General features: G+C 28.5%; 47 protein-coding genes, 1 tRNA gene, 1 other RNA gene and 2 pseudogenes (1 of these 51 running past the window's edge). 36 read left to right on the top strand and 15 right to left on the bottom strand.

What is annotated here, in order from left to right:
- The 9 genes from ACWXVP_RS00780 to ACWXVP_RS00740 all read right to left on the bottom strand — a co-directional run.
- Window positions 1–1,008, bottom strand: partial view of an amidase family protein gene (locus ACWXVP_RS00780; RefSeq protein WP_456012631.1) — the 5' portion only. The gene continues 321 nt to the left of window position 1, outside the view; only the first 1,008 of its 1,329 coding nucleotides appear in the window; its start codon is at window positions 1,006–1,008; the stop codon falls past the left edge of the window.
- Window positions 998–1,300 (bottom strand): Asp-tRNA(Asn)/Glu-tRNA(Gln) amidotransferase subunit GatC, encoded by a 303-nt coding sequence (locus ACWXVP_RS00775; protein WP_444704842.1) that lies wholly within the window; start codon window positions 1,298–1,300, stop codon window positions 998–1,000. The genes ACWXVP_RS00780 and ACWXVP_RS00775 overlap by 11 nt, the downstream gene beginning before the upstream one ends.
- Window positions 1,301–1,312: 12 nt before the next feature.
- On the bottom strand, window positions 1,313–2,146 hold the full coding sequence (locus ACWXVP_RS00770) for a pseudouridine synthase family protein (protein ID WP_455993846.1): 834 nt from the start codon (window positions 2,144–2,146) through the stop codon (window positions 1,313–1,315).
- Entirely contained in the window at window positions 2,139–2,759 is a 621-nt protein-coding gene (gene scpB / locus ACWXVP_RS00765; RefSeq protein ID WP_438340411.1) for an SMC-Scp complex subunit ScpB, read from the bottom strand. Before scpB ends, ACWXVP_RS00770 begins: the two co-directional genes overlap by 8 nt.
- Window positions 2,749–3,555: a segregation/condensation protein A gene (locus ACWXVP_RS00760; RefSeq protein WP_456012630.1), complete on the bottom strand. Its 807-nt coding sequence runs from the start codon at window positions 3,553–3,555 to the stop codon at window positions 2,749–2,751. Before ACWXVP_RS00760 ends, scpB begins: the two co-directional genes overlap by 11 nt.
- A 15-nt stretch (window positions 3,556–3,570) precedes the next feature.
- Window positions 3,571–4,359 carry a 1-acyl-sn-glycerol-3-phosphate acyltransferase gene (locus ACWXVP_RS00755; protein ID WP_438340409.1) on the bottom strand — a complete coding sequence of 263 codons (789 nt, stop codon included), beginning with the start codon at window positions 4,357–4,359 and terminating at the stop codon, window positions 3,571–3,573.
- 24 nt (window positions 4,360–4,383) lie between these two features.
- Window positions 4,384–4,686, bottom strand: coding sequence for a 4'-phosphopantetheinyl transferase superfamily protein (locus tag ACWXVP_RS00750; protein WP_438340408.1), 303 nt, complete (start codon window positions 4,684–4,686; stop codon window positions 4,384–4,386).
- Between the two features lie 103 nt (window positions 4,687–4,789).
- The gene (locus tag ACWXVP_RS00745) at window positions 4,790–6,118 is read right to left on the bottom strand and encodes a C1 family peptidase (protein WP_456012629.1); all 1,329 of its coding nucleotides are present in this window, start codon (window positions 6,116–6,118) and stop codon (window positions 4,790–4,792) included.
- A 31-nt stretch (window positions 6,119–6,149) separates the two neighbouring features.
- Window positions 6,150–6,839 (bottom strand): potassium channel family protein, encoded by a 690-nt coding sequence (locus ACWXVP_RS00740; protein WP_456012627.1) that lies wholly within the window; start codon window positions 6,837–6,839, stop codon window positions 6,150–6,152.
- A 369-nt stretch (window positions 6,840–7,208) separates the two neighbouring features.
- On the opposite strand from ACWXVP_RS00740, the gene ACWXVP_RS00735 reads away from it, so the two are divergent.
- The 3 genes from ACWXVP_RS00735 to rnpB all read left to right on the top strand — a co-directional run bounded on the left by ACWXVP_RS00735 (window position 7,209) and on the right by rnpB (window position 16,996).
- Window positions 7,209–8,651, top strand: coding sequence for a TrkH family potassium uptake protein (locus ACWXVP_RS00735; protein ID WP_456012625.1), 1,443 nt, complete (start codon window positions 7,209–7,211; stop codon window positions 8,649–8,651).
- Between the two features lie 10 nt (window positions 8,652–8,661).
- A complete protein-coding gene (locus tag ACWXVP_RS00730; RefSeq protein WP_456012623.1) occupies window positions 8,662–16,647 on the top strand; it encodes a hypothetical protein in 7,986 nt (2,661 codons plus the stop codon).
- 37 nt (window positions 16,648–16,684) lie between these two features.
- Window positions 16,685–16,996: RNase P RNA component class B (rnpB, locus tag ACWXVP_RS00725), an RNA gene on the top strand.
- Window positions 16,997–17,667: 671 nt separating this feature from the next.
- Here rnpB and ACWXVP_RS00720 read toward each other — a convergent pair.
- Complete coding sequence (locus ACWXVP_RS00720; RefSeq protein ID WP_456012622.1) at window positions 17,668–17,979, bottom strand: hypothetical protein; 312 nt, start codon at window positions 17,977–17,979, stop codon at window positions 17,668–17,670.
- 395 nt (window positions 17,980–18,374) lie between these two features.
- Between ACWXVP_RS00720 and ACWXVP_RS00715 the strand changes: the two genes are divergently transcribed.
- From ACWXVP_RS00715 to ACWXVP_RS00585, 27 genes and pseudogenes are all read left to right on the top strand, one after another.
- Entirely contained in the window at window positions 18,375–19,124 is a 750-nt protein-coding gene (locus ACWXVP_RS00715) for a DNA-processing protein DprA (RefSeq protein ID WP_438340402.1), read from the top strand.
- Window positions 19,125–19,233: 109 nt separating this feature from the next.
- Window positions 19,234–19,950 (top strand): purine-nucleoside phosphorylase, encoded by a 717-nt coding sequence (gene deoD / locus ACWXVP_RS00710; protein ID WP_438340401.1) that lies wholly within the window; start codon window positions 19,234–19,236, stop codon window positions 19,948–19,950.
- On the top strand, window positions 19,950–21,245 hold the full coding sequence (locus tag ACWXVP_RS00705) for a thymidine phosphorylase (RefSeq protein WP_438340400.1): 1,296 nt from the start codon (window positions 19,950–19,952) through the stop codon (window positions 21,243–21,245). The genes deoD and ACWXVP_RS00705 overlap by 1 nt, the downstream gene beginning before the upstream one ends.
- Window positions 21,246–21,272: 27 nt before the next feature.
- Window positions 21,273–21,935, top strand: coding sequence for a deoxyribose-phosphate aldolase (gene deoC, locus ACWXVP_RS00700; RefSeq protein WP_438340399.1), 663 nt, complete (start codon window positions 21,273–21,275; stop codon window positions 21,933–21,935).
- A 32-nt stretch (window positions 21,936–21,967) separates the two neighbouring features.
- On the top strand, window positions 21,968–22,594 hold the full coding sequence (gene upp / locus ACWXVP_RS00695) for a uracil phosphoribosyltransferase (protein ID WP_456012620.1): 627 nt from the start codon (window positions 21,968–21,970) through the stop codon (window positions 22,592–22,594).
- Between the two features lie 84 nt (window positions 22,595–22,678).
- Window positions 22,679–23,635 (top strand): HAD-IIB family hydrolase, encoded by a 957-nt coding sequence (locus ACWXVP_RS00690; protein ID WP_438340397.1) that lies wholly within the window; start codon window positions 22,679–22,681, stop codon window positions 23,633–23,635.
- A 1-nt stretch (window position 23,636) separates the two neighbouring features.
- Window positions 23,637–24,335, top strand: coding sequence for a ribonuclease HIII (locus ACWXVP_RS00685; RefSeq protein WP_456002350.1), 699 nt, complete (start codon window positions 23,637–23,639; stop codon window positions 24,333–24,335).
- A gap of 165 nt (window positions 24,336–24,500) precedes the next feature.
- Window positions 24,501–24,929 carry a 30S ribosomal protein S6 gene (rpsF, locus tag ACWXVP_RS00680; protein WP_456012618.1) on the top strand — a complete coding sequence of 143 codons (429 nt, stop codon included), beginning with the start codon at window positions 24,501–24,503 and terminating at the stop codon, window positions 24,927–24,929.
- Entirely contained in the window at window positions 24,868–25,422 is a 555-nt protein-coding gene (locus ACWXVP_RS00675) for a single-stranded DNA-binding protein (RefSeq protein WP_456012616.1), read from the top strand. The genes rpsF and ACWXVP_RS00675 overlap by 62 nt, the downstream gene beginning before the upstream one ends.
- Before the next feature lie 15 nt (window positions 25,423–25,437).
- Window positions 25,438–25,752, top strand: coding sequence for a 30S ribosomal protein S18 (gene rpsR / locus ACWXVP_RS00670; protein WP_438340393.1), 315 nt, complete (start codon window positions 25,438–25,440; stop codon window positions 25,750–25,752).
- 128 nt (window positions 25,753–25,880) lie between these two features.
- Entirely contained in the window at window positions 25,881–27,095 is a 1,215-nt protein-coding gene (locus ACWXVP_RS00665; RefSeq protein ID WP_438340392.1) for an AAA family ATPase, read from the top strand.
- Window positions 27,088–28,026: a phenylalanine--tRNA ligase subunit alpha gene (pheS, locus tag ACWXVP_RS00660; protein ID WP_456012614.1), complete on the top strand. Its 939-nt coding sequence runs from the start codon at window positions 27,088–27,090 to the stop codon at window positions 28,024–28,026. Before ACWXVP_RS00665 ends, pheS begins: the two co-directional genes overlap by 8 nt.
- 20 nt (window positions 28,027–28,046) lie before the next feature.
- Window positions 28,047–30,224: a phenylalanine--tRNA ligase subunit beta gene (locus ACWXVP_RS00655; RefSeq protein ID WP_456012612.1), complete on the top strand. Its 2,178-nt coding sequence runs from the start codon at window positions 28,047–28,049 to the stop codon at window positions 30,222–30,224.
- A gap of 96 nt (window positions 30,225–30,320) precedes the next feature.
- Entirely contained in the window at window positions 30,321–31,319 is a 999-nt protein-coding gene (gene recA / locus ACWXVP_RS00650) for a recombinase RecA (RefSeq protein ID WP_456012610.1), read from the top strand.
- 75 nt (window positions 31,320–31,394) lie between these two features.
- Complete coding sequence (locus tag ACWXVP_RS00645; protein WP_456012608.1) at window positions 31,395–32,201, top strand: TIGR00282 family metallophosphoesterase; 807 nt, start codon at window positions 31,395–31,397, stop codon at window positions 32,199–32,201.
- Complete coding sequence (locus ACWXVP_RS00640) at window positions 32,201–32,632, top strand: transcription antitermination factor NusB (RefSeq protein ID WP_438340387.1); 432 nt, start codon at window positions 32,201–32,203, stop codon at window positions 32,630–32,632. Before ACWXVP_RS00645 ends, ACWXVP_RS00640 begins: the two co-directional genes overlap by 1 nt.
- A gap of 1 nt (window position 32,633) precedes the next feature.
- Window positions 32,634–33,380: a TlyA family RNA methyltransferase gene (locus ACWXVP_RS00635; RefSeq protein WP_456012606.1), complete on the top strand. Its 747-nt coding sequence runs from the start codon at window positions 32,634–32,636 to the stop codon at window positions 33,378–33,380.
- The gene (locus ACWXVP_RS00630) at window positions 33,373–34,548 is read left to right on the top strand and encodes an aminotransferase class V-fold PLP-dependent enzyme (RefSeq protein ID WP_456012604.1); all 1,176 of its coding nucleotides are present in this window, start codon (window positions 33,373–33,375) and stop codon (window positions 34,546–34,548) included. The genes ACWXVP_RS00635 and ACWXVP_RS00630 overlap by 8 nt, the downstream gene beginning before the upstream one ends.
- Window positions 34,535–34,960: an iron-sulfur cluster assembly scaffold protein gene (locus tag ACWXVP_RS00625; protein ID WP_444704830.1), complete on the top strand. Its 426-nt coding sequence runs from the start codon at window positions 34,535–34,537 to the stop codon at window positions 34,958–34,960. The genes ACWXVP_RS00630 and ACWXVP_RS00625 overlap by 14 nt, the downstream gene beginning before the upstream one ends.
- The gene (locus ACWXVP_RS00620) at window positions 34,953–36,200 is read left to right on the top strand and encodes a Y-family DNA polymerase (protein WP_455993822.1); all 1,248 of its coding nucleotides are present in this window, start codon (window positions 34,953–34,955) and stop codon (window positions 36,198–36,200) included. The genes ACWXVP_RS00625 and ACWXVP_RS00620 overlap by 8 nt, the downstream gene beginning before the upstream one ends.
- Complete coding sequence (locus ACWXVP_RS00615; RefSeq protein ID WP_456012602.1) at window positions 36,201–37,304, top strand: nicotinate-nucleotide adenylyltransferase; 1,104 nt, start codon at window positions 36,201–36,203, stop codon at window positions 37,302–37,304. It abuts the gene before it with no gap.
- A gap of 213 nt (window positions 37,305–37,517) precedes the next feature.
- Window positions 37,518–39,317 (top strand): annotated as a pseudogene (dnaK, locus tag ACWXVP_RS00610) (molecular chaperone DnaK).
- 152 nt (window positions 39,318–39,469) lie between these two features.
- Window positions 39,470–41,269, top strand: coding sequence for an ABC transporter permease (locus ACWXVP_RS00605; RefSeq protein ID WP_456012600.1), 1,800 nt, complete (start codon window positions 39,470–39,472; stop codon window positions 41,267–41,269).
- 2 nt (window positions 41,270–41,271) lie between these two features.
- Window positions 41,272–41,976, top strand: coding sequence for an ATP-binding cassette domain-containing protein (locus ACWXVP_RS00600; RefSeq protein WP_438340379.1), 705 nt, complete (start codon window positions 41,272–41,274; stop codon window positions 41,974–41,976).
- Window positions 41,954–42,931: an aromatic motif membrane protein gene (locus ACWXVP_RS00595; RefSeq protein WP_456012598.1), complete on the top strand. Its 978-nt coding sequence runs from the start codon at window positions 41,954–41,956 to the stop codon at window positions 42,929–42,931. The genes ACWXVP_RS00600 and ACWXVP_RS00595 overlap by 23 nt, the downstream gene beginning before the upstream one ends.
- Window positions 42,918–43,748, top strand: coding sequence for an aromatic motif membrane protein (locus ACWXVP_RS00590; RefSeq protein WP_456012596.1), 831 nt, complete (start codon window positions 42,918–42,920; stop codon window positions 43,746–43,748). The genes ACWXVP_RS00595 and ACWXVP_RS00590 overlap by 14 nt, the downstream gene beginning before the upstream one ends.
- A gap of 4 nt (window positions 43,749–43,752) precedes the next feature.
- Window positions 43,753–44,637, top strand: a complete 885-nt coding sequence (locus tag ACWXVP_RS00585; protein WP_438340376.1) for an aromatic motif membrane protein — start codon at window positions 43,753–43,755, stop codon at window positions 44,635–44,637.
- Window positions 44,638–44,693: 56 nt separating this feature from the next.
- Here ACWXVP_RS00585 and pepF read toward each other — a convergent pair whose 3' ends face one another.
- Together pepF and ACWXVP_RS00575 are read right to left on the bottom strand one after the other, a co-directional pair.
- Complete coding sequence (gene pepF, locus ACWXVP_RS00580; RefSeq protein WP_438340375.1) at window positions 44,694–46,526, bottom strand: oligoendopeptidase F; 1,833 nt, start codon at window positions 46,524–46,526, stop codon at window positions 44,694–44,696.
- Window positions 46,527–46,578: 52 nt separating this feature from the next.
- Window positions 46,579–47,106 carry an adenine phosphoribosyltransferase gene (locus ACWXVP_RS00575; RefSeq protein WP_456012594.1) on the bottom strand — a complete coding sequence of 176 codons (528 nt, stop codon included), beginning with the start codon at window positions 47,104–47,106 and terminating at the stop codon, window positions 46,579–46,581.
- A 173-nt stretch (window positions 47,107–47,279) separates the two neighbouring features.
- On the opposite strand from ACWXVP_RS00575, the gene ACWXVP_RS00570 reads away from it, so the two are divergent.
- The 3 genes from ACWXVP_RS00570 (at window position 47,280) to ACWXVP_RS00560 (ending at window position 50,156) form a co-directional block, all read left to right on the top strand.
- The gene (locus tag ACWXVP_RS00570) at window positions 47,280–48,050 is read left to right on the top strand and encodes a hypothetical protein (protein WP_438340373.1); all 771 of its coding nucleotides are present in this window, start codon (window positions 47,280–47,282) and stop codon (window positions 48,048–48,050) included.
- A 33-nt stretch (window positions 48,051–48,083) separates the two neighbouring features.
- Complete coding sequence (locus ACWXVP_RS00565; protein WP_456012592.1) at window positions 48,084–49,826, top strand: MATE family efflux transporter; 1,743 nt, start codon at window positions 48,084–48,086, stop codon at window positions 49,824–49,826.
- A gap of 240 nt (window positions 49,827–50,066) precedes the next feature.
- Window positions 50,067–50,156, top strand: a tRNA-Ser gene (locus ACWXVP_RS00560).
- A gap of 52 nt (window positions 50,157–50,208) precedes the next feature.
- On the opposite strand, the gene ACWXVP_RS00555 is transcribed toward ACWXVP_RS00560, so the two are convergent.
- Window positions 50,209–50,748 carry an isochorismatase family cysteine hydrolase gene (locus ACWXVP_RS00555; protein ID WP_456012590.1) on the bottom strand — a complete coding sequence of 180 codons (540 nt, stop codon included), beginning with the start codon at window positions 50,746–50,748 and terminating at the stop codon, window positions 50,209–50,211.
- A gap of 207 nt (window positions 50,749–50,955) precedes the next feature.
- Here ACWXVP_RS00555 and ACWXVP_RS00550 point away from each other — a divergent pair, with 207 nt between their 5' ends.
- Both ACWXVP_RS00550 and ACWXVP_RS00545 read left to right on the top strand, forming a co-directional pair.
- On the top strand, window positions 50,956–52,671 hold the full coding sequence (locus tag ACWXVP_RS00550) for an amino acid permease (protein WP_438340370.1): 1,716 nt from the start codon (window positions 50,956–50,958) through the stop codon (window positions 52,669–52,671).
- A gap of 178 nt (window positions 52,672–52,849) precedes the next feature.
- Window positions 52,850–55,708: a cation-translocating P-type ATPase gene (locus tag ACWXVP_RS00545; protein ID WP_456012588.1), complete on the top strand. Its 2,859-nt coding sequence runs from the start codon at window positions 52,850–52,852 to the stop codon at window positions 55,706–55,708.
- A gap of 55 nt (window positions 55,709–55,763) precedes the next feature.
- On the opposite strand, the gene ACWXVP_RS00540 is transcribed toward ACWXVP_RS00545, so the two are convergent.
- Entirely contained in the window at window positions 55,764–56,708 is a 945-nt protein-coding gene (locus tag ACWXVP_RS00540) for an IS3 family transposase (RefSeq protein WP_456012645.1), read from the bottom strand.
- A gap of 116 nt (window positions 56,709–56,824) precedes the next feature.
- A pseudogene (locus ACWXVP_RS00535) lies at window positions 56,825–57,112 on the bottom strand (transposase); the annotation flags it as partial.
- 251 nt (window positions 57,113–57,363) lie between these two features.
- Between ACWXVP_RS00535 and ACWXVP_RS00530 the strand changes: the two are divergent.
- A partial coding sequence (locus tag ACWXVP_RS00530; protein WP_456012587.1) for a hypothetical protein occupies window positions 57,364–57,671 on the top strand: 308 nt, incomplete at its 3' end.

The raw sequence follows: 57,671 nt of genomic DNA, 5'->3' as shown, positions 1-57,671 counted from the left end.
GTATCTAATTTGATTATTGGCTTTGAGAAAAAAAGATCCTAGAATTAGACGTGATTGAACCATTTTGCCCAGATATTTTGATCTGGTTTTTTTGAATGTATCAATCCAATCCTTGCCTTCTTCTCTTAATCCAAAGGAAACACCAGTAAGATTGGCGAGATTTGAAGATGCTTCTGAAAAGGCGATTATTTTGTAAACTACATCTATTGAGTTAAGAAGCTTTATATTTTCTTTAATTTTAATTAGTTTAATTCCATCTTTTTCCATCACATTAAGAAAGTTTTTGTATGATTTAGCAATTTCTGGATTAAGTTTATCAAAACAATCTAAATAGGCAATAGATTTTGGCTTTTCTTCTTTAATCTCATCATATTTAAAACTAAGATCAATTGAAGTTAAATCATTTTTTAGATCTTGCTTATACAATATTGATGATAATTTTATTAGGTCCTTAATGTTGTGTGTAAAATAAGCCACAGTATCTAATGAAGAGGCAAATGCAAAAAGTCCATATCTACTAATTGCTCCATATGACGGTTTAAATCCAATCTCGCCGATATTTGAAGCAGGCTTTCTTACAGAGTCTCCGGTATCTGAACCAATTGCAAAGTCAATATCTTTACTAAAAGTGGCAGCAGCTCCTGATGATGATCCACCAACTAGATATTCTTTATTTAAAGGATTTTTTATTAAACCAAAGGCAGAATACTCCCCCGATCCCCCGAGACCGAATTCATCAAGATTTGTTCTAGCAACACATGTTGACCCATTTTCTTCGAGCAATTTAATAACACTAGCTTTATATCCAGGTCTGAAATTGTGCAAAAACAAGCTCGAGGCTTTACATTCAACATTTATGTCAGCATAGTTATCTTTTATTGTGTATATTGTATTGGATAGTGGAAGACTACTATCATTTAATTTAGCATCTTTGAAAATGTAGGATATAGCATTATTATCATCTTGTAATAATTTATCAATTATATTTTGAATATTTTTATTCTTCATGAACAACTCTTTTCATAATAACTAGATCTTCATTGCTATTATATGCGTTTTTAAGAAGTTTTTCTTTGTCGATTTTAGTGCAATCGCATATTTCGTCGTCTCTTAAATCATTAAAAGAAATTTTAGATTCGTTGATATGCGATAACGGTTTTATATTGGCTAGATTTATTTCGTCAAGATCAGTTAGCGATTGGTTAATTGAGTCTAATAATTTTTTGGCCATATTAATAACTTCATCAGATGGGTCTAGTAATAAATTATTTGCTATTGTTTTTAGTTCTTCATCGTTCATTTTTGGTCCTTTTTATCAACGCGGTTGAGATATAAAAATTTGATTATTATATTCATTAAATTCATCAGGTAAATTTTGAAATTTTATTGAATATGAATGCAAATATAATCTTTTTGCTTTTTTTCCACCATATTTAGTATCTCCCAAAATTGGAGATTTTAGATATTCAAGAGTAGCCCTGATTTGGTGCTTTTTTCCTGTAACAATTTGAGCGTAACTACGGTTTCCTTCCTTGAAGAAGATGGTTCTAGCTTTTATTCCAAAATCTGGATTTACTCGCATTTTTTCATTTTTAATATCTTTTTCAAGGCGTACAGTTATGTCAAGCTTTTCTTCGTTAAAGTCTGCAACAAATTGATAAATTTTTTCAAAATATTTTTGATATTCATCAAAAACTACTAAGGTTTTATAGTTCTTTGCATATACCACTAAACCACTAGTTTTTTTATCAATTCTGCCGATTGAAGCCGGTACAAAAGAAGAAGTTTTTTTAAAATTTAGATATTTATGAACTTGGTCATCTAGGCAATTTTCTTCTGAATGCATTGCGATGTTTATTGCTTTATCAACAATTAAAATATTTTTATCCTCATATATAACTTTAAAATTAATATTTGCAGTATTTCTCTTTTTTGGTTTTTGAATTTCAGAAATTCCATAAACAATAATTTCATCGTCTAACTGTAATTTATATTGTTTATCGTTAGTTTTAACTCCATTTACTCTTATGTCTTTTTCACGAAAAATTTTTTCAATTCGTGATTTCGGGACATTGTCACATACTTTTAATATGTATTTATAAAGAATACGATCCACATCATCTTTTTTTGCTCTAAATTTATTCATTATATGTTTCCTCTACAAATAATTCATTATTGGATGCGTCGACTCTTTGAGAATCAAATAAGTCAAAATTTTCATCAGCCATTTCTTCTTCGATATTCGAGTAGCGGCTAAATTCAGGAAAAGGAGGAAGTTCAGCCAGTGTTTTAATTTTAAAATAATCATAAAATTTGTTAGTTATTCCATAAATGATGGGATTACCTGGGGTTTGAGCTACACCTACCTCCTCAATAATTCCTTTTTCTAATAAACTCGCAACAATACCGTCACTAACAACACCTCTAATGTTTGAAATCATTGAACGAGTTACTGGTTGTTTATATGCAACAATTCCAGCTACTTCAATAGCTGCATTTGAAAGTCTTTGTTTCTTGACAATTGTAACTAGTTCAGATATATATTCCTTTACAGCCTCAACTGTAAGAAATTTATAAACATCATTGAATTCATAAACCTTAATACCATGATCTTGGTTATTAAAAAAAGTCTTGAAATCTCTTAATATTTTTCTGCCTTCTTGGATGGTGTTTAATTTAAAAATATCTTTCACTTGTTCCGAACTTAATCCTTCACTTCCTTGAACGAATAGTAGTGCTTCAATTATTTTATTCTTCATATTCTATTCCTTTTTTAAATTTGATAATACCTTCATCAACATCTTGTTCTAAAATAACAATTTGTTGTCTTGCAAGATCCAAAACGGCCAACATTGTTATGACAAAATGGCCTATTGTTGGGACATTAAAAATCTCATTAAACATAACCTCATTTTTATTAACAAAAAGACTGATTATTCTCTTTTTTTGATCCTCAGGATTTACAGCAACTGTTGATATAGTAATATTTCTAATTAATTCTGAATATGTTCGTTCAAACATTTTTCTTAATGTTATAACTAACTTCGAGCTATTAGAATGTCCATCAAGAATTGTTGAATCAACTTCTTTAACAAATTCCTCGGTTTCTTCTGGTTCTTTTGAAAACAAGTTTTGTCTTTGTTCTTCTTGTTTTTTTAATATTGAGGAAATTTCCTTAAACTTTTCATATTCCGCAATTTGTTCAAGCAATCTTTTCTTTTCTTGTTTGATTTCCTCTTCTGCTTCTGGGTCTTGTAATAACATCCTTGCTTTTAATTGAACTAGTGTTGCAGCCATAACTAAATATTCTGATGCAAGATCAATTTCATAACTTTCTATGTGTTTAATAATTTCTAAATATTGAGCAGTCAATTCAATTAAATCTACCTCAAAAATACTAATATTCTTTTCTCTTATTAGTGTTACTAAAAGGTCAAGTGGACCATCAAAATTAGAAAGTTTAAAAATATGTTTATCGCTTTCGGTACTTGTGTTTATTTTTTTGTCATCTTCTGAAGATAATTTACTTGATTTTGGTGTGTTTGTATGGTTCATAATATTGATTATTCTCTATTTTCTTTTTGTAAAAGTATTTTTTATGGTTTCATCTGATGAGATATTTTGATCTTGATATTTGCTTGAAACAATATTTTTAACTCAGTTAGCAAAATCTTTTTTATCTAGTGTTTGAAATTGCTGAGGTTTTATTGAAGGGTGAAAAATTACCTTAACGACAAGCTTTCCTTGTCTTTTATTATCAAGAGCATTAGCTGCGTTATTTATTGTTACTGGTACAAGGGGAATGTAGGTTGATTGAGCTGTTAGAAATACACCACTATTAAAATGAGCTATCTTGCCATCTCTTGTTCTAGTGCCTTCAGGGAAAATAACACCACAAGTTTGGTGTTTTTTAACATATTGCCCAAAATCTCTTAGAATTGCTAACGCTTCCTTTGGCTTTTGTGTATTTATGTAAAAGGTGCTAATTAGTTGACTAATTTTGTAAATTGATTTCTTTTGTTTAGCTTCCTCTCTAGCAACAAATGTCATTGGTTTTGATTTTCTTTCGCCATTACCATGGTTTCATAAAGCTGAAGCAATAATTAAAGGATCTAGATAAGTTGAATGATTAGGCGTTAAGAAACAAGGTCCACTTGGAATATTTTCAAATCCTTCAACTTCAACCTCGACATTCAGGTGTCGCAAAATATTTGAACTATATTTGTGGATAAAATGTTGTTTTTCAACGTCTTTATAATAATCTGGCATTGCTCTATTTCTTTTTGCTTTTGCCAAAAGTCTCACAAAGTTGTGTAGTAAAGGAATAAATCTAAGAAATTTTCTTGTTTTTAGTGTCATAAGTTTTTCTCCTTGTTTTATTTTTTAGGATTTAAATGCAACAGCAACAACATAACCATCTTCACTAGTTGTAGATAATTGGTAATTGGCATATGTATATCTTCCAGCATTCGTTTTTTTGATTAGTATGTTTTTAAAACTAAATATTGAATTGTCAATTTTGAATATGCACTCTTTTAATGCTCATCTGGTTGCTAAAAATATTGGTTTTTTAGAGTCGCTGATTTTTAAATATTCTTCAATTTCAATTGGGTGTAAAATTTTTTTAATGGCGTTGGTGGATATATTTATAAACCTATTAATTTTAGCCATATCAATTGAAATCATAAAACTCCTTAATAAATAATTATTAATTATAATTTAATTAATAAATATTATGATTACAAAAGGAAAAAAATACCAAGCTATTAAACTGGTATTTTGCTATTAATTATTCATCACATAGTGGATCAAATGGAGAAATCGTAAAAATAGGTTTATTAAATGATTCAATTATTTCTTTATCTAAATATTTCTTATCAACAATAGCCATGTAATTATAATCAGTAAATCATTGGTCGCTCATTGACCAAAAACCTTTTGATCCTCGATCGCTTCCTCAACTATTTTCTACCTTTCAATTAATTGCTTTTCCTTGGGAATCTAGGTTTACTCCTACCATATTCATTGCATGAGCAATTACTGAAGCTCTTGATTCGAATTTTTCAGCTTTTGAGAAGTCTGGCGTTTTTGTTAGTGTTAGATCAAAATTGTAAAGTTCGGAATCTAGGATGCCCTCTCTATTTCCAAATGTAGAAACATCGCATCCAAATCATACTGGGTCCCCTGCTTTAATTTGATTAATCATAATTTTTTTCATTATCTCGATATCAATATTAATCATTGTTAAGGGAGTACCGCCAACCATATTATTGCATAGAGGGGCTTGGATGACAGAATTATGTGGAAACTTATTTCTCGGATCAGATACAAGAGTGATTTTTGTTTCAATATGTTTGCTTAGGTATTTTTGATAAAACTCAACTGGCGTCATTTTATCTAATGATACATATTTTTTATCCTTATTCATATATTCGAATTTGAATTCCTTCGGTGGTTTACCTAATGATTTTACTAAAATGTTATAAACATCTTCTAGTGCTTTTTCTTTTAGTAAAGAAACTTTATTTAAATCATTTGTTTGCAAAAATGTTTGTCTCATTTTAGCAGTATAAGCCTTTAATCTTCAATTAATTTGTTCTACCATTTCACTCGTGGCTTCGGAACTGAATGATTCATTCATTGCATCTTTTGTTACAATTCCATATTTCTTAATAAGATTTGTAAAGAAATCTCAATAGCCACCATCTGAAACTGGGTTAGTATTAAAATATCTAAATAGGCGATCTTCATTCTCTAATTTTAGTCCTTCATTTTCAATTCAATTTAAGTAGAAATTTGCCTTTTCTAATTTATCAAAGAAATGAATATAGTTTTGTGAAAGTTCTAATGATTCAACATTAAATTCTTCCATTAGTTTAGTTCTAATAGAGTTTAAGCCAGCAAAAATTCAACATCTTCCTGATGCTTTTTGATTAGTAATATTCCCTACTTTTGTTTCATGAGAAAAAACAAAATTATGTTTTTTTATTGCCTCATTGTTTATTGAGCTTTGTTTTAATCCATTTTTAAAAATGGCTGATTCAATAATTTTGTTATTTATATTATTTTCATAATTTTCTTCAAACTTGTTAATTAATTCAAAATTAATTTCTGACATATTTTTATATTTTCTCCTTATTTTATTTAGATTATTTTGATTTGGTACAAAATTCCGTCACTCTTATAATATCTTCAAGTTTACCAATAAACGTAATTAGGTCACCATTTTCTATTTCAAAGTCGCCGCTAGGAAGAAATCAACTTTCGCCTCTTTGAATTAATGAAACTGATACGGAGTATTTGCTTCTAAATTCTGTTTCTCTAATTTTCTTGCCAATTATTTCATGATTTTTAATCCCGACTTTTGAGCTAACAAACCCATCTTGAATTTCAGTAATACATTCCGAAAAATTTGTCAAAGCATTATCCGAAACTAGGATAGCTGTTTTTGTTCCTGCTTCTTCTTCTGGAGAAACGATTCACTTGACACCAATTTGTTTTAAAACACGTGAATGACGAGAATTTGATGCTCTTGCAATTACTGTTTGCACACCTATTTCTGCTAGCGCTGCAACAATTTCAATGTTGTCTGATGTCGCAACGATAACGACATCAAATTCCTTAACATTAATTGATTCAAGAGTTTTTTTATCAGCACAATCAGCGACGTAAATGTTTTCAACTTCATCTTTAAATGGTAGAAGGTGTTTTTCATCTTGGTCAATTAGTACTAATCGAATATTGTTCGTTCTATCTAAAAGAAGTTTTCTTATAACCGCTTGTCCAAAACGGCCAATGCCGATTACACAAATTTCCCTTGCCTTTTTAAAAAGTTTCATATTTTCTCCTAAACTATTTTGATGATTACAAAATCATATACTAATAAATTTTAAGACTTTTATATTTAAATAAAGTAAAGTAATTTCAAAAAGATAACCCTAGCAAATGATTGAACTATTCAATCTAGTTGTCTACAGATATAAATTATTAAATTTTTCTTTTAAATTTAAGTTGCCTTTTTAAATTTTAACATTTAAATTTTTTTAGTCAATTTCACCAAAAATATATTTTTTTACCTTTTGCTATATAATATAGCAATGATAAAAAAGCATCATATACCTAAAAAAACTAATATTTTCCTAAGATTTTTACGTAAGCTTGGGGTGGTAAGATATATTTTTATAATATATATCTTATTTACTATTCTTATGTCACTTTTGTTATTCTGAAACATATCCCATAAGGCCGATATAAAGGAACCAGTTAAATATATAGATGCACTTTTCGTATCTTCATCAGCATTTAGCGACACCGGGCTAACGCCATTAGTCACATCCGATACATTTAATACCTTTGGCCAGTTTTTGATTGCCTTAAGTATGGTTGTTGGCGGAATTGGAATATTTACATTTAAGATTTACATTTTTCAATCTATATTGGGTTTGAGATCTAACATCTTTAGCAATATGGTTTCTCAAACAGAAAGAGGTTCTATAACTGTTAGTGAAACAAGAAAGATGATTAAGATAGCAATTTCGTTCTTAATTATTACAACTGCTGTTGCTTCATTTATCTTTACAATGCTTTTATATTTGAGACCAAATTCAAATTTTATAACACAAGAGTTAAAAGAAACTAGCCCTTTATTGTTTAATAATAAAGTCGTTTTGAAGGCTAATGAGATACCATATAATAACTTTCTTCAATCATTAAAGTATGGAATTTTTCATGCGATTAGCTCAATAAATAATGCGGGATTTGACTTGTTTGGAAATAAGAGTTTACAACCTTTTTATAATGATTATGCTTTTCAAATAGTGACAATAATAACCTTTTTGATTGGCGGAATAGGCTTCCCGGTGATCTATGATATATGAAAAAAAATTCAATCAGTCAAGTTAGACCAACCACATCATAGATTTAATTTATTCACTAAATTTACAATAATAACTTATCTAATTACTACTGTATTAGGTTTTAGCATAAGTGTTATATTGGAATATAGTTCTAAATCAGAAACTACTTTTTGATATCAAAAGGAATATGGAACTGTGGGCGACAAACTATTTGCTATATACTTTCAAGTTAGTTCAACTAGATCTGCTGGTTTTTTGACTGTAAATTACTATAATTTTACACACTCAACCGTTTTATTACATAGCATCCTTATGTTTATCGGCTTTTCACCAGTTTCAACTGCAGGTGGTATTCGAAATACAACAATAGCAGTTATTTTTCTAAGCATAGTTACAATGATGACTGGCCGCAGTAGAATTAACGCCTTTAAGAGACAAATTGGTAAGGAAACTCTTATTAAAGCAGTCAATGTTTTTACTCTATCTATTGTCTTGATATTTATTGTATCAATTGTTAGTTATTCAACTCTTCCGACTCAAACTAAACAAATTGGTGATGTTAATTATCCAATTATTTTTGCAACATTTGAAGCATGCTCAGCTTTTGGCAATACTGGTTTGACAACAGGACTATCTTCAAATTCACACAACTTGCATATTGCTGGCAAATTAAGTCTTATTTTTATCATGATAATTGGACAATTTGGTATTCCTCAGACTATCAAAATATTTGGTCGAGGAAGAAAAGCACCAGAATACTATCAATATATCTATGAAGATGTATCGATTGGTTAGGAGGTTTCTCATGAAAACGAAAGAAATGATTAAAAAAGTTACTAAAATAACTGTTGGTTTATCACTTGGATTAGTAATCCCAATTACTTCTATTTCTTGTGATAATAAAAAAGCACCAGATCAAGCAAAACCTAAAATTCAAAAGAAAAATATTCAAAAACCAGTTAGCGGAAAAATAAATTATGTTGCCATCGGTGATGATTATGCAGCTGGAAATAATAATAGTTTTAATGCTCATAGTAATAACTTTTTTAGCAAAGAAGATAATGAAGTATACGGAATTTCATATGCCTCATATTTAGCTAATTCAATCTCGCTAATCAATGATGATGAAACAATATTAAATAGATATGAAAATCTGGGTTTATCTTATTCTACTACTGATGCTTGATTGCATTTATTAAAACCAACCAATACTAGCAATTTAAATGAATTTAATGAGGTAATAAATCTAAATAAAAAATTAGGTTTGTATAATGCTAATTTGAATAGTAAAAAGGTTATTAGTAATATTAAAGAATCAAATTTTATAACCATTTCATTAGGATTTAATGATATCTTTAAGAAAGATGAAATTTTGTCATTAGTGTTAAGACAATTTAAAGATAAAAAAGAAGAAAATCAATTTATTGTAGGCTATAATAAAATTATTTCAGCAAGAATTGCACAATTGTCAAAAAATTATACAGAGATAGTTAGGGAAATAAAACAAATAAATCCTAATATAAATATCAATCTAATTGGATATAGTGCGCCCTTAATTCATACTATCAATATTCAAGGTAATTTTCAAAATAACATTTTGAAAATAACAACAGATTTATTGAATAAAACAATTAGCAATATCGCCGACAGTGAGAGTTTAAACTATTATAGTTTTTCATCTGAAAATAGCATTTATGAAAATGCTGAACAATTTTCGACTGATTATTTAAGTATCTTTCCAAGTGTCAACGGTTATAAAAAACTTGCGCAAGACATATTTGCAAAAATGTCTACAAATATTACAGAATATAATTCATTATTCAACAACAATGAATTTTCAAATCACAATAAAGCAATTTCATTTATAAAAAAAGCAACAACAATTAAATCATTAATTTTTGGAGTAGTTGGAAATAATGTAGATACATTTAAGAAACCGTATCCATTTGAAAAAAATTCAAAAAATAGTAGTCTTATTGCTTCTGAATCAAGCAATGTTTTTGCTCAAACTGTTTTGGCTGAATTTAGTAGTAAAATAAAAATGCTAAATAATGAACAACTTAAAACTTTTATTGATAACGTTCTTTCAATTATTGGCATTAATGATAAAGAGGCAAAAACATGATTTAATGAATTAATAAATTCATTGGTATCTAAGCATAAAAATAATTTAATAGTTTCATTATTTGAACAGCTGTTTGATTCAGTTTATGTTCAACACTTTCTTAATAAGGCAAATATCAAGGTTTCACAATTATTGGCAAAAAAATCTCCTCAAAATACTTTAACATCTGAAATTAGGAAAATTCTTACGCAAGAATTTCAAGATAAAAACAGTATATACTTAATCTTAAAATCAGTATTAAATTCTAACTATTTATCTAAAATTGAAAATAAAGTTTTTATTAGACAAAATTTAGCGTCATTAATTAAAATATTATTTTCAAACAAATCTATTAAGCAACTATTTCCACAAGAGCTATTGCTATTATGAGATAAGAAAACAATGGATAAAAATATAGTTGTAAAATTTGATAATCTTGTTAATAAGGCAGTGGATAATTTATTAAGCAAAAGCGAATTATATTTTGCTAATACTAATTTTGATGGTTTTATAAATGATATTTTGAGGGACTCTAAGAAAGAAATTATTTCTCTATTTCAAGCAATTGTTGATTGATTAATCAAAGATAAAGGATCTCTAAAAAGGATTATTGATAAGATTGCAACCTCCTTAAAAAATGTTTATAGAGTGCCGCAAGAAAGACTTGATGACATTAAATATTTCATTCAAACAACAGTGGAAAATCTAAAGGATTTTAAGTATTCATATGAACTTCTTGATCTTTTTGTAGAAACTACACTCGATTCATACAAAGATAATAAGTTGTTAGATACACATTCATTTATTAAAGCATTTGTCAAGGGGTTGCTATTTAATACAAAGGATGCCAATAAAAATAATCGTGTCTTTTTTGCTCTAATTAGCAATGTTCCTAGAACGCCTAATATTGATCTTAATAAATACTATAATGGAATAAAATATCTCGGAGTTGGATTAGTGCAAGCAGAAAACATAATAAATTCAAATAATATAAGTAACCTGCTTGATGATCAAACAAGAGAAGCTATGCTTACATTGCTTAGAAATATTGCAAATAATTCTGATAACATTTTGAATATAACAGGTAAGAACTATATAAAAGACTTATTTTCATTATTGATTGACGATATCACTGCAAAGGGTAGCTTATTTAACCAAATTTTAGATAGGCTTGGGGACTATGTTGTTATACATCCATTAATTAATTTCATTAAAAAACAAGGTTATGAGAAACAAATACTATCAGCAAATCCCGAATTTAATAATATAGAAGAGTTTGTAAAGTCTAGTTATTCTTCATTATATAAATCAGTTAATAATAAGATAATTATTGATAAGCTAAAATTTTTGGTAAATGACATTGTTGATAATGGTAAGCTATATGACAAAAGTTCACTATTTGCTTTTGTTGTTTCAACCTTAAAAAGAGTACAAGAAAATGGATTGATAACATTAGTAGAGACTTTATTGCAACAAATATCGAGTAAGGAAAATACTAAATTATTAGTGAATGTTCTTACCTCATACATTAATTCATCGTTAAATGTAAAACTAACCAATGTTGAAAAAGAACTGATCGAAACTTATATACAAAGCATTTTAAGAAACATTAAGGATTCAAACTTATTTAAACACTTTATTGATAATTTTAAGAAGATAACTAAAAAAATTGATATATCAAAAGTTGACACTTTTGATAAGCTGGGTTTATATCTAAAAGAAGAATTAAGCAATCTTTTGATTGAATCAACAAACCCCGGTGTAATACAAATGTTTCTTGATTTTTTAAGCCTAAAGAATACAAAAGAAAAAGATGGATTTAACAAATTTATTAATGTTTTATCAATATTTTTAAAAAATGAAAATAATGTTGATTTTATTCTTGACAAGCTAAATCTTAAAAAAATTGTTGCGGATATCCCTAAAAAGATTGATTTTGCAAAGCTGCCCCAAAATGTTAGAGATGATGTTAAAGGGTTATTAAATAATGTATTGGCATTAATAATTAAAAAATGAGATGACAAGATAAATCCAAAAATTAAGGAATTAATTAAAAATTCAGTTTCAAATGAAAAAATTAAAAATGTAAAAAATTTAAATGAATTATTTTTCTTATTAATTAATGAAAATAAGGAATTTTTGAAGGAATTTATTTTAGACATAATAAACAATGTTATTTTGGTTAATCAACAAAGCGAGCAAAAAACTGTTGATATAGTTGTTTATTTAATTTCTACTCAAATTAATTACAAAAAATTAAGTGTTAGTGAACAAGGAAACATCAAATCGATAGTCAAAAAAGCAATTGCCTTTGTTAAGGATAAAAAAATATTTGGGCCATTGATCGAAAGCTTATTAAATACAATGACTTCAAATATCAAGAAATTTGGTATTGATTTTAATAAATATGACTGAGCAAAAATTGTTGACTTTATTGATGATTTAGATATTATAAAAATTGTTGAAGCATCTGAGGATTTCTTTATTAACAAGATATCAAAAGATGAGCTAAAAACATTATTAAAAACTCTTCTTCTAAATGCTGTGCATCTTTTTGCTTTGAACGAGAAGCCAACAAATGATGAATCTACAGCATCTTCATTGCAAGAACCAACTAAAAAAACTATTCCAAACATTAATGTTGAAAAAATTTTAGGTATAGTTCAAAAGATATTGAACAAACTTTCTTCTGAAAATAAGAAGGAATTAATACCTTATTTAGTTGATGCTATCTACGATCTAAAAGAAAATGAAGGTTTTAAGAAATTCTTATCTGATTTACTATCTAAATCTCTTAAAAATGGCAATCAGACAGTTATTAAGGAAATATTAAATAATAAAGGAGATTATTCACTATTAGCTAGTCTAATTATTAACAAGTCATATAGCCTTTTATTAAACGAAGAAAATAAACAAGGTTTAGTTTTGATTTTAAATAGTTTATTTGCCGATGACAAACCAATAGTTTTAGATGCAAATAAACTTCTGATTAAATTATTTAAAAATGTTAAAACAAATAATTTATTAAATTTCATTAAAACCAATTTAGACCGTATATTGGGTGACGAGGAATTGCTGGATGTGATTGCCAGATATCTAATTAGTTTAGTAAAACAACAAGCAAACATAAAATTTAGCGCCAATGAAGATCTAATAGTTCTTAATTACCTAAAATCATTATTAAAATCTATTCCAAACAATCCTTTAATCCATAAATTAAAGAAGAATTTGGAAGAAAAACTCAGCGAATTAACAGATACATCAAGTTATATTGATTTCCAAAAAAAATTGAGTGATGCCCTTAAACAAACATTTAGTTTTAATAAGGAAAATATAGAACAAATTTTTGATCTTTTAATTATAAAACAAGACAAGAAGGCACTAGGTGAAAAAAAACTTGTAGAAACTTTAAAAGTATTGTTAGGCAAAAAAGAGTTTTTAGAATTTATTTTAAAAAATATTAATCCTAAACAATTGATTAATAATATGTTTGATAATATAAATTTATCTAATTTAAATTTAGGAGAACACTCAAAAGGGGCTCTTACTTCAATAATTAAAGACACGAAAGATCTTATTAATCTAAAATATAATGATCTTGTTTCACAAAATATCAATGAAATTATTGAAAAATTATTGCTTGAGGATGTCCTAAAGAATGCAGATTCTTTTGAAGGCTGATTTAAGAATTTCTTCATAGTTAACGAGGATTGGATAATTAAAAAGGTAGACTTGATTCTAAATAATATTTTATTATCAAAAGAAAGCGAACAATTAAAGCAATCAATTGCTAATTTCTTAGTTGAATTTGTTGCCGAAAAACTTAATGGCATTGAATTTAAAAACGGCCAAAAAGAATCGCTAAAAGCAATATTTAACAAGGCAATTAATTTCCTCCCAGATCTTAATATAAGCAATGCTATAACTAAATCTGCTATTAAATTATTAGTTAAAAATATTAACCAATATCAATTCAATTTTGAGAAATATAACTTTAATAGTGCGTTCGACTTTATTAGTATATTTAATAAAATAAACATAGATAAGTTAGACCAATTCTTATCAGGATTAGACTCGCATGACTTAGCTAATATTATTCTTTTAGTTATAAATAATTTTGATAAGCTAGAGTTACTTTTTGCTACTCCATCTGTTACTTTGCAAGAAAAATCAAAGAATAAAACAATTGTTGAGTTCAATAAAAAAGAGGGAATTAAGATAAATATAAATGATATTTTTAGATTAATTAAAGTTGGATTTTCAATTTTAAATGCCTCTGATCGCAAGTCTATCAAAAAAGAAATTCCTAGTCTAGTTCAAAAGATACGTAAATCTCCAAAAATAAAAGAGTATGTAAAAACTAAATTAGACTTTTTAACAAATCTTATTTTAAAAGTTGACTCAAACGCTCGAGATTTTGCTAACAAAACAAAAGAAAAGATTATTGAATTTATCTTTGATAAGGACGATACTAAGGACCTTATAACTAACTTTATTAATACACTAATTTCCTTAGACCAAAAATCATTAGAGAATATTCATAATATAAATGAATTAATTAAGAAACTTTTGAACCTAAATAAGTCTTCGATCAGTGACTTTATTAAAAAAATTGTTTCTAATGCCACTTCTGATGAAGCGTATATTAATAGTTTAGTTAAATTTGTGTTGAATGCAATTCATTCAGAATTAAAATTTGATTCAACTAGCGACGAGTTTGAAAATATTGCTAACTTAGGGACCAGAATTATTAAAAATCTAGGTAATAAAAATATTGTATCAGACATAATAAGTAAGCTTTTTGAGAGTCTTGTTGACATTGATATTATTGATTCAAAGGGCCATTTTGATCAAAATATATTGATATCAAAAATAATTTCAGGGTTAAAGAAAATCGATTGAAAGGCTTTATTTACATCCCAAAATATAGAGGATATGTTTAAATCACTTATTGGAAATAACATATCAAAAGAACAGTTAGTTAAAGAATTTAGTTCTTTATATCATTATTTGGAAAGAAATATACCAAAATTGACTAATCAAATAAACAACCAACATACAATATCTAATAACACTCAAAATGTGCTAAATCCAGTTATTTCTGATGAACAAAAAGAGTTTTTAAAGAATATTGAAGGCACAATATTCAATGTATTAACTGGCTTGAATGGTTCACTTGATTCTAGCGAAACTGTTGGCAAGGAAGCAATAATCGAGGTTGTTCATACAATCTTTAAAGACCAAATTAAAAAGATAAAATGGCAAGAAATAAAACAAGATTTAATACCTAAGTCCGAATTACAAACTATAGTTGATAAATTTGTAGACAAACCAATTTTAAAAACGTTAATTAGCGATGTTATATCTGATTTTCTAACAAAACCAAAAGTCCAAGCAACAAATATTGGTGAAATAGTAACTAAAACATTAGAAAAAGTTTCGCAAAAATTAAAAGATAATGTAACAAAAGTGCTGGAAGCAGTTGTTGAAGACGATGATTTAATGAAGATTGTTATTGGTCATGTATTAAATTATTTAAAATTGGAAAATGTTACAGCCGAAGACATTTCATTTATCAAAGAATTAATTAGCGCTATTTTTAAAGAATTAATCGAAACTGATTTTTATAAACGAAAAGTTGTTAAGAGAACTATCGATCATATTGTTGGCTATAGTAAAAATTTCTCAATATTTGAACCAGTCAAATGACTCCTTGATGCCATTGAAAAAATTAAGGCCGGATTTTCATTTAATGATCTTAAGATTATTGCTTCTTTTGTTGGTGAAACTAAGGCTATTAATGGGGCTCGCTTGATTAAGCTTATAAATCTATTATTTGGAAAAAGTAATTTAAAGGATTCGGTTTTATATAATGGTTTGCGAAACATTAATATGAATCCCGATCCAACAAAGCGTACCAATATTAATACTCTACTTGATTTTGTAAGTATTGGACAATTAAGCAATTCGACTTCAACGAGCAACATTCAAAATGATGATCCAGATAATATTTCTCCCGACCTTGATGCACTGTCATTGATTAATGAAATCTTTAAAATGTTAAGTATTGAATATTATAAGAATAAAAATACTCAAGATAGTAGTTTTAAAGTCAGATCTAAGACACCTGAATGGCAGGCGTTATATCGTTTTAAGGTAGCGATTGATTATATTCTTTTTGAAACATTTGGGCGTGAAACAGATATTGCTCAACGTGATGTGAGTCAAAGAAAAATTAATTTATATACAGGTGTTCGTTCGTTATTATGAGAGATCCAGGAAGGAACTAACATTTCGGCCATTCCGTTTTTAAGCTCTAAATTTTCAGGTATGCAAAGCTATTTTACAAAAGATATTGATCGTCGTCAATTTACTAATTATGCAGTAAGTGAATCTGGTTTTTGATTTGTCAAGTCATGAACTTACTTTGATGATAGTAATTATGGTCCTGAATCAATTACTTATTTAATTACTAGTTCTGGTTATAATGATAAAGAAAAGGGCAATTTAACTAGATTTAAATATAAGATTAGCGAGGCCGGACAAGCATATGAGATTTCTAAAAAAGAATATATCTTACTAACCTTAAAAGAAGGCGGTTATGGTAAATTCATGAAATTAAATAATAAGCGTTCGAATTCATCATGGTCTGGACTTGATAAAATTAATCCCGAAGATTTCTATTAGGAATTAGCTAAAAAAATAAAAATAGAGTAAAATAATTATGCACAGCCAACTGCTGCATAATTATTTTATGTAGAGGAAAATCCGCTCTAGCACTTGCTGCGATGCAAGTAGTGATCATGCTAGGCCAAATAAGCCTAGGCAGTTATTTAAATAATTGACGACTAGTGCAACAGAGACGAGCTTATTTAGTTAAGGTGCAACGATGTAAACTCCATGAGTTAGAAACCCAAATTTTGGTAGGGGAACCTGATTAATATAAATGAATAAAGATCGGGAAGCATATTATTTTAATATGTTTAGATAAATAGTTGGCGCTGTTAATTTACAGAACAAAAAGCGGTTTATCGTGCAAAAAGGCATTTTGTGCCTTTTTATTTTTTTATGCACAGCATTTTTAGGCGTTGATAAATTTAGTCTAATTTTAAGAACTATATAAAAATTAAATTTATAGAGATAAAAGCGAAAACTAAAGCCTTTTATCTTTTTTAACAAAAAATAAGTCACTAATTTTCATTATTTAGTGAATTGGGTATCTACATTATATTTTGGAATAAAATTAAATATATATGGATGTTAAAAAGGAACAATTATGAAAAGAATGAAATTATTATTACCTATACTAACTATAATGCCTTGTTACTGGAGATTATAATTTTGTAATAAATAATAAGAAAAGAGATAAATTAGAAAAAAATGTTTAATTATAATGGAGTTAAATATGATGGGAATGAAATGAATTTTTTACTAAAAGAAAAGGGGTATATTAAATAATGAGTAAAAAGAAGAAAATAATTATTGCTATTGTAACTATTTTGGTTATTGCTTACATTATATTTGTAATATTTGGTTTTGCTTCATCATTAGAAAGAAGATATACAGAATATAAATAATGGAAAATAAAGACAATTCTAAATCAAAATGAATAGCAATACTAACCATTTATACAATATTTGTAGTTTTATTTTTTATTATAACACTTCTATATACGCAGTATTTTTTGGATTATGAAGCCCGGCAATCTTATCCTCAAGTCATTAAACATGAGGAAGCAGTAGCAATATTTTGATATAGTGGATTTAGAGCCACAATTTTAGTTTTAGGGATAATATTAATCACATTTTCCGTTATCTTATATATTTGTTTTAAATCAAAAATAAAAACTATATCTAAAATGAACACTATAATAATTAATATATTATTTGCAATTAACATAATTTTATTATCGATATCAGTTATACTAGATGCAACCTTACTCAATGCAATTGATGTTCTTTTATGAAAACTAAAAAGCAATAAACCGACTGAATTCTTAAATCCAAAGCACAAAGCCATTTCGATAATTTATTATGAAAATCTAGAAGTATTAGAAGCATTTCTATTTCTATCATCATCATTATTTGTAATTTTATCGTTCTTTAAAATTTACTATTTCGCAAGCGTAATTCATAAAAATTTTTTATTAAAACAAAATTAGAATAGAGACTACAAAAATGATTTGAAATACACTAGAATAGGCAAAAATAAATATTATAACGTCATTTAAGTATACTTTTTGTTGTGTTATTAGCGAAATTTTAGATAAAAATTGGAGATGTATTTTATATAGCATATGGAATTTCATCTTTTTATAAAAAGGCATTTTTGTGTCTTTTTATTTTCTCTGTTTTTTCCCAATTTGATTGAAGAAATCATCTTCTTAGCATATTATGTTTATATGTGGAGGACGAATGAACGAAATACTATTATATTTTATATTTAAATACAAAGGTGATTGAAACGATGTTTATAAGGCAATAAAAAATAAGGAAGAAATTAAAGAAGAAGAATTTGATACATTTAAATTTAAAATTCATGAGAAAAATAAAAAATTTATAACTATTTTAGATGATGAATACCCTAAACAACTTTTAAATATAACTAAGCCACCATTTGTGTTATTTTATGAAGGAAATCTTAATATCTTAAAACAAAGCAATAGGCAACAATGCATCTACTTAACAGGATCATATGAAACAAAAAATATAATTGAATATATAGAAAAATACAAAAATGACAATGATAGCGTGTTTATTAATTTATATTGGACTGGATTAGAGCAAAAAATCCTAAAAACATTTTTGAAGCGTAATTTTAAGGTTATTATATTGCTTCCATGTGGAATTGAATATGCTAAAAACAATTTAAATTTAAAAGAATTTTTAAATGATAACTGTTTAATTATATCCGAATATCCTAGTGAATATCACATAACTAAAAATGCATTTTATAGTAGACAAAGAATTAACGCTTGTTTATGTCAAAAGATAATTTTGCTTTCTTCATTGGAAAAAAAATATAACGGAACAATTAATGAGTTTCTTGACCAAGGTAAAGATGTGCAATGCTTACTCTTTAGAGATCATTTAAGTGAAGATCAAAATATTGATTTAATTAATGAGGGGGCTACACTTATAAATGATAATAATCAAATTTGTTAGGACTTTTATATATCATAAAGATAATTAAAAACTAATTTTGTAATAAAATTTTTAATGTAATTAAAAATATGGAAATATATAAGAAAAAAATAAGAAAAAAGGAGATTTTATGACACCTCATATAAATGCTAAAGAAAATGCGTTTGCAAAGTTAGTTTTAATGCCTGGTGATCCCTTGAGAGCTAAGTATATAGCTGATAATTACTTAGAAAATGTTGAATTAGTTTCTAATGTAAGAAATGTCTTAATGTATACTGGTTTTTATCAAGGAAACAAAGTTTCTGTGTGCGCTTCCGGGATGGGTGTTCCATCAATCGGAATTTATGCATATGAACTATTTAAAGAATATGGTGTTGAAGCAATCGTTAGAATTGGTTCAGCAGGATCGTTTAAAGCAGAATTAAAAAATTATGAAATCGTTCTTGCATCATCTGCATATAGCGAAAGTACAGCTTTTAGAAGTTCAATTATTAAAGGGGATAAAAATAATATCGCAATACCAAGCCATGACTTGAATGAATTGATCTTAGATTATGCTAAAAAGTTGGGAATGGATGTTCATTTTGAAAGAATTTTAAGTGAAGATGCATTTTATACAGAAAAAACTATTAGCGAAAGAATTGAAACATCTGGTGGTGCGGTTTGTGCAGAAATGGAAGCATATGGTTTATTTACTGTTGCTGAAAGATTAAACAAAAAAGCTGCAACATTATTAACAATTTCTGATAATCTAGTTACAAATGAATTTACAACTAGTGAAGAAAGACAAAATTCATTTAATGGAATGATGAAAATTGCTCTTGCACTTGCTAAGGATTTTCAATAATGAGAATAATTGATATCATAAATAAGAAGGCTAATAGAGAAGAATTAACAAAGGAAGAATTAGAGTTCTTTGTTGAAAACTATGTTAATGGAAATATTCCTGATTACCAAGCTTCAGCCCTTCTTATGGCAATTCGTTTAAATTCATTAAATGAAACAGAAACATCGTATCTAACTAATGCAATGATAAATTCGGGTGACACAATTGATTGGTCATATTTAAATACAACTATTGTTGACAAGCACTCAACGGGCGGAGTTGGAGATAAGGTAAGTATTGTTTTATGTCCAATACTAGCGGCGCTTGGTCTTACAGTTGCTAAAATGTCTGGCCGTGGCCTAGGACACACTGGCGGAACATTGGATAAACTTGAATCAATTTCCGGATATACGATATCTCTAACGGACAATCAATTTAAGACTGTTGTTGAAAAACATCACATTGCAGTAGTGGGACAAAACGAGAGACTAGTTCCAGCAGATAAAAAGATTTATGCACTACGTGATGTTACAGGCACTGTGGAATCCATACCCTTAATTGCTTCATCAATTATGTCTAAAAAGCTAGCAACAGGTTCAAATTGTATACTTTTAGATGTTAAATGTGGTAATGGGGCATTTATGAAAAATATTGATCAAGCTGAAAAACTTGGTAAATTAATGATTGAAATAGGTAAAAAATTAAACAAAAAGATTGCAGTTGAAATTACAAATATGGAGAAACCTCTTGGCCGTGCTATTGGTAATAAAATTGAAATTCTCGAAGCAGTGGATACTTTAAAAGGTATGGGTCCTAAAGATTTTACCGAAATTATATATTCATCGGGTGCTACATTGCTTACTATTTCAAATAATGCTAAAGATGAGCAACATGCCAGAGCAATGATTAAAGAAGTTATCGCTAATGGTAAAGCATTGCAAAAATTCAATGAATGAATTAAAGCGCAAAACGGAAATGTTGATGAAGTTTATGAATCTAATTGATTTAATCCAACATATAAGTTTGAAATCATTTCACAAAATGAAGGATATCTAAAAATTAATTCAGCTATTGAATTTGGATTAGTGGCCATGAAGCTCGGCGCTGGAAGAAGCAAAAAAGAGGATAATATTGATTTTGATGCTGGTGTTTATTTAAATAAAACAACAAATGATTTTGTTAAAAAAGGTGATGTTTTATTTACTTTATATTCATCTAAACCAATCGATGAAAAGCTATCTAATGATTTAATAGATAAAATTGAGTTTGGTTCAAAACCTTTTGAAACTAAAGAAGTTCTAACTAAATTAATGTAATTAAAAAACAAAAAATAGGAGAAAAAAATGCTAAATAAGTTAATTGATCATACTTTCCTTGGTCAAGCAGGAACAACAAAAGATATAGATAAATTAATAGAAGAGGCTAAAAAATATGACTTTAAATCTGTTTGTATAGCGCCTTCTTATGTTAAATACGCAAAAGAACAATTAAAAAATACTGATGTCTTAATTTGCACAGTTATTGGTTTCCCATTAGGATATAACGTTGCAAGTGTTAAAGTTTTTGAAACAAAAATCGCTCTTGAACACGGTGCAGATGAAATTGATATGGTTATGAATGTTGGGCGTTTTAAAGACAAACAATATGAATATGTTCTTAATGAAATTAAAGCAATTAAAGAAGTTTGTGGTAATAAAGTTTTAAAAGTAATTATTGAAACAGCACTACTAACAAATGAAGAAATTGCTAAAGCAACTGAAATAGTATTACAATCAGGTGCTGATTTTATTAAAACGTCAACTGGTTTTTCATATAGAGGAGCAAGTTTTGAAGATATTAAAATTATGAAGGAAGTCGCTAAGGATAATTTATTAATTAAAGCATCTGGTGGAATCAAATCACAGGATGATGCATTAAAAATGGTTGAATTAGGCGCTAATAGACTAGGTACCTCAAAATCAGTTACAATTATCGAAGGTAAAGTAGATAATAGTTCAAATTACTAGTTAAAAATTTAACAAATAAGTAAGGACAAAATATGGTAAAAATTTTTCAACACCCTCTTATCAATGCTAAGTTGACAAAGATGAGAGACGAAAACACCACTCATAATGAGTTTAGGCAAAATCTTAATGAAATAGCATCTTTAATGGTTTATGAAATGTTAAGAGATTATCAAACTAAGCCGTTAGAGGTCAAAACACCAACTGGTTCAATTTTTCACGGCGAGCAATTGGATAAGGAGATTGTTATTATTCCTATATTGCGTGCTGGTCTTGGTATGGTTAATGGTATATTGGATTTAGTACCACAAGCTCGAGTTGGTCATATTGGAATGTATCGTATCGAGGAAACCACAAAAGTAGTTGAGTATTTTTTTAAAATTCCTAATGTTGAGAAAGATAGCTATGTAATTATTGTTGACCCAATGTTGGCAACAGGTTCATCGGCTTGCGATGCTATTAGTAGATTAAAAAAACAAGGTTTTATAAACATTAAACTTATATGTTTGGTTGGTGTTGAACAAGGGATTAACAAGGTTAATATTGAGCATCCTGATGTAGATATTTATTTAGCTTCAAAAGATGAAGAATTAAATGAAAATAACTATATTCTTCCTGGTTTAGGAGATGCTGGTGACCGTATTTTTGGAACAAAGAAATAGAAAGAGAGACTATGTGTCTCATTTTCTATTTTCTACCTTATTTTTAAAGAAAATAAATATTTAAATTTTGAAGAAAGGAAAAAAATGGCTTTTAATAAAGAATCAAATAATAGAAGATTTTTATTTGCTCTTGATCTTGATGGTACATTGTTAGCAGATTCTGGTGCTGGAACTATTCACCCTAAAACAGAAGAAGCAATCAAGAGAGCTATTAAGGAAGGACATATTGTATCTATCATAACTGGTAGACCATGAAGAAGCACAATGCCGGTTTATCAAAAACTTGGATTAAACGCTATTGTGGGTAATTATAATGGAGCTCATATACATAATCCTGCAGATCCATTCTTTATACCAACAATAACATATCTTGATTTGAATGAGGTTTTATACATTTTAGGTGATCAAAAAGTTAAAAAAGAAATTTCAAATTATGCTATTGAAGGGCCGGACTGAGTTCAATTAATGCATAGAGATCCGAACCTAGAGAAGGTCTTTGGTTTTAATCAAGCTACAAAATTCCGCGAATCAATAAATTTGGAAAAATTACCCTTAAAACCAACAGGAATAGTTTTTGATTGTCAACCTACAACTGATGTTCTTGATTTATTAACATATTTAAAAAGAAGATATGGAGATCTTGGCGAATTTTCATCTTGATCAAAAGGTGAAGGATTAAGCCCTGTTTTTGATATTACATCTATTGGAGTTGATAAAGGTAAGGTTATTTCTTTAATGATGAGATATTACAACATTGATATTGACGATACCATTGTAATGGGAGATTCATATAACGATCTGAGCATGTATGAAATCGGTAATGTGGGAGTTTGCCCTGCGAACGCTGAGCAAGCAATTAAGAAGGTTTCGACAGTTGTGATGCCTCAAACAAATAAAGAAGGAGCGGTTGGATACTTTATTGATGAATTTTTAGATAATCCAGATAAATATATTGAAATGGCTAAGAACCTAAAAAATGAATCAAAGAAGAATTTAAAAACTGTAAAAGCCGATAATTTTTATAATAAAGACGAAAAATAATATGATGACAAAAGATTCTGATTATATTGGCGTTGATGAAACGGGAGTATGCGATTATTTTGCTCCTATTGTTTCAGTTGCTTGTTTTATTCCGGAAGAAAATATTCAATTAATTAAAAATCTTGGCGTTAAGGATAGTAAAAAACTTAGTGATTCTAAGATAATGGGGATTGCTGAATACATTATCAAAAATAATGTTGTTTTGTTTAAAGATACAACAATGAGCCAGAAGGGTTATAATAACTTGATTAAGTTTGGAATTAATAATAATGCAGTTAAGACTCTTATTCATATGAATTCAATTGATAGATTGCAGAATATTGTAAAAAATAATAAAAAAGTTGTTATTGACCAATATACAACATTGAATAAGTTCAATGAGCATATAGCAAACCTTTATAATAAGAATCTTATCAAGAAGAATATTTTTGAGAGAATTAGTTTGGTACAAGAAACAAAAGCTGAGGATAAATTTTTATCCGTGGCTTGCGCTTCCATTTTAGCAAGATATATTCTTCTTAAAAAGATGGAAGCTCAAAAAGCTAATTATGATGGCTTTGATTTTATACTTGGAGCAAGCGATTTGGTTATTAAACAAGGAGTTAGTTTTGTGAAGAAATTTGGGATTTCTGAATTATATAACGTCGCAAAGTTTCAATTTAAAACAACAAAGAAAATTCTTGAAGAACTTGAAAAATAGCTGTGTTTTGTGTAACTTAACCATAAAATTTATATATTGAAAAAATCCCTATATTTTCTAGTAAAATAATTAGGTTAAAATATTTTAATTTTAAAAAATTATTAACAAAAGGGTGAGACTCCTTGGCCAAATATAAAGGCCCAAAAGTCCAAAAGGAGAACTATAATGTCAAAATATGAAATTATGATTCTAGTTAACCCTACATCAACAGAAGAAAGTGTTAAGGATTTAATATTCTCAGTATTAGATGAAAAAAACACAAAATTCGAAAGATTAGAGAGAACTGAATTAGCGTATCCAATTAACAAATTAACACGTGCAACATATTTCTTGATTTTAACAAGTGCACAACCTGAATTAATAAAAGAATTAACAAGAAAATTTAATATTGATAAGTCAATTATTAGATCATTAATTATTAATTTAAATTCAGAAAAAGGATTGAAGCCAAGAAAACAAAGAAGATTTACAAAAAGAAATTTTGAAAATAGAAGACCATTTGATAAAAATGAAAGCAAAGAAGCAACATCAAATGATAGAAGAAATGAACAAAGAAGACCATACATTAAAAAACAACAACCAGTGGCTAAATAGTAATTTTATTTTATTGGAGGCAAAAGTTATGAACAAAGTTATTTTAGTCGGAAGACTAGCTTCAAAGCCATATAAGGGGATTACTGCTTCAAGTGTTGAATATTCAAGGTTTACAATTGTTGTAACTAGAACATATTCGACGCCTAACTCTGAACCTGTTGCGGATTTTATTCCATGCGTAGCGTGAAGAAGCAATGCATCATTTATTAACAAATTTTTAGATAAAGGGTCGTTGATGCTAGTTGAGGGAACTTTCCAATCAACAAGAACAACTGATCAAAATGGGCAATTAATTAATAATTATGTTGTTAGTGCTGATAAAATACAATCTCTTGAATCGCGAGAAGTTACTGAGGCTAGAAGAAAAAATAATTTTAAAGAGTTTAGCATTTCCAATGAAGAAAATAACAAGGTTCCAACTAGTGAACAAGCATCTACGGAACATACAAGTGATGTTGATGATGCCATAGATGGTTTGAGTTGAGACTTTTAAATAAAGGAGAAAAAAATGGCGAGAATTGTTCGTAAGAAATTATTCGTTCGTAAACGTCCATGTCAATTTTGTTCAAATAAATTACCTGTTGCTTATGTTGATTATAAAAATGAAGAACTATTATCAAAATTAGTAAATCTACAAGGAAGAATTATATCTTCAAGAATAACTGGAACATGTGCTAAGCACCAAAGAGCGGTAGCATTGGCAATCAAAAGAGCAAGATTAGTTGCTATTTTGCCTTATATTGGTCCAGTTAAAAAAGAATTTGTTAAGAAGGAAGCAACCCCAAAACCAGTGGTTGATACTACAACACAGGAAACAAAATAAATTTATTTTATAAATAAGTGCACACGAAAGTGTGCGCTTTTTTATTGGTAAAATTGAATGAGAGTTGCTTTTAAAACACCATCATAGAATATTCTTATAGTTTTTTAATTTCAATTATAATTAGTAATATGAAATTAAACCTATCTAATCAGTTGCGCCCTAATAATTTAGATGATTTTGTTTGTTCAAAAATTAAAAGAAACCTTTTCAATTCTATAATCAAAAATAAAGACCTTTCTTCATTTATTTTTTATGGTAAACCAGGTTGTGGTAAAACTACAATAGCTTCAATTCTTGCTAATCAAATGAATGTTAATTATGATTTTTTTAATGCTGCTATTGATAAGAAGGATGATTTACTTACAAAAATCAAAAATAATGACATTTTAATAATTGATGAGCTGCATAGATTAAATAAAGATAAACAAGATATTTTGTTGCCTTACTTAGAAGACGGTTTTATTACCATTTATGCCACAACTACTGAAAATCCTTATTTTAAAATACAACCAGCATTGCGTTCAAGAACTCATATTATTGAAATGGATTTTCCAACGCAACAAGATATTAAAAAAAGACTACAACAGATATCTATACAAATGCAATTCGACTGATTAAAAAATGTTGAAATACAAGATTTTATTGCCACACAGGCTAACGGCGATTTTCGAGGAGCCATAAATATTGTTGATCTTATAAGTAAACTTAGCACAAGTGATAATATTACATTGGGAAAAATTAAAGAGTTGGTCCCCTCAATAAATTTTGCAAGTGATAATAATGCCGATAATCATTATGATTTGCTAAGTGCTTTTCATAAGTCATTGCGAGGTTCCGATCCTGATGCTGCTTTGTATTGAGGGCTATTAATTTTAAAAACTGGAGACACTAGCGATTTATTTCGTCGAATGTTATGCGCTGCTTATGAAGATGTTGGGTTAGCAAATCCAATGGTAGGCCCACAAACGCTAGCAGCAATTGAAAGTTTCGAGCGATTAGGATTACCAGAAGGTTATTTGCCGATTGGTTTTGCGATTCTTAATATTTCTTTGAGCCCCAAATCAAACTCAGGATATCTTGCTATACAACAAACTAAAAAAATATTGGAACGTAATTTAATTTATCAGCCTCCTTACTATCTTAAGGAATTTAATTTGTCTGCAAGTTTTAAAAAAGAGAAATATAAGTATCCTCATGATTATCCTTATCATTGAGTCCAGCAACAGTATCTGCCTAATGAATTGATAAATTTAAAGACATATGAATATCAAGGCCAAGGTTGAGAAAAGAAAGTTAAACAATACTGAGAAATAGTTAAAAAAAAGGAGAACAATAATGTTTAATTTGGATAAAATCAATAATTTAGAAGACTTAAAAAATATTAAAAATCAATTTAATAATTCTCCTGAATTAAAACAATTAATGGAGCAATTAAAAACAGCCTCTAAGGAATTAAAACCAGAAATAGGTAAAAAAATTCAAGAATTAAAAAAACGAGCAGAAGACTTTTTTGATATAGCAAAGGATAAACTTAATAATTTAGAAATCCAAAAACAACTAGAAAAAGATTTTGTGGATTATGCCACTCCTGTTGAAAATGAAGGTTCAATTCATCCCGTTAATCTTGTTTCTCAAAAATTTAGAGAGTGGCTTTTATTTAATGGTTATATTGAGCTAAGTTATTCTGAAATTGAAAATGATAGATATAATTTTGAGAATTTAAACATTCCTGCATCACACCCAGCGCGAGAAATGCAGGACTCCTTATATTTAAATAATAATGAGCTTTTAAGAACACATAATACAGGAATAAGCGCTCGTGCACTTGAGAAATTTGCTAATAAGGAATTTTCACAGTTCGCCATTGGTAAGGTTTATAGAAATGATGAAGAAGATAAAACACATACTCACCAATTTACACAACTTGATTTAGTGAGCGTGGGTAATGTTTCCTTTGCGTCATTAATGTATACATTGAAAGAAATGCTTTCTTATGTACTTGAGGAAGACATAAAAATTAGGCTTCGTCCATCATATTTTCCATTTACAGAACCTAGTGTTGAGGTTGATATTTTTTTCAAAAATAGATGAATTGAGGTTTTGGGAGCAGGCCTGTTAAATGATAAAGTTTTAAAATCTGCTGGTTATACTAATATGATGAACGGGTTTGCAGCTGGCATTGGAATTGAGAGAATTACAATGATTAAATATGGTATTGAAGACATTCGAGAGTTATATACCAATGATAAAAGATTTTTAAATCAATTTAAATAGAGGTTTAAGGAGTTAAGAATATGATTTTTTCATTTAAAACATTATGTAGACTAGCTAATTTACAAACTCATACTATCGAGGATGTTGTTGAAGCAATAAATTCAATTGGTTTTGAAGTGGAACAATATTATAAATTCAGTGATGTTGAAGGTATAAAAATATGTCATGTTACAAATACATACAAGAATCCTCAAGCCGATCGTTTAACAGTGTGCGAGGTTGAATATAGTGACGGACATAAAGCTATTATTCAAACAACTGCAACCAATATGAAAAAAGGTCAGTATGTTCTTTCCTTTGTTCCTGGTTCAAGAAGTAAAGAAATTATCTTTGCTCCAAGAAAAATGAAAGGCATTACTTCGGAAGGTATGTTTGTGAGTTTGGATGAATTGGGTTTTAATTCGAATGTAATTCCAGAGGAATTTGGCAATCAAATATTTCAATTAGATAAAATAGATTTAAATATCGACCCAATAACCTATTTTGATTTAGATGATTATATGATTGAAGTTTCAATTCTTTCTAACCGTGCTGATGCGCAATGTTATCTTGTTATGGCTAGAGAATTAGCGGCATTTTTTGATACCGAGATAAAATGACCAAAAAAGGCAAACCCTAACTTGATTTCTTCATTTGAGGTCAAAAAGTTAAATGATACTCATTCTTTTTCATTGGTTGAAGCGTCTAATAGCAATTTAAGATGTTCATTACAAGAACAAATGCTATTATGAAGACATAACATTAAAACATTTAATAATGCTGTAGACCTTACCAACTTAGTGCTTTTATTTGCCGGCGTCCCATGTCATATTTATAATAAAGAAGACCTGCAATCAAATGTGTTTAATGTTGATTATTATAGCGGTAAGCTAAATATTTTAGGTAATAAAGAAGTTGAATTAAAAAATGCACTTTGTGTATTTAATAATGAAACGCCTATATCTATTGCTGCTACTATAGGTTTAGAACAATATCAATTTAAGAAAGAATCTCAAAAAGTTATATTTGAACTTGCTTCGTTTAATATTATGAGTGTTAGAAAAAATGCTAAGCAAATCAAATTAAATACAAATTCATCAATGCGTGCAAGCCGTGAGATATCGGATGGCTCTTTGATTTTGGCTTATAATTTTTTAGCTCAATATTTAACTGATTACTCGCATCAAATCAATGTTCCCAAAACCCACAAGAAGAGCATCTTAATAGATAAATCATATTTGAATAAATGCGCAGGGTTTTCAATTAATAAAACTAAAAAGTTTAATGAGGTAATGAAGAAAATATCTAAACTTGATTTTAAATTTAAAAATGATGAATCAGTTGTTGTTTTTCCAACTTATCGCTATGATTTAAATACTTTGCAAGATTTCGTTGAGGAGGTCTTTAGATTTTATGGTTATGATAATTTTCCACTAAAACAACCTAAAATAACAAGATTAAATTATGATATTAACAACGTTTATGAATACTATAGAACATTAGCAAATAAAAATTATTCAAATGTTAGAACATATACACTAATAAAACCTGAGGACAACATTTTCGATCCTTTTAATATCAGAGAAATTTTGAATGCAGTGGATGCAAAAAATTATGATCACTCGCAGGTTCGTCTATCATTTATTCATAGTTTGAATGAGGTGGCTATTCATAATGAGAAACAAGGTTTTAAAAAAGGGTCTTATTTTGATATCGGAATGATCGGGCGCAAAATGAATATTTTGGGTCTTTGTTCAAATATTAAATCATTTGCTGAAATTAAACAAGATGTTATGTCATTGACTAATAAACAATTAGAGTTTAAAAAAACACATAGCACAATTTTTCATCCCAACGCATCATGTGTTATTTATCTAGGGTCAGAAATGATTGGATATATAGCTAAAATTCATCCCCAAATTATTAACTCAGATTATATTTTTGCAGAAATAATGCTTGATAAATTATTAAATGATTCTAATACTTTTATTAATTATCGACATGAACCTATAAAAACAAGGGATATTACTTTTGAACTAAATAAACACGAAACTGTTGAAAAAATCATTGAAAAAATTAAGTCAATAAAGGGCATTTATTCATACAAAATTATTGATACTTTTTATAAAAATAATGATACTAAAAATGTTACATTTTCCTTTTTAATTGAGGATTGAGCAATTAAAAAACTTGAGCAAGTTTTTGCTGTTTCTAAATAATTCAAATTTATATTTTTTTCATCTGTTTTCGCTATTTTTTCCTAAAATACCCTACTTTAAAAGCGAGTATTGCAAAATATTAGTGGAGGCAAAAATATGAATGAAACAAACATAAAAAAGGTTGTTAATATTGATCAAATTTTGAAGGAAATTGAAAAAGAATTTGGTAAGGAATCAATTATGTTATTAGGAGAAGAACCTAACATAATTCCAGAAACTTTTAGTTCCGGTTCTTTAAACATTGATAATATTCTCGGAATTGGTGGATGACCAAGAGGCAGAGTTGTTGAGATATTTGGTCCTGAAAGCAGTGGAAAAACTACATTAGCATTACATGCAATTGCCGAAATTCATAAGAATGGCGGCATTGCTGCTTTTATTGATGCTGAACATTCTATTGACCCAATATATGCTAAAAACCTTGGCGTCGATATTAAAAATTTAATTCTAGCTCAACCAAATTCCGGTGAAGAGGCATTAGAAATAGCTGACAGATTAGCCAAAACCGGTGCAGTCGATTTGATTGTTATTGATTCAGTGGCTGCATTAGTTCCGGAAGTTGAACTAAATGGCGAAATGCGAGACCAAACAATTGGTGCTCAAGCTCGATTAATGTCGAAAGCATTAAGAAAAATTACCGGTACATTATCTAAAAATAAAACAACGATTATATTTCTTAATCAAATAAGGGAAAAAATTGGAGTGTTGTTTGGGAATCCAGAAACTACAACTGGCGGTAAGGCGCTTAAGTTCTATTCCTCGATTAGGCTTGAGGTAAGAAAGTCACAAAATATAACCAGCAACGGTGATATAACAGGGAATCAAATTAAATGTAAGGTTGTTAAGAATAAATTAGCCCCACCATACAAAAGTGCACAAATTGAAATTGTATTTTCAAAAGGTGTATCAAGGGTTAATGAGATTATTCAATTAGCAGAGGAATTTATGATTATTTCTCGTAAAGGTTCATGATATAACTATAATGGCCAAAATATTGCCCAAGGTCAAATTAATTTATCGCTATTGTTACAAACAAATAATGAACTTTATAGTGAAATTTATAATCAGGTCATTGAAAAATTAAACAATGTCTAATGTTTATTAAAAATGTGTTTACTTATAAAGACTTGTTTAACCTAAAAAACGTTAAATTATATATAATTTAAAACTATGAAAAAAGAGAATATAAACATTTTATTTCTTGGCGATATATTTGGAAACCCAGGTATTGATTTTGTTATAAAGAATTTAGACAAAATTATTAAAGACGAGAATATAGACTTTGTAATAGCACAATCTGAAAATGTTTCTGGTAGAAAGGGCTTTATTCCTGAACATTACTTTCAATTAAAAAATGCGGGGGTGAATGCCTTTACATTGGGTAACCACGTTTGAGCTAAACATGAAATAATGGATATAATTGATAATAATGATTTAATTAGACCTGTTAACATAGATCAAGGCTATCCAGGGTCAGGTGTTAGACTATTTGATGTTAAAGGGAATAAAATTGCTGTTATATCATTTATGGGGATAACTTTTAATCCCCTATTGCAACCTTGGAAACAAGAGGTTGCAAATAACTTTTTTGATAAGTTTGATGAGGTATACAGCTTATATAAAGCTGATTATTATATAGTTGATTTTCATGCTGAAACAACATCAGAGAAATCTGTTTTTGGTTTGTATGTTGATGGAAAAGCTGATGCACTTATCGGTACCCATACACATATTCAAACAAATGATGCTAAGATTCTCCCACATGGAACATATTATTTAACTGACGCCGGAATGTGCGGCCCAAGGGATTGCGCTATTGGTTCTAATTTTGAAGAAGTTTATCAAAAAATGAGATATGATGCAAGATTGCCATTTAAAGTATCAAACAATAAGTGTCAGTTTAATGGTGTAGTTTTTACGCTAACTAAAAATAAAGATAAAAAAATGATTAAATTAATAAATTTCTTGGAGAAGTAATGAAAGAAAAAAAACAAATAAGCATGAAAGGCAATTTTCTAGTTAAAAAGTATAATTATCGAAAAAACATCATTTTTTATCTTTATCAATCAGAACTATTTAGTGTGCATTTAGATACGAGCGTTATTGTTAATAATCCTCTAAATGAAATAAATCCTTGTGAAATACAAGCGTTGCAAATAATAGAGTCAAAATATGAAACCTTAAAAAAAATTATTGAGAAGTTTATACTAGAAACATGGGAGTGGGAGCGAATTAGCCCATTAATTAGAGCAATATTAATATTTGGCGTTTATGAACTAACTTACAATGATAGTAGCGTAGTGATATATGAATTGGTTAATATTACTAAGCTTTTTTCACCTGGCAATGATTATAAATTTGTTAATAAAATTCTCGATAAAATTTCTAAACAAATAATTAATAAATAATATGAAAAAAACCTTGAAACAGTTAATAAAGGAAAAATTTTTATTGGATGAAAAAACCATCGATTCTTTAGCAATGCAAGGAAGGATAATTGTAAATAATGAAAAAGTTTTTTACCCAACATTAAGATTTAGTGATGATTGTGTTATTACCATTAAACAAAAAAAGGATAATTATGTTTCACGTGGCGCATACAAATTGAAAGAAGCAATTAAGGAATATGGTATTAACGTGGAGGATAAAGTTTGTTTAGATATTGGCTCTTCAACAGGCGGATTTGTTCAGGTATTATTAGAAAATAAAGCAAGAAAGGTTTATGCTCTTGATTCGGGCACAAACCAATTAGCTTTTTCTTTAAGAATGAATGATAAGGTCGTTGTATATGAAAAGACAAACCTTAAGGTAATAAATAATAATTTATTCGGTGAGGATATAAACTTAGTGACTTGCGATGTTTCTTTCATAAGTTTAAAATATGTTTTTGAGGTTTGCAATAGGACCTTTGGTAATGGTGTTTTATTAGTTGCTTTAATTAAACCTCAATTTGAAGCAAGCAGCAAATATGTTGAACCTGGTGGATATGTTCCTAAACAACATCATGAATATATAATTAATAAAGTGATTAATATAGCTAGGGAAAATAATTTTATATTACTAAAGCCTATTATTGAGAGCCCAATCCGTGGGGAGAAGTCAAAAAATATTGAATATCTTTCTTTTTTTGTTAAACAGGAGAAAAAAAATGACTAATGAACAAAGAGAAAAAATTTTTCCTATGTTTAAAAATAATCCTAATATTATCTATTTAGATAACGCTGCCTTAACATTTAAGCCTAATGTAGTGATAAAAAAAGGGATGGAATTTTATGAAAAGTATTCAATTTCAACTCGTACTGCTGATTCGAAACTAGGAATAAAATTAAACAGTGATCTACAAAGAATTAGACGTGATGTTGCTATGTTTATTAATGCTGATCCTGAAGAGATAATTTTTACTTCGGGTACAACTGAAAGTTTAAATTTGGTGGCGCAGATGCTTTCAAAGGTTGTAGAGAGTGGTGAAATATTATTTACTTATTTTAACCATTCTTCTGCAATTGTTCCCTTTCTTGAAAATTTTAGCATTAAAAATATAAGATTTAGATATTGTTTTGACGGTGAGGACATTATAAAATCTATTAATAAAAATACACGAATTATTGTTTTACCTCAATTAACAAATAATTTTCAAATAAATCTTGATATTAAGAAAATATACTCACTTTGTAGAGAAAAAAACATTATTTTAATAAACGATGCAGCCCAAGCTATTGTACATAGTAGCGTTGATTTTCGCTATTGTGATGTTATTGCATTTTCTGGCAATAAATTATATGGTCCAACTGGGACTGGAATATTAGCTATAAAAAATAATATTTTAAAAAATCTTCGACCTTCAAAATGGGGTGGTGGCCAGGTGCAAAATATTTTAGAATCAAATAATTGAGTAATGAGAAATTCATCTTCTAAGTGAGAACCCGGCACACCAAATTTTGCTGGCATTATCCAATTAGGAAGGGCAATTGAGTTTTTTAAAAGTTTTAATGCTACAGAATTATTTAAATATGAGAAAGAAATTGCGATATATGCCTATGAGAAATTGCAAACTTTGCCTAATGTTTTAATCGATTCTAAAAAAGGCGATACGATAATTTTGTTTAATATTAGAGGCGTTCCGGCCCAGGATGTCGCATCATATCTAGGGAACAGAAATATTTATGTGAGATCTGGTGCTTTTTGCGCTTATAAATTTAAAGATACAAACAAATATTGTAGTTCATATGTAAGAATATCGTTAGCAATGTATAACAATAAAGGGGATATTGATAAATTAATTAAGGAATTAAAAAATGGGGGTAATTTTATTGAAATCATTTAGTACCCAAGAAAAACAACAAATAATATTTAATTCTTATTCTGAACCAAAGCACAGTTTATCTATTCCAAGAGGAAATGGTATAAAAGAACATTCAAGAGTTTGCGTTGATGATATAGAGCTAAATTTACTATTTGAAAATGATAAATTAATTGATGCAAAGTATTATGCAACCGGATGCGCTATCTTTATTTCGAGCGTGGAATTGATGATTGATCAAGTTTTAAATAAAGATAAGAGCGAAATTTTATGTATTCTGGAAGAGTACTTTAAATTAATTAACAGAGAAGAACAAATAGATATAAATATTGATTTAGGTAAATTGTTGGTATTTGAAAATGTTAAGGTTCATCTTAATCGTTTAGAATGTGCCTCAATAGTTTATCGCGCTTTTAAAAAAGGATTAAATGGCTAAGGTTATATTTCATATTGATATGGATGCATTCTTTGTAAGTTGCGAGAGATCAAAGAATGAAAATTTAAAAAACAAACCAGTGGTAATTGCTTTGAATTCAAGAAGAGCAATCATTTCTGCTATGTCTTATGAAGTAAAAAAACAAGGCTTTAAAAGTGGAGATCCCCTTTTTAAAGTAAGAGATAAGATTAAGGATTTAATTGTTATTTCACCTCATTATCAACTTTATTCTTTAATGTCTAAAAAAATTTTTAATTTTATAAAAACAAACTACTCTAATATGTTGGAAGTTTATTCGATTGATGAATGTTACTTAGATGTTACTAATAATATTAAAAAGAATGGCAATGCGATAGATTTTGCTAGAAAAATACAAAATGATATCCTTAATGTATTTGACATTCCCTGCTCAATAGGTATTTCTTATACAAAATTTTTAGCAAAAATGTCTACAAACAAGGCAAAACCATTTGGTATTTTGGAAACAAAAAAGGAAGATATTAAAAAACATTTTTATGATTTAGGTGTTGAAAAAATTTTTGGTATTGGTAAAGCTAATTCAAAAAAAATAATTAGTTATAACATTAAGACTTGAGCAGATTTAGTAAATTGTGATAATGATATTTTTTTAAGAAGCGTTTTTGGCAAAAATTATTTTAAACTTGTTGAAAATTTAAAGGGAATTAATACAGGGATTGATCATATATTTTATAGCGATGCTAAAAGTATAAGTAATAGCAAAACATTTATTACTGACGACTCTAGTGATAGACTTTTTTTGCTTAATGAATTAAAGAAAATTACTCAAAATGTATGTCTTAGAGCGAGTGACGCAAATTTAGAGGCTAAACAAGTTTCTGTTATGCTAAGACGCCAAAATAAGATATGGATTTCAAAAAACAAAAGCATTTCAACTTGAACTAGCAACTTTGATTTGATATGAAAAAATGTTGAATTGATTTTTGATTCTTTGTGAGATGAAGAGCCACTTCGTGGTTTGGGGGTAAGTATTGGTAATTTAAGGACAATTTTTAATTCTGATTCTTCATTTGATATACTTTCTAGCGATTCAAAAAATATGGTTGAAAAAATAATTAATGAACAAAATTTTATAAATGGTAATAATTTATTAAAAACTTTATATCAATATAGTATGGAAAAAAATATCAATACAGACAATATAAAATTTCTAAGAAAGAATTCAAAGACAAAAAACAAGAGAATTAGTTTGGAGGATTAAATGAAAATAGGAATATATGGTGGTAGTTTTAATCCGATTCATAAAGGCCATATTAGCTTAGCAAAATTCGCAATAAATGAGCTTTCATTAGATAGGTTATATTTTGTGCCCACTAATAAAAACCCCTTTAAGAATAGTAGTGAGTATGTTGCTAATAACCATCGCATTGATATGATCAATATGGTCTTGGAAGATAAAATGTTTTTGTCTGAGTTTGAAACCAATAGAAAAGGTAATTCATACACAATTGATACAATAAATTATTTTAGAAGCAAATTCCCTAATGATGAACTTTATTTATTTATTGGCACTGATAATGTACCCATGTTAAATAAATGAAAAAAAATTGATGAGATTGCTAATAAAGTAAAAATTTGTGCATTTAACCGCGGTAATAAGTTTTCAAAAGTTAATGCGAAGAAATTTAATGTAAGAATTTTGAACAATACTATTTATAATTTTTCTTCAACAAAATATAGAAAAGGTGATTTTTCGCAAGTAGAAGATAGAGTACAAAAATACATCGGTGAAAATTTTTTATATTTTGAGGAAATTGCTAAAAATCTAATCTTTGATATTAAAGATAAAGAAAAGCAATTTAGATATTTTCACTTAAAATGGACGGCAGAATTTGCTATAAAGCTTGCAAAATTAAATAATTATAAAATAAAAAATGCTTACCAAGCGGGTTATGCTCATGATATAACCAAGAATTGGAATGAACAAGATGCATATGATTTTTTGGAAAAATACGGATTTAGTCGAACAAATTTGGAGCCATATAAATTGCATCAAACCACAGCTTTTTTTTGGTTAAGAGATGTTTATAAATATAATAATCCGGAAGTCCTCTCAGCAATTAAAAAGCATACTTCATTAGATATAGAATTATCGTTGCTTGATAAGATTCTTTATGTTGCTGATAAGATAAGTCAGGGTCGTAGATGAGAAGGAATAGAAAAAATAAGACAACTAAGCTTTCAAAATTTTGATAAAGCATTTTCATATATTGTTTCAAGGTGTGCAAAATATGAATCTGATGTTAGAGGCCATTGCTTCAGCGAGGAGCAAAAAGAAATATATAAAAAATGAGGCGAAAATTAAAACCTCATTTTTTTATATATCCAAGGTTTTTAGAGATAACAAATCAATTAGCAATAATTCGCTAATCAATGAAATTTAATAATAAAAATAAAAATTAGCACTCATTTTATTAAAGTGCTAAAAAATATGGTACAATTATTTTATAAATTATTGAAAGATGATTTAAATATGTAAAAAATCTTAATCTTAAATTTAAAAAAGGAGATAAAGAATATGACAAAAGAAGTTATTTTAGGAATTGACCTTGGTACAACTAACTCTGTGGTTTCGATTGTTGAAAATGGAACTCCTAAGGTTTTAGAAAATCCAAATGGTAAGAGAACTACCCCATCTGTTGTTGCCTTTAAAAACGGCGAAACAATAATTGGTGAGAGTGCAAAAAGACAATTAGAGACAAATCCAGATAGTATTGCCTCAATTAAAAGATTAATGGGTGGTTCAAAAACTGTTAAAGCAAATCAAAAAGATTATAAACCTGAGGAAATTAGTGCCTTAATTCTTTCATATATGAAAGAATATGCGCAAAAGAAAATTGGGAGCGCAGTTAAAAAAGCAGTTATTACAGTTCCAGCGTATTTTGATAATGCGCAACGTGAAGCAACTAAAAATGCCGGTATTATTGCAGGTCTAGATGTTGTTAGAATTATCAATGAACCAACTGCAGCAGCATTAGCATTTGGGTTAGATAAGTCAAAAGATGAAAATCACAAAATATTAGTATTTGACCTTGGGGGTGGTACTTTTGACGTTTCTATTCTTGAAATGGAAAATGGAACATTTGAAGTGTTATCAACCTCTGGCGATAATCATTTAGGTGGTGACGATTGAGACCACAAAATTGTTGATTGACTAATTAAGGAAATAAGCAATAAGTATAAATATGATGCTAGAAATGATAAGATGGCAATGGCTAGATTGAAAGAAGAAGCAGAAAGAGCAAAAATTTCACTTTCAGAATCATTGGTTGCAAACATTTCACTTCCATTTTTAGCTATGAATGAAAATGGTCCAATTAATGTTGAATTAGAGCTAAAAAGATCAGAATTTGAGGCAATGACTTCGGACTTATTAGAAAAAACTAAAAAGCCATTGCTTGATGCATTAAATGAAGCAAAATTAAATTGAAATGATATTACCGAAGTTTTATTGGTCGGTGGTTCAACAAGAATGCCAGCTGTTCAAAAAATAGTTTCTGATATTACTGGCAAAAAACCAAATAATTCAATTAATCCTGATGAGGTAGTTAGTGTTGGCGCCGCTATTCAGGGTGCAGTTCTTGCTGGCGATATTCAAGATGTTCTATTGCTTGATGTTACTCCGTTGACCCTAGGTATTGTTGTTGAGGGAGATATTGTCGCACCCTTAATCCCAAGAAATACTACTATTCCTGTAACAAGAAGTCAAATCTTTTCAACTGCCGCAGATAATCAAACCTCTGTATCAATTGTTGTTACACAAGGTGAAAGACAAATGGCACAAGATAATTAATTATTAGGAAGATTTGATCTTAGCGGAATAAGCCCTGCACCAAGAGGAGTGCCACAAATTGAAGTAAGTTTTTCAATTGATGTTAATGGTATTACCAAGGTTACAGCCAAAGATAAAAAGACAAATCAAGAACAAAGCATTACTATTCAAAATACATCTTCATTATCGAAGGAAGATGTTGAAAAAATGGTGCAAGAAGCCGAACTTAATAGAGAAGCTGATCAGAAAAAACGTCGCGAAATTGAATTGACTGTTAGAGCAGAACAATTAATTCATCAAATTGACAAAACTCTTGAATCAGAAGAAGCTAAAAAAATAGAGGAATCACAACTTTCTGAAATTAAAAAGGTTAAGGAAGATATCCAAAAAGAATTGAATGATAAAAATTATGATGAATTAGAAAAGAAAATAAATGATTTTGAACAAAAAATGTCTCAAGCTATGGAGTTCATAAAGAAACAACAACAGCAACAACAACAAAATACGACCCCACAAACAGATGAGAATAATACTGAAATGAACTAATTTATAATATATTAAAAACCACTTATTAGTGGTTTTTATTTCACATTTTTGTTTAAAAAATTGCATTAAAAATATAATTATAATTATAAAAAATATGTATTATTACTAATTTAATATATAATTATATATTATAAATTTGAAAGGTCTAAAAAATGAAAACTTCAGCATTTAAATATTCGAAATTTGCATTTAATACTGTTTTTAAGAAGAAAAGTTCGATTATCATTCCTGCTATAACTTTAATTTTTTCATTTATAGTTGGTTTTGTATTTAAATTTGTGATTAGCGAAAAATATTTGACGCTTGCTTCATATCTTTATATTTTTTCTGTTCTTATAGTAACTGTATTATTTGCATCTATTAAGGCGCTAAATATTTTTAAAGATTTCGAACAGGAAGGATTAGAGCTTGTTAGCATTGCTAAACCGATCTCAAGAAAAGGGCTGGTTTTAGGCAAATTACTATCATTAATATACTTCGGTTTATTATGATCAACAGTTCTTTTTATTTCTTCATTATTGTCAACATACGCATTATATTCAGGAGCAAATCTGTTTTTATATTCGCTATTATTTTTTGTTATCTCCTTAGCATCTTACTTAATGATTGCTTTAATTACAGCGCTAATAGGATATAAACTAAGCCAAAAAATTGCTATTACATTGCCTTTGGTGTTTTTTATTCCATTAGCTCTTGGTGGTTCTTTATTGTCAGCTAACGCAACAACAAATGTTAATAACGCTGCTTACTTTATTAATAAGAAATATCCATATCACTTCTCTGGCAATGAAGCAAATGTTGAACCATATTTTATAAACAATAATAAGGATGAGTTGTTAATTATTCCCAACGGATCTCAAAATAAGCAATTTTCAAACGAGCAAGTCTCATATCTTAGAGAGGTAATGAAACTTGCTAATAATTCATCGAGTGAGTGGCAATTTTATTCATGATTATCTATTCCGTATCAATTACTAGATATTTTTAATACTAAAAACCAAAATGTTTTTGAGTCAATTAGCAAAACTAAATACTCAAATCAAGATAATTATATTTATTATAACAATCTAGATAGCATTTTGTATAAATATAAGTTAGATGAAAATCCTAAATTGCCTAAATTTACGGTTACATCCAAAGAAGGTAATATTGAAAAGTATATTGTTCCAGGGTTGTTAAAATCTAATTCAGTTATACCTAATACTATTAATACTGATATTATTTATGCGAGAGAGGGAGCATCTAGCGTTAATATTTCATTCCCTGAGGATAACTCGCAATTTTCTGCTGAAAACAATATTGTAGGGAGATTAAAATGACAATATGTTTATGAAGCATTAAATGATAAAATTTTTAACAATATAGCTAAAAGATTTGTTGATGATTTTATAAAGAATAAAACATCTGAAAATGTTATTGATTTGCATAATGAATTAACAAAAGGTATTTCTACTTTTATAAATAATTTAGAAAGTCCAATTAATCAATATTTGAATTCAAATGTTACAATATTCAACGAAAATGCTGTTAAAGAAAAGAAATTGCAATCAGAAATAGAGAGAAAAATATATTTAGGCGTTGCATTACTAAACTATATATATTTTAATTACCAAAATAATAAAATTTTTGAAGCAGTTATAAAAAATCCAAAAAGTTCAAGTGCATATGGCGATAATCAAATTGAATTAAAAATAGCTGGTTTCAATTATTACATCGGAGGATATGCAGGGTTTGAAAAGAGACTTTTTGTTAAGAATGAAAAAGTTTTAATTAGATACGAGTTAACAACAAGTCCTACAAACTATCTTTTCCAATCTGCGGACAAAGTGTTTGCTATAAATCGTGAAAAACAAATTGTTAATAAAAATGTTTACTTTATTTTATGAGCAATTTTGATTGGTGTATTATTTGCTTCAGTTTTTGCTTTATACAAGAGAAAGGATTACAAGTAATTATGGAAAATATTCTAGAAATCATTAATCTAAAAAAAATCTTTCCAAAAACTGATCGCGGAATTAAATCAATTAATTTTGCTATAAAGCACGGTGCATTTCATGCCTTTATCGGAGAAAACGGTGCCGGTAAAACAACAACAATAAAAACAATTATTGGTGCATATGCAAATTATGAGGGTGATATTTTAATAAATAATATTAATATTAAAAAAGCAGAAGCGCGTTCAATTATTGGATATGTTCCAGAAGTTGCTGAATTTCCGAAAGAATTAACCGTTTTTGATTATCTTTACAATCTTTCAATACTATCGAATATCAAAAAAACTGATGCTATTAATGAAATTAAAAACTACCTTAAATTTTTTAATATAGAACAGTTATTGTATGAAAGACCTTATACATTTTCTTCTGGACAAAAAAAGAAGATTTTATTAATTCAAGCACTATTGCATAAGCCCAAACTATTAATTCTCGATGAACCAGCAGCTAATTTGGACCCGACAGCTAGATTTGAACTTTTTTCATTGTTAAAAGATATTAATGAAAATGAAAAAATTACAATTTTAATTAGTTCCCATGTTTTGGCTGAAATCGATAAATATGTTAACTCTGTAACCCTAATACATAATGGCAATATCTTATATACCGGAATTAAAAAAGAACCATTAGAAAAACTATTTTATGAAAAAGTTATATCTAACTAGCTTGGTTTTGCCGATATTACCGCTTTGTGCTATTAGTTGTGCTAACATAAAAAATATTAAAGATACTTCTATCGATTTTCCTAAAAAACAAAGAAAAGAATATTATAGAAATGAATCAATTAGTTTATTGCTTGATTTCTTTGCTAAAAATAATCTTAATGAAAAAAATATTTACATTTTTCAACAAGAAAATAAATCAGATTCTAAATTTAACGAATTAAAATATGCTTTTGTTTATGATCCCGTATTTATTCAAAATAGCGTTCATAAAAACCAAGATTATCGTCCTTTGGCGTTAACTTCAATGCAGGTTATTAAAAATACATTATCGAATGATTGATATTGAACGTTGAATAATTTATCTAAATTTAAGTACATTTTTAATCCTTATGGCGATAGATATAAAACTTTTGCCAAAGAGCAAGAATACTTTAATGAGGTTAGAAAAAAATTTAATTCTCTTTCTATTAGCGTGCAAGATAATACGCCTAAAAAATTGATTAAAATGCCTTTTAAGGATATACCTGAGCTTAAAAAATATAATGTCTTCACAGACAAGGAAATTGTTTATCTTTTATTTGATAATAACAAGGTAATTAAGATTTGAAAATTTATAGATAAGGGAATTCCTAAACTTTTGATAGTTCCAGACATTCTTATTTTTAAAAATGAAATGAATATTGAAGATCAACTAAAACAACTAGAAGAAAAAATTTTTGAGAAGCGTGTTAAAACTTTCAAATCGAATTTAGAATCAGCAAAAGAAGATGCCGAACTAGAAAATGAGCCATTTGATGAAAAAACTTTTATTAAGCCATACATTGATGAAAAATATATTGAATTTCACGCAATATATCAATATAATGATGATCTAGCTGATGTTTTAAATGAAATAAATAAAGAAGAACTTAAAATATTTAAATTTACTATGAGGTTTATCGATGAAAAAAATTAATAAGATTATTTTATCTACTTCATTTATTTCAGTCTTACCTTTATCATATGGGCTAGTTTCGTGTATTAATAATGAGCCAAGCACTCAATTAAGAAATAATATCCCTAAGGGTTTTGAATATATTCCTAATATTGAAAATCCTGATGAAGTGAGAACCAACTTATTGATAAAGCAGTTAATAGACCTAAGATTTAAAGGCGATGAAGTAGCAAAAACAAATTTTCTTGAGTCTCAAAAAGATGAGAAGAAGCTTTTTGATGAAGCAAAAAAAATAACCAAAAAGTTTACCGATGAAAATAATGAGGAAAACATTAAAAAATTAAGGGATTTTTATTCTAAAAATTGACTATTTGTTATAAAAAACATTAAAAGATTTACATGAACTTTTTTGGATTGATGAAAATTTCCGGATTTTGGTCAAGTTAAGCATAGCGATGAATTTATCGCATCTTTAAAAAACCACGCAGAAAAATTTGAACCAAATGATGCAAATTTTATTGATAACAACTGGGATCAATTGAGAGAAGGAGATGAATCGCCTGAATCCAAAGATGATATTTTTTATCTTAAGAAAAACAAGTTCTTATTAAGAATTTTGATTTCTAAAAATAAAAGTGATAAAAGTTTTTTGACTTTTGATAGGATGATTTATTTTCCTAAATCAATATCTTCGAAGATATCAATTAAGTTAGTTTCAGATGCTGTTCACAATGCGATTATTCATCATAACAAACGTGGATTTGATGCTTTTGAGAATGTTGTTGTTAAGAACTATAATTTTCCAGCACTTGGTTTATTAATATTGAAGGACATATAATATTATGAAGCGAAAAAAAATAATTCTTTCTGGCTTAGCTCTTGCTACATTATTTGCACCAATTGCTGTTATATCATGCCAAAATACGAGTCAGCAAAATAACAAATCTAAATTATCCTCAATAGCTGTTAATGATGAAAAAGAGAAAAAATGAGATGTTTTTTTGAAATATGAATATGTTAATTCACTTCTTGATTTAGCCTTTAAAAACAACGCTGATAAAAATGCCTATATACAAAAACAAAAAAGGATAAATGATAACTATTTAACTGAGATTAAAGATTATTTGCTTTATGCCAATAATGTTATTGCATTTTTTAAATCAAATGATAATTTTAATTCAAAGAATAAGGTCATTGCTTTGGAAAAATATCGCCCTGAATTAGCTAAACTTTTTAAAGATAATTGATTATGGTTTTTGTTTAATCTTGATCGATTTACGTTTGCTCTTTATGAAGCTTTTAATCAATTTAAAGGTATTACTGATATTTTAAGTAAAGAACTTCAAAAAAACAGTTTGGATCTAGGGTCATTTAATCGCCCTAAAACAAATGAAATGCTTCAATATGTTATTGAAGAAAGTTCACAAAATAATAAAGATTCCTATGATGTTTATTTATTAACTAAGCAAGGTATTATTCTTGAATTATCGATTACTAAAAAATCTGATGGAAATTCAGAAGTCTCAATTTTTACATATTCTCATATTTATCCGGCTTTGTTTCAAAATGAAGCTATTTTAAAGAAATTTGATCTTGCAAAATATGTAAGAGCCTTGAGATTATACAAAACAAGCGCCGATAAGGCTTATATAAAAACTTTATTCGATGAAGAATTTGGCGGCGAACCGCTTAGATTCACAATTGTCTATGTTGATGATTCAAAATAAAAATAAATATTTATTTTAAAAACTAAAACTCACAAAATTAATTGTGAGTTTTTTATCTATTTGTTTTTTGTAAAAATTTTGTTTCCTAATTTTATATACTCATTAACCTTGTCATCAAGAATTTCAAAAGCCATATTATAAATTTCTTTTGAATATACATCGACACCAGCGTCCCTTAAGACATTAACCGGTCAATCTTTATCCCCTGCTGATAGAAAGTTGTTAACATAATTTTCTAATGCGCTTTTTCCTTCGACTTTATATTTTTGAAAGAAGAAGTTTGCCACAATGTAACCGAGTGCATATTTATAAACATAAAAATATGAAAAGAAATGCGGCACCATAACGCTATGAATATTTATTGGATTGCCAATTTTTACTTCATTTTCACTTATTTGATATTTTTTTGATACATCAACATAAATTTTTTCAATAGCTTCATATGAATTAAGAGGTTCATTATTATCAATGCGATTATATAACTCATATTCAAAATTAGACCAATGTGTTTGTCTTAGTACTGTGACGACAAAGTCATTAATGCTTTCATTAAGTAAAAAGAATTTTTCTTCATCTGTTTTTGCTTTTGAAATTAAATAATCATTTAGTAATAACTCATTAAATATTGAAGCTATTTCGGCTATGAATATAGTGTATTGGCTTCGATATACACTTTGGTTTTTATTTGAAAAATATGAATGCATTGAGTGTCCCATTTCATGGCATAAGGTGTTCACAGAGTTGAATGTATTATCTCAGTTCATTAAAATATAAAGCTTATTAATTCCATGTGTTGAACCAATTGAATATGCTCCCGATCTTTTTGAGGGAACATTTATATAATCTATTCATCTTTCTTTGATAGCTCTATCAACTATTTTTGGGTATTCATATGGCATTACTGAGGTTATGTCTTTTAATATTTTTTGGCCATCCTTAATTGAATATGAATTCTTGATTTTTATCAAATCAAGCGAAGTATCTCATAATTCCATTTTTTTATTGAATTTAGCTTCAAAGAATTTAGCATGCGCATTATGATATTTTTTAAATATATCTATATTTGAAATTACGCTTTCATAAATAATTTCAAGCAATTTTTTGTCAACATGGTCATTCATTAAAATTGAATCAAGCGTTGAAGGATATTTTCGATGTAGGGCATTAACCGATAACTCCTTGATATATTGATATAACATTTTGGCTAAAATTTGTTTATGTTTTAAATAACCATTCAAATAATTAAAATAGCTTTCTTTTCTTACTCGTTCATCAGCGTGTTTTCTAAATGATTGCATGCTTGCTCTTGTAATTTCATGTTTTTTGCCATGTCTATCGTGTGCATAGCCAAATGTAATTTCACTATCGGTTAAAACACCAAACAATTCAGTTACATCTGGATGACCAGAGATTGTATCGTTTAAATATGTTTCAATCTTATCATCCAATTTATGATCTAGTTCAAGCAATATTGCCTCAAGATCTTTTTTTACTTCCTTTAATTCTGGTTTATTTAGCCATTCCTTAATTTTTTGTTTATGTCGATCAATACGATTAATTTCTGAGCCCAATCTTTTTGCGTATTTGGCATTTGTTGCTTCAAAAGTTGCTATCATCTCATTGATTTTAGGATCAATAATGTTTATATTCAATTTATTCGATAGATAATTTTCAATTTTATTACTCAACAAAATGAATTCCTCATTTAGTTTTATTGAAGCAACAAAATTATCAAAATTATCATATTTTGAATCTTTTATTTCTATTTGTTTCTCAAACAAGGCAAAATATTCATCAAAAAGTTGCTGATATGTTTTATTGCCTAAAATATCTTCCAGGTCAAAGCGATATTCTGACTCAATTTCTTCATATTTACTATATTTTTTCATTAATACCTCCTCGATAAAATTAAATTATACAAAAAATAAGTTCTAGCAGAACTTACTTATTATTATCTTTATCTATAAAAATTAAACTATCAATTTCACAGTTTAATCTTTTTCTTGCATTAAAACCGTCAAGTTCCATTAGCACAATAATTTTTAGGATTTCAACTCCTTGGTCCTTTAACAATTTTGTTATTGCTTCTAAGGTTCCTCCGGTAGCTAGAACATCGTCAATAATAACTGCTTTTTGTCCCGGTTTTACTAATCCCTTTTGAATTTCAAGGATTGAGCGCCCATACTCTAAACCATAAGCACAACTAATAACTTCGCCAGGCAGTTTCCCCCTTTTTCTTACCATAATAAAAGGTTTAGATAATTTAGCGGCTACAGGAGTGCCAAAAAGGAATCCTCTAGCGTCTGGTCCGACGATAATGTCTGCATCTTTAGCTAATTCTGACATAGTATTAATTGTGTAATTTAGGGCATTACCGTTAGCCAAAAGAAGAGATATATCCTTAAATTTAACACCTGGTTCAGGAAAGTTTTCAACTGTTCTAATATATTTTTTTAATTCCATAGCCATAATATTATATTACAAATTTACTTATAAAATAAGTAGTTACAAAAATTAAAATTTGGAAGTAATTGTATTTTTTATAAAAACATTTTTAAAAAATATACTTAATTTTAAATCAAAAATATTGTCAAATGTTTCTTAGAACCTTCGATTCTGATAAAAGTGCTATAATTCTAATTATGAATAGTAAATATGTATATATTGATTTTGAAGCGATATCAAATCCTTTTGCAAGATTATTAGCAATTCCAGTTAATACTCCCTTTGCTTATACAGTGGGTGCTTTAAATCAAAATGGAAAATTCGAAACAAGAACATTTATTATTGATTTTTTAAAAATTAAATCAATAAAAGGCATTTGATCAACATTGAAGCAAAATATAATAAAACATATATACGATATTAATTCAAAAATTGATATTAATGAAATTACATTTATAGGACATAATCCAACATTAGAAAAGCAAATATTAATAAAATTGTTTCCAAAAAATTTGGTTAATCCATTATTAGATCCCTCGTGTCCTGTTTTATCTTTATCTAAACTCACAGGGCCAAAATTTAGTAAGGAATATTTCCCTAATATAAAGAAGGCCATTAATCAGTCTGACGTTATATCATTAAAAAAACGAACCGCAGGTCGAAACGGTGCAATTGCTGCTTTTGTAGGCTTTTGGTTGTATGTTAATTCAGTTTCACATTTAAGAGCCAATGATAAAAGAAAGAAATATATGCTCAATCTTAATAAAAATTTAGTTATTAAGGAACTTAGACATTATTCAGGTGATGATGTTAATAAAATGATATTTTTAGCTTCTGACCCAGAAAGAACAGATTTGTTAATAAAAAGATATTTATATAAAAAAGATTTTTTAAAGTTAATAAAAAATATTGATTTTGATGATAATTTGACACTAAAAGAAATTAAGGAGAAGATTTGAATTCTTTAATTTAAATTTTAAATATTTTAGAAAGGAGTAATTATGTCATCTAATGTTTTAAAGAAAGAAAAAAAGCATTATTTGAGAAGATTGCTGCCTCAATCTAAGCATGATTTAAAGCTCTATTTTTCAAAAACTTGGCCAATAATTATTGGTGAAATTTTGTTTTGCTTAAATGGTTTTTTAGATAACTTTATGGTAAGTCACATTCCTTCGGGAATTGATGCCTTAACTTATGCCAATACTTACACTGGAATTATATATACAATATTTTTTGCTATACAAGGTATTGCAGGTATGTTTGTTGGCCAATATTATGGTAGAAAAGACTTTGATAAGGTTAAACAAATTATGAACCTTAGAATATGGATGTATTTATTTATAAGTATTTTGCTTGCTGTGGCTTCTTGAAGTCAGCCGACTGCATTGATACATCTTATTGGCGGTGCCAAGATTAAGGGTGCAGCTCTAAATGAGGCAAGAATGTATTTAATGCTTATTGCAATTTCGTGAGTTTTGACATCCTTTAACTTTAACACGAATATGCAACTCAATGAAACTGGCCATTCAAATCTAGCTTTTATTTCAGCATGTCTAACTCTTGCTACAAATGCTACAATAAATTCTATTTTGTTGTATGCATTTAAGGGTCATGCTTATTATGCAGCTTTTGGTTCTATTGTTAGTGGATTGGTATGTTTGTTGTCAGATTCCTTATTAACTTACTATAAGGATAGACCAATATTTATTAACATTTTCAAAATTCACTATATAACTAGGCCGATTGCAAAGCAAATATTAAAACGCATACCTGCTATGTTAATAACAATTGTTGCAATGGTTATTCTACCTATTAGAATGATCATTTGAGCTAGAGCCTTTCCGGATGATTTGGCAAACGGTTCCGGAATCGGGGAAAAGTGAATGGGAATTAATGCAGTTACAATTTTAGGTTTAGTTGAGAGTCTCTCATCAATAACATCGGCTATTACCTCTGCCTGTTCATCTAATGTTTCATATTTTGTCGCTGGTAACCTAGGTAGAAATAATTTTGAGGAAGCAAAAAAACACGGTTATGCTCTAAGGGGTTTTCATACTATCTCAGGTTTTTGCATGTCATTGATTATGTTAGGCGTTATTTTTGGTATTGCCTATTCACCCGCTACATCAAAAGGGACACAGGAATCCATTTCTCATAATATTGAGTTTTATTTAAGATCAAGTGACCCAAAGTTAATACAATCAGTGTTTGATGTTCAACTAAAATCTGGAGTAATTGATCCGCAAATAATTAATAAGGTAACTCAAATGCTTAAAGATGTTAGAAATGGACAATCAGATTTTGGCAATAGAGAGATTATTGAATTTCTTAGATTGCCCGTTGTTTTGGAATGAATAAGTCTAATGAAGGCTCAGGTTGCATCAACATTTACTAGAATATTTTTGCTTACATCATTAACATTTTTATTTATTAATCCTATTTGGTGTTGGTTCTATACAGCCGCTGCATTGCCAGGGGCTGGCGGAAGGAATATTGTAGGTTCATTAACTATGTTATCTGCGCATTGATTATCATTTATGTGATTAATAATCCTAACATTTGTAATCATTATACCGCTACGAAATAATCATACAAGTTCTTTGAGCCTAGAATTGTCATATTTTCTATATTTTTCAATTGATTTCGTTAGATGAGGGATATTTGAAATTGTAGCAGCTAAGGTTAACTGATTAAGAAATGTGACTGAAGAGAACCAACATAAGAAACCAAAAACAATTTCGTAAATTAGCATAATTAATATAATTCTTCATTGCTATAAAAAAAATATTTGGCGGTTAGTATCAATACTAATCTAATTTAAATTATTTGCGCAGCTAAGAATTTGAGCACTTTTGACATTAATATTAGAATTTTTTTAGGTAAGCAAGTTACGAGAGTAATATGTTTGGTAAGAAGTATATAAAGATAAAATTAAAATAAAATGCTTAAATAGTTTTTTGTTTATAATTTATATTGTTAAAAAAGGGCAATTACCCAAGCGGCCGAAGGGGACAGTCTCGAAAATTGTTAGGAGTTAATAGCTCGCAAGGGTTCAAATCCCTTATTGCCCGCCATATTATTTTAAAAATGAAATATCCAAAAAAGTAGGCATCTCAAAGGCCTACTTTATTTAATTTTTATACCACTGTTTTTCATTAATTCAAGTGCAAAATCATGATATGCTTTTCTACTATGATTTTCATTTTCAAATGTATCAACAAGTTCTTTATAAATGATAATTTCCTTATCTAAACCCTTAAAATTAAGATATGTTTTCAAGGTAAGGGCAAATTGCAATATGCAAATATCAGTGCAACATCCTAGGATTTCAAATACATCATATTTATAAATTAAGTCAATCAAACCTGATTTAACAAAGGCAAAAAAAGCGTTGGTTGAGTTTTTTTTAATAACATCGGTTACATATGGTTTTAGTTCGTCTACTATTTCAGCTTCTCATGTTTCTTCTAAACAATGTAAAGGGTATGATTGCATTTCTACGTCATTTTCCTTGTGTGAGTCGCAAACAAATAACATTTTTTCATTTTTATTTTTAAATAAATACTTTTCAATCTTTGGGATTAGATTATTGATATGAATGCTTGCCATTTTTCCTTTGTTACAAAAACCGTTTAGCATATCAATTACAAAAATTATTTTATTCATTATACCCCTTAATATTAATTTTATAGAATCAATGTATTAAGCTCTTCTATTAAAAAGACCTTGCTATCGTGAATTATTTTAACATTTTTTAAAAAACAATATAATATTAATTTGGATACATCTTTTGTGGGACATAGAGACATATAAATGTTGGTGTATCTAAAGTTCGAATTTTATTTATTTTTTAATTTATATGAAAGGAAATATATGATGGCCGAAGAACAAATGGTTGTTACTTCTGACACAAAGAAAAAAATAAGTTTCTTTGCAGCAATCATGGTCGTACTTGGTGGTTCGATTGGTGTTGGTATCTTCTTAAGATCTAAAGCAGTTCTAGAATACTCTGCCGGAAATATCGCTCTATCATTAGCGACATGATTAATTGCCGGTTTTGCTGTTGTTACTTTAGCTCTTGCTCTAGTTGAAGTAGCGTCAGGTCGTAATGACAACTTAGGTATGATTGGTTGATCTAAGGCGTTTAACACGCTAGCCATATATAAGGCTAATAAGTTCTTTATGACTTACTTATATCTACCATTTACATACTTCTTTATGCCTTATTATGTAATACTTCAATTCCAAGACGCAGCTTCTGGATTTGGATTAACTCCAAACTTTGGTGGATCACATGCTGCTCCATGAATTTACTTCGTTATTGGACTAGTATTAACAATATGAATGCTATTTTCAGCTGGTTTAAGTGGTCGTGCTGGAAACATTCAAAACTTAATAATAACATCAGTTAAGTTTATCCCATTAGTAGCTATCGTAATTGTTGGATTTATCTTCCTAGGATTACGTGTAAAAGAAGGAAATGCAGATATCTGAACCCCTATTACTAAGGAAACATTATTTAACAAAGATTCTACAAACTTCTTAAAATTAACTCCAGTTTTAGGTATATTTGGATCAATTGCAGGTATCTTCTTTGCATTTGATGGTTTCTATGTTTCTGCTGGTATTCAATCAGAAATGAAGAATCCTGAAAAAACTCCTGCAGCTTTAGTTATTGGTCTATTATCAATGACTGGTATTTACATTGTTATTGCTGCAGCTATGTCACTTGGTGCTAAGTCAGGTGGTTTCTATGACTTTGGTGATTTATTAGCAGGAAAAGGTCATGGTTGAGCATTTGGTCTAATTAATGTATTTATCGCTATTGGTGTTATAGGTATTCTAAATGGATTCTCATTATGAGCAACTCGTTTCGTAGAAGACTTAATTAAAGAAGGGGAAATTTATGTTCCTGCTTCAGTATACAGATATATGAAAAACAGTAAAATGCCAATCGTTGGAACTCTATTCTGTTTATTATTATCTCTACCATTTATGGTTGTATTTACAGCAATTGGATCGTATGCATATATCGACATCACTGGTTATGGAACAGGATACGGATACGACATTGGTACATTATTGTCATTCTCAGACTTAATGGCTAACTGAATGGCTGTATTTGCATTTATGTTTATTGCATTAGCAGTTGTTGGTGCTCTTGAAAACAGAAAGAAAAACTTTATTGCTGTTCAAAAGAACAAACACACAGTATGAGCAGGTATTATTGCTGTTGTTATGGTTATAACAACATTAGTATTCTACATGTTAGATCCATTTGTTTCACTTGGATTGACACTTGCTAAATACTTCACAGCTCAAGGAACTGATAAGGCAAACTTTGTTTCTGACTTAGTTGGATATGGTGCAACATCAGCGTTATTTGTTCTATATATGGTAATTTTCTTTGCTTCAACACCTATTGAAAAACAATTAGCTCTATGAAGAAGAGAAAAATTATCAAAAATTCTTGCTGGTCAATACTGTGAATGTGAAGCAGAATATTACTGCCCATGCAGATTAGAATTAGCTAAAGAAGCAAATGAATTAAATAATTTAGTTATTAATACATTTGAAACAGCTCGTTAATTCCAAAAAAATAAAAACTAGCACTTATTTTAAAGTGCTGGTTTTTATATTTTTGTATTTTATTAAAACGGATTCATTATTTTTTTTACTCCCCTTAAAAACTATAAAAATAATGTAAAATTTTAAAAATATATCAATAAAATTATTTTCACTGTTTTGTAAAATAAAAAGGTAACTTATGAAAAAAGAAAAGATCGAAAAATACCCAGAAATTAATGATGATATGTTAGATACTAGGATAAAAGAAGGGTTAACTTCAGCTGAAGCTGCTCATCGCCAGGAAACATTTGGTTTAAATGAATTAAAAAAAACAAAGAAAATAAATCCCTTTTTTACATATTTAACTCAATTTAAAGATATCCTTGTAATTATTTTGTTGCTTGCCGCATTGTTATCATACATTTTTGCAATTATTAGCGCATCTAATAGGCAATGAAACTTTAATACAGAATTAGTTGTTGAATTTATTGAACCATCAATTATATTATTTGTAGTCCTAACAAATTCTCTTGTTGGCGCAATTCAGGAAATAAAAAGTGCAAAGGCTGTTGATGCATTAAGTAAATTAAATCCCTTGCAGGCCAAAGTTATCCGTGATGGTATATTAATTTCAATAGATTCAAAAGATGTTACGATTGGAGATGTTATATTGCTAGAAGCTGGCGATGTGGTGCCTGCTGATGGTTATTTATTATTTTCTTCGAATTTATCGTCAATTGAATCCTCACTGACGGGTGAAAGTGAACCGGCAATAAAAGATTATAATTTCAAGAGGAATTTAGATTTACCTTTAGCTGATCGTAAATTTATGTTATATTCATCTTCAATTATTGCTAGCGGAACTGGTTATTATGTCGTTAGTGCTATTGGACAACAAACCGAGCTTGGTAAAATTTCATCACTTGTAAGTAATCAAAAAGATGCTATGAGTCCACTACAAATTAAAATTAACAAATTAGGAAAAATATTTGGATATGTAGGACTTGGATTATTTTTATGTAGCATGCTAGCACAAATTTTGTTTGCTGTCTCAAGCCCTTCTTTGTATAAGGAAATGACCTTTTGAAGTACAGTTATTGTTAACGGAGTTTCACTAGCCGTCGCCGCCATTCCTGAGGGTCTAATTGCATTTACTTCAATTATTTTGGCAATAGGAGTTCAAAGAATGGCTAAGAAACAAGCAATTGTCAAGGATTTGATGGCAGTTGAATCTCTTGGCAGCTGTGCAGTTATTTGTTCTGATAAAACAGGTACCTTAACTCAAAATAAAATGACAATTGTTGACATTTTTAGTTCAGATAATAAAAAACTCAGTGATACATCGATGAATGAAAAATATCTAAAAATTATTGAGTACGGTTCACTTTGTTCAGAGGCAAATTTATCACTAGATAATGGAGAATTTAAGGTTGTTGGCGATCCTACAGAGTCATCGTTTTTATATGAATTATATAAGCATTCAAAATTTATGACCAAGGCTAAACTTGAATCACAATACAAGCGTATTCATGTTTGACCATTTGATTCTGATCGTAAATTGATGACTACTATCAATAAGATTGGCGATAAATATATAGTTATCGTTAAAGGTGCACCTGATGTTTTAGTTAATAGAACATTAACAACTATTTATGAAAAAAATAGCATTTTTCATATTAATAATCAATGGTCAAATGAGTCATACCGGGTATTGGCGGTTGCATCTAAAGAAATAACTAAATCAACTTTAGAGGAATTGCTAGCTAAGAAGAATAGTGATCAACTTGATTTTCTAGAGAATAATTTACATTTTGAAGGTTTAGTTGCTATGATTGATCCTCCTAGAGAAGAAGCAAGAGACGCAATTTCAATTTGTCGTCAAGCCGGTATCAAACCAGTAATGATTACTGGTGATAATATAAATACAGCTATTTCAATTGCTAAAAAATTAAATATTTTTAATGAAGGCGATCTAGCGATAACTGGCGTAGAGTTAGATAAAATTAGCGATCAAGAATTAAGCCAAAATATTGAGAAATACTCAGTTTATGCTCGCGTTAAACCAGAAGATAAACTTAGAATTGTAAATGCTTGACAAAAAAGAAATCAAGTTGTAGCAATGACCGGCGATGGAGTCAATGATGCTCCTGCCTTAAAGGCATCTGATATTGGCTGCGCGATGGGTATTACTGGTACAGAAGCCTCAAAGCAAGCAGCCAATATGATACTAGCTGATGATAATTTTACGACAATTGTTTCAGCAGTAAAAAACGGTCGTTCAATATATCAAAAAATAAAAAATGTAATTCAGAATTTGCTAATTACTTCTGTTGCTGAAATTATATTAGTTTTTCTTGGATTGTTGATATTTAAGGCTGTATTTCATAATTGAGATGTTTTGAAGAATAAAGAAATATATATTTTATCAGCGACACAACTTTTATGAATTAACTTATTTACCCATGGTTTTCCGGCCATCGCTTTAGGACTACAAGATACAAAAGAGGATTATATGAATCGACGTCCTCTTTCAAAATATGAGTCAATATTTGCTAATAAAATGGGTATAAATATTTTATGGCAGGGCATCTTAATAGGTATTATATCAATGATTGGCTATTATTTGGGTGCTTTATGGGCTTATAATCAAGGTCTTGGGCCTGATCAAATAATTAGTGCTGCTTCAACTATTGCCTTTTTAATTCTTGGTATTACGTCAGCTTTTAACTCCGTTAATTTAATGTCTAAAAAACCAATAATTTTTTCAAATCCATTATATTATTGAAAAGTTTATACATCTGTTATCTTCTCATTATCATTTTTATTGCTTGTTGCCCTTGTTCAAAAAATAACAATAGCATTTAAGGGATATGAGGATATTTCATCATCACCGACATTGCTTGCTTATGGGCTTGGCCTTCCATTGATTATTATTCCTATTTATTTTGTTCATAAGGTCATATTATTGTTAATTGAAAAAAGAAGAAGTAAAAATAACTCTATTGTGAATTTTGAAATGATATTAACTCCGAAAGAAAGAAAACAAGCTAAAAAATAATCTTTAATTATCAAAAAATGATATGTACCCAGAATCCTGGACACATATTTATTAACTAGGCAACACAAATGGATGTTTTCCTGTATTTTACAGGAGGCATCCATTTTGTTTTTGCCTGAATTCTTTTATTGTTATAATAATCCATATATTCATCTACAGCTTTTGAAAAAGATTGGAAAGATTCAAAGTCTTTTTCAAAACCATAATACATCTCATTTTTCATTCTGCCAAAGAAAGTCTCCATAATACAATTGTCATAACAGTTTCCCTTTCTAGACATTGATTGAATAATCCCTTTTTCTTTTAATCTGTTTCTATAATAAGCATGTTGATACTGTCACCCTTGATCAGAGTGAAATATTAAGCCTTCTACATTTGAAAACTTATCAAATGCATTGTCCAACATTCTCTTCACCTGTTCTAAGTTTGGATGTAATGCTAAGTTATATGACACAACTTCATTTGTATGCATATCTAATATAGGGGACAAGTAACATTTACCCCATGAGAAGTTAAATTGTGATACATCTGTAGTCCATTTCTGCAAAGGCGCAGTTGTACGAAAGTCTCTGTCTATTGCATTATCAACAATCTTTCCAACTTCTCCCATGTAAGAATGATTCTTCTCTTTTGGTCGCTTTCCTAATAGAGATGCTTTATGCATAAGACGTTGAACTCTTTTATGATTAACCTGATAACCCCTTTTTAAAAGTTCCTGGTGAATACGCCTTACCCCATATCTTCCTTTATGTTCATTAAAGATATCTTTGATTTCATTTAATAATTCTTCGTTTCTTAATTCTACAACATCTACCTTATTTATCTCAAAGTAATAAGTTGATTTTGCCATTCGGGTAGCTTTAAGAAGATGTTTTAATTGATATCCTTTTTCACGGAGTTCTTTGATGAGTGCTGCTTTTTCGCCTTGAGTAGTGCAGCTTTCATTTCTTCTCTCAAGGCGATCTCTTTTTTTATTACTTCGTTTTCTGCCTTGATATATTCATTTTCTGTTCTTAAACGAATTAATTCTTCGTATTCGGATTCTTCAAGTTTTATGCGATTGTTATAATTAATCTTTTTCATATCTGGATTCCTTGATTTATGCCCTTTCTTTTTATCGATAAGACCATTATATCCATAAATTTCATATTTGCGAACCCATTGATATAGAATTCCTTCACTTATTCCTGCATTAATCGCAACAGAACTAATCGAATTTTCTGCAAGCACTCGAGATACTAACTCATGCTTTTCTTCTGAAGACCAAGCTTTATTTTGTAATTTGTGCTTTAATGCTTCAGGTCCACGTGCATCTTCGATTCTGACCCATTTTCGAACTGTGTTTCTAAATAATTTTTTTGAAACACCATCAGGCGTGTCTGGGGATATACCTTGTCGATACATTTCGACACACTTTCTTTTAAATTCATAATCATAGCGCATAAAAATAACCCTCCTTACTGGTTTTTATTTGTCCAGTAAAGAGGGTAACATATCAAAAGTCATTTTTTTTTTTGCGTACTATATATATAATTATCATATAAGATCCACCCGTAAATAAACTTATGGTTTAAAATCTTGACTAAAATTTATCTAGTTTAATTTAATATGTGGTGAAATATAATCCATTTTTTATTCATTGAGGAGTTATTTTTGTGAGAAGAACTAAAAAAAATAAATTAGGAATATACCTTGCGATTGCATCAGGGCTGGTAGTTACTGCCGGAGCAACATTAACTTATGTTTCACTAGTTAATAAAAATCAAAATTTATTAAATAATAGGATTTTGATTATTAAACAGAAGGAACAAGAGATTGAAGTTGCAAAGAAAATACTAATAAAAGCACAGCATACATTAAATAACACTAAAATTAAACAAAAAGATTTAATTAAAAATCTTGATTTAACTAATCAAGAAATAGGTGAATTATCTAGCAGAGATTTTAGTCTTAATCAAACTAT

This window comes from Mycoplasma sp. 1781, from assembly GCF_053851675.1.
The sequence above is the reverse complement of the archived record's forward strand: the minus strand, read 5'-3'. Positions and strand labels throughout refer to the sequence as shown.